Genomic DNA, 43,395 nt, shown 5'->3' on the forward strand with positions numbered 1-43,395 from the left:
CCTTATCGCTATGCCCGTTGAGGGTGGTGATTGATTTACCTGTAGCCGCATCCCAAAGTTTGACGGTTTTGTCATCACTAGCAGAAGCGATGGTCTTGCCATCGGGGCTAAATGCTACACTGTAGACCGCATCGCTATGCCCCTTGAGGGTGGTGATTGATTTACCTGTAGCCGCATCCCAGAGTTTGACGGTTTTGTCATCACTAGCAGAAGCGATGGTCTTGCCATCGGGGCTAAATGCGACGCTATTGACCCCAGAGGTATGCCCCTTGAGGGTGGTGATTGATTTACCTGTAGCCGCATCCCAGAGTTTGACGGTTTTGTCAGCACTTGCAGAAGCGATGGTCTTGCCATCGGGGCTAAATGCTACACTGTAGACCGCATCGCTATGCCCCTTGAGGGTGGTGATTGATTTACCTGTAGCCGCATCCCAGAGTTTGACGGTTTTGTCAGCACTTGCAGAAGCGATGGTCTTGCCATCGGGGCTAAATGCTACACTGTAGACCGCATTACTATGCCCTTCCAAGCTGTTCCGCTCTTGGATATTATAAATTGCTTGCTTTAATGCAAATACAGCTTGCTGGTTAGCCGTTTGTTCTAAATTGTCATTTTTAATTTGTCTACCTAAGAGTTGTCTACCTGATTGTGTAGCTGCAACCGCAGCCTCAAGTTGCCTGTCGGACAGTAGGGAAGCTTCCGAAGTTTGCGCCAGAGCAATGGCACTTTGTTCTGTTGCTTCCTTGGCTTTGTTTTGAGCGTTATACCATTGATAACCTGCAAAGATAGCTACTCCAGCTAACCCCATACTAAACAATGTAACAACTCGACTTTGCCTTTGCCGCCGTGCTGCTGCCAGCTTTTCTTGTTGGCGTTCTTTTTCTTCTCGAACCAGGCGATTTTGCAGTTCTTGACTTTGGTGAATATACTCCTCGGCTACCCCATTGAGCATCTGCCAATCACCAAAGCTAGCTAAATATCCCTCTGCTACTGCTAATCTGTCATCTTTTCTCAGGAATCCTGACTTTTTATCATTCCTCTCCCATTCTTGGGCTTCTGCTTCAATCTGTCGCTCAATGCCTATTCCCGACTTATATTCCTCTTTCCACTCCCGCAACATTTGCCAGTGGCGGATTAAGGCTTCGTGGACAACATCTAAAATTACATCCTGGGAATCCGGCTCATCCGTCTTGGTAATTAATCGGGCATCTTTATTTGCTAACTTCTCACTTACGTATTGCAAAAGATTAAAGGAATGATGGGAATTAACCAACTCGCCCAAACGCACGCGCCGCCGTACATCTGTGGTTTCTCCCATTTGCGTCAATTCTAGAAAAATCCGCCGCGCCACAGTTTTTTCTGTTGGTAAAAGACTTTTGTAGACTGCATCAGCGCGTTTCTGTAGCGTTCCTTCCACCCCGCCTAAATCCTGATAAGTTTTCAGGCTGAGAAGTTCATCGCCTTGATTTCTCGATTCACGCCACAATTCTGTCAGGGTATATTGCAGCAAAGGCAAACTTCCGGGGTAATCTTCAACATCATTAATTAGTTGCTGTTTTAACCTGCCCTCTATCCCTAATCCTACCCAATCAGCCGGTTTAGTAACCGCTTCTTCAATTTCTTCACGGTTTAGGTGTTCGACGTTGATGTAAGGTTTATGAATTCTGCTGGCAAATTCGGGATATTCTCGCCATCTCGCCCGAAAATCCGATCGCATCCCAATGAAAATATAAAGGTTATCTGTACAGTCAATTAATTCTTGCAAACAGTCAAAGAATTCTTGGCGCTGGCTGTCATCGCACATAGTAAAGCATTCTTCAAACTGGTCGATAATCAAGATGACTGGTGTGTTTAATGCTTTTAACTCCTCGCCGATGACATGAGCAATATTTTCCGTTGTCCCGCCTAAGTTTTTAGATCCCCCTAAATCCCCCTTCAAAAGGGGGACTTTAAGAGATTCTTCGCTTCCCTTTTGAAGAGAAACTTTAAGAGATTCTTCGCCCCCCTTTTTTAAGGGGGGTTGGGGGGATCTAGGCAAGGAGAGTGCAAAAGCCTCCTGTAAACTGTTAACAGGAGATTCTTTTGGCGTAAACGGTGTAATATAAGTCCAGCGATCGCTCCCTGGAATCTCTTGTCCTAGCTTCAGCTGGTAGAGTAACCCAGCCCGTAACATAGATGATTTTCCACTACCGGAAGCACCTAATACAGCAATTAGGCGATGCTTATCTCTTACCTGTTGAATCAACTGCTGAGTTAGCGCACTCCGCCCATAAAAAACCTCAGCATCTTCCTTTGTCTCGGTAAAATACGACAGCGAACGATAAGGACACTTATCCTGAAAGCTTTTTTGAGAAAACTTAGTAGTCAGCAGAATTGCTCGTGGCGAATTGGCAATTAACGGACGCTGGACTGTATTCGGCATTCGGCTGATAATGAAATCTGCCAATTTGTGGCTATTGATAATCCCATCTGCGTCATTTTCCGGGTTCAATCCTGCGAGTAACGCCTGCGTCAACAACCCCTGCGTGTGGGGAATTTCGACTCCAGTTTCATAGGAACGGGTTGCAGTAATAAAACAGTAGTCTTTATCTGTAGGAATAAATTTTAACAATTCACCGCTATAGCAGCAATCTAGCCAAACAACCACTCGTTTAGCCTGACTTATTTGCAACTGCTCACCCAACCAACTTAAAGGTATACCATAAACTTCTGCTTCCGGTAAAACATCACTGGTAGCTAGAAATACTTCTTCTTCTCCCGCTACAGTTTTGCACCACCCATGTCCTGAAAAGAAGAATAACGCTGTTTCTGGGCTGGGGTTAGGAAGAGGAGGATTGAAAAGATTAGCTATGGCTTCTTGTAATTCTTGCACCTTTACCGCCCCAAGGCGATCGATTTTACTTTCTCCCTTCTGGTTTAAAGTTCTAGGTAAACATTGAGCGCGAAAAGGTCTATAACCGTATTGTTCTAATTGCTGGGCAATTTTCTCAGCATCTTCTGCTGCTGCTGTTAGCGGCTTTAGGGTGGTGTACTCTGGGTAATAATTAATTCCAATAACTTGAGCCGCCCATTCCGATGCCATTTTTATTACCTGACTAACCATTAGAACTTTTTTTTGAACTGTAGACACAATCTGTCCACAGCTTTAATACCTAATCCACAGCATTCTTTAGTTTCTACGGAAAATAACTAGGAAACCGTGCTAGGACTTACGCACCTCTGAGAAAAAATAAGGCTTTGCGATCGCTTCCCTACCCTGCGGAAACGCTAACAGCGAACGGTCGCAATGACGAAATTACGTTATTGTTGCGTAATATCATGTCCGCTTGATTGCTTATTAAACCCGAAGAACCCCACCCCACCAAAGCTGTGCTTTGTCTCCCCTCCCCGCAGGCCTACAGTGTACACACAAGTCTGAAATAGCTGATTAACCCAAGGTTTTACCCCACCCTAACCCTCCCCTTGTAAAGGGGAGGGAACTAGATTTCTTATTTCCCCCCTTTACAAGGCTACGGTGTATACACAAGTCCTAAAATCATTGCCTGGTAAGATACAAGCCTTGGTAGGCAAGGTTTTGAGTTAAGCGAACTGATTATCAATAGTGTCAGCTTATTGATAGAGTCCTAACGGAAAATCAAAGATTTTAAAAAAAATTTTCTGTTGTTTTTTGTTGATTTGATTGCCAACTCGACTTGTGTATACACGGTAGCTTTACAAGGGGGGATTAAGGGGGGTAATTTGACTTGTGTGTACACCGTAGCCCCGCTCTTCGGGAGGGGTTGGGGGTGGGGTTCTTTTATTATGGGTAATTTGGCGGACATGATATAAGTCCTGCGTGCAATAAACTATATTAATTTCCGCAATAACAGGTATAATAAATAACGTTTTATTGTGTAAATTATTCTTTCTAGACATAAAGAATCAAAACTGAACATCAAGGTATCTGCTGTAATCATCTCATTCTAAATTATATTTATATTAGTCGTAGTGAGTTTGGTATAAAAACCTATGAAGACCAAGGCTGACAATACTATCATTGCTTTTCTATTGGCGTTTCAAGACTTAAAAACCGCCCTCAAAGAACAAGAAAAACAGAATTTAAAAGAAGTTGCAAAGCAATTAGACACCCAACCCAAAGCTTGGGAAGACTATATTAAAGGACGTTTATTAGAAATAATTACTCCTAATCCTGACTTAAATCAATCTTATCAATTTTATAAATCTCAATTAGATAATCTAGAAGAAATTCCTCATGATTTACTTCCAACTGAAGCAGAAATTAGTAGCCTCAATACTTTTGACAAGTATCCAATAACTAGAGGCTTTAAACCCAAATATGAAGCTACAGGTTACGAAAGCCAACTCAATAATGTTGTAGTCATTGTTGGGAGTTCTTCTCAACCAGAAGAAACAGTAAAACAAGTCAAATTTTTAGAAAAATGGAAACAACTTTTATCTCAATCCAATCAATCAAATTAGTTTTGCCCTTGTGATGAGCGATTTAATCTATCCTACACTTGATTTGTTTCTATATGCTTTAAAAAGTTCTTTAAACACAACTGACGCAGAAACGCAAAAAAACAAAGCAGCTTTTTTAGAACAATTACCTTCTGATACTCAATTCTACGATCCTGACATTGAAACCGAGTATTTAGAGATTACCCACCCTCCTCAAATTAACTTTATTCCCGACAATAAAAGTTTAGAAGGATACTATTATGCTGTTAGATTAAATGATACTTATGGCTTACAAATAGATTGTTCTATTAATAATCAAACTGAGAGTCAACCAGCTAAGTCTTTTGCAATTTTAAAGACTGAAATCGAACAAAAACTAAATAAAGAACTGAAACTAATTGGAAAAACCTGGTTGCTTTCTGGTTGGCTAGCAGAAAACTCATCTCAGAGCCATGAAGATATTGCCAAAGATTGCTATTATGCTTTATTTAAAGATACTTCTTGGCAACCAGAAAAAGGTACTTTTTTAGATGGTAAAGTTTTTGAATTAGGACGCTCGCAATATATAAATCAGAGCCTAAAAAACGTAACAAGTTCTCTAAATAGTAATGAATATGATGTGATTATTACTATTTACAATAATCGAGAGAGCGCAGAAAAAGCTGCGGAATTTTATAAAGATTGGATGGGTTTATTTTGTTATCGAAGTAAGATTTCGTGGGCTTATTGGCAAAGTCGTTTAGTCAAAGAATCTCTGCTCAATCATTATAAACAGATTGAAGAAAATAGAAAAATTACTAACCTAAGCAATTCTTGGCAAGAAAAGCAGAGCATTACCAATTCTCGCAAGATTTTAAAAAACATTGACAACATTCTCCAACAATACACAATCGACTTACTCAACCTCTCTTTCCAAAAACAAATAATTGAAATTAATTTATCTAATTATCAAATTCGCTTGGCTTTGATTCAAGAAAAAGCAGGTCAAAATAATCAGTTAGATTTTTTAGAAGAATTTAGCGGACTAGCTAACAAAAAATATTTACCACAAATTACTAAAGATATCGAAAATATGCAGCTTGGGTTGCAGCTTTTAGAAGATACAATTAACGCTACTCGCAGTCGCATAGAAGTCGAGAAAGCAGAACGCGATCGCAATTTTCAAGAATTAGTAGCTGTTGCTGGTTCAGTAATAGCAACAAATTCTCTACTACAATCACCCGCCAAAGATTTTTGTAGTAAAGAAAGTAAGAAAGATATTTTCCCTAAAATCCCTTATGTTTGCGACTACCCTTTTAGCTCTAGTCTGATAGTTGGAATTATTGTTGGTTTTGTGGTTTTGTGGCTGAGGAAACGATGGCGATCGTGAAATCATGTAATATTCTCAGTCGATTTTCTTAGCTGAGGAACTAGCACAGACAGCACCACATCAGATTCAATCACCAGTTGTTTGAATGAACTTGAAAGAAGTTATTTTTCTCCTTCGTAAGCTAGAGCTTGGTCGCCTGCTTGGGCAAATGTTTGGGCGAGTTCAACTAGCTTTTGTCGCTCTTGATCGTTAACGATACCAGTCGGAGGTGGCATCAGTTTTTCTTTGATTTGGCGTACCGTTTCGTGTCGTAATGAGAGCGCTTGATTTGGATAACTCAGCATTACTAAAGGATTTTGTTTAGCCGCGTTGTCTGGACTATGACAAACAACACAAGCGTGTTGACGTAAATTAACCTCAAATGCACGATAAGCAGCATCAACTTTAGCAACGTATGGGTTCGATGGAGAAAACAAACGAGTATACAGTGTCACATAAGGTTGTTTCTCACCATGAGCATCATTCCAAACCCAATTACCATCCCATACATGATTTACTACTGGTCTTTGTGGGTCAACCACAGCTGAACGCAGCGCCCCTTTAAGCTTTTTCTGTTCTAGAAACAGAAGTAATTCAGTACTTTGCTGGTAAGAATTCCACTTTTTCGATGAGTGCCAAAAAGGATAAGGATAAGCGCCAATATCAAGCTGATTACGGAACTGAATGGGAAGGTGAATCACAATTAAATTGTTTACCTGTTCAACCTTTGGTTCACCTTTGAACATAAAAGTAGCTAGGTAAATGCGACGCCAAACTAATGGATTAAATTCAGTTGTTTGATTATCTTTGAGATTATAATTACCGACTTTGCTTTGAGCGCCCCACAAGAAGGGTGCATTCATGGTTTCGCGGAGGGTTGTTAGTTTAGCGAGTTTGTCAGCGCATGAGTTGAAGGCAGCTAAATTTTTAGCATCAGAGACAACAGGACAAGCAGCAATAATTTCTTTACCGATTTTCTTAGCTAGTTCTATGTCCGGTGATGCTTCTTTTGCTGATACTATATTTTTGGGATTGAGTGCTTGTGTTGTAGATATCAAGAGCGCGTTCGTTGAAGACGTTAGCAAAGCTATCGCTACTGCTATGCTCAATAACATAGATCGCGACCGAGAGTAAAATCTCCGAAGATCAGACATTGTAAAACTCTGAAACTAAATAGGATTTAAGTAAATATAGAGACACGATATTTCGCGTCTCTATATTTTCTAAACAGTTAAAGCCTTAAATTGTGATTCTTGTACCATCAAACTTGGTGAAGGTGAAACCTGCAAATTTTTCGCGGAACGTTAGCTTCTCATCTCTGAGAATACTAATTGCGATCGCTTCGCCAAGGGCTAACGACGCTGCTGCATCTGTGCGCCAGTGAATCCCAGCACTATCACGACCCAAGCCAATATTTGCCGCCAGTTTGTTTAATTCGCCGCCCACGGTCAGCAGTGGCCCTTGATAGGGAATCAACTTGGTGGGATCTTTGGGATCGGGTACCACCGGATTCGGAATCACATAACTTTCATCAAATAGTGCTTTCAAAATGGTGACACTGGCACCTGCGGACACCGAAGCGCCCCCTGGATAAGAAGAGTGGAATGGTGCCCCTTCAGGAAAAGCTTGCGGTAGCAAATAAGATTTGTTTTTACTAAAGAAGCGGTCTAGTACTTCTGAGTTAAAAACATCGGGGTGAATCGGATAGTTTGTTTTATTCACCTTGTTGTTGTGAACCAACCCACCATAAGCCTCTGCTCGCAGACGACGGTGAACATAGTACTTCTGCCAATAAGCCGCTCTGATTGCATGTGGAGCAACCCAAGCGATGAGAGATTGTGAATACCCTGGGCCAAATGTCGCAGTACCACCCGCTTGGGTCTTCGAGTTGTTATAAGGATTACCGGGATTGTAAGGTGAGCCAACGCCACCAGCTAGGAAGTCATTAATGACTGGCTTGGCGAGTAGAATTAGAGCAGCATTTGCATAGACGGGTGGTGGTGTGTGGGCAATCTCTGACTGGTCGCGCCCGTTGATAAAATAGCGAGGGGTTGGGTCAAATTTAATCGTTCGACCAGGATCGCCACCATTTTGCACCAGCAACCACTCGTTATAGTTGGTTTGAAAACTGTTTTCAGGAATAGCTAGGGGAACACGGTTAAGCTGAACATAACTCTGTGTTCCTGCGGGCACAGGACGCAGTAAAAACTGGGAGACGTATGGCCCCACATCTACCCCTGGTAACGTGTAGTAAGTCGTTCCACCAGAGCCATTAACGTAAATCGCGGTGCCTCGAAATAGGAGTTCGGGTGTAACTCGTCCGTTCTGTTTAGGCCCTTTGAATGCTGACAACCGATTCAGATCCTGAACTGCTGCCAGAATCAGCGGGTTAGTTGTATTATTGCGGAACTCACTAAAGGGTATATCCTGCAACAGTTGTTGCCAAGCAACTTCGAGGAATTCAGCCGCCTGCTCTGCACTATCGAGGGTAGGTGGCACTGGAATTGTCAATTGGGTCGGATTCAGCCCACTCAAGCTAACCGCTAATGGACCGAGCGGTTGTACCAGCTTGCGTTTGCCACCCAGGATGATATTTTCATACTCATTGGGATCATCGGAGGTCAACGCATTAATAAAAGATTGATAAGCCTTCAGATCCACTTCGCCCAGCTTGTTATGGGGTAATCCTCGTGTATCCGTCGCAATTTTGTTAGCATACTTCGCCTCATCTCCATTGGTGGGATGAGGAGGAATAGGAACTTCCGAATTAACCTTGGCTGCTCTTGTACGTACTTGAAAAGCTCTATTACGAAAGTTGCTATAGTTAAACGTTGCAGGAGTAAACGTTGCAGGAGGTCTTTGGGCCTGGACAACATTTCCTCCTTTCTTCAAGGAAAGAGATGAGCTGAAAACCCCTGCCACAACACTAGCTGCACTAAACAAACCGGCGCGACCAAGAAATGAGCGTCTGCTGGCGTGACTACCAAAGAAACGTTTGCTAGCTACACGGGGTTGTTTCAGTTTATCTATTTCGCTATTAGCCTGAGTAGTTTGCTCGGAATTTTGATGAGAATTTGGATCTACTTGCATGAGATGTTCTCCACTAAAAAAAATAATCCAAAAATTTAGTCATAAGTGAATACATGAGCATCTGAAAACTAGAACAACTAGCCACACAGAAAATGCCCACTCCCAGAGAAACAGGGAAATTGAATCTGATTTGGGATGATATCTGGGGTTACTTTACTGGTAATGGAAGGTAACTTGCATAAGAGTGATATCAAGTTCGGTTAAACACTTAATAATATCTGTAGGTTACGGTTGATTGAAGAACCTAGAATCTAATGCGAATAGCATCTCCTAGAGAAAGGGCTTCTCGCAGTCAAACCCAACATTTGATCCTTGTTTAGGTTGGGTTTGACTGCCGTTAAACCCAACCTAAATTGATAGATTTTATTAGAAGTAATCATCCAAACTTGATATGATTCTCCTGACAGTCATACCAGCACTGAATGCCGATATTATGCCTTCATTGCATGGCTGTTATACTTTTGTAGTTGTAATCAGTGCAATCGAATGTTGCCGGATTAAAGCACAGCTAAAACCACGGCTTGCTTCCAGTCAAGCTATATATTACCGTAAATCTATCGATTTACCGTATTTTATAGATGTTAAATCAGACTTTCTCACAATCGATGATAAAAATCAAGAGGTTTTTACAATAAACTTAGCAAGAACGGGAAACCCTAGAGTAACAGCACACAGTGTTGTATTCTCTGCTTGAGACTGTGGATAAAACGCAACGCGGTGGGTTTTGATCGAGTATCAACAAAGGCGGTTGTTGTTGAAAGGTTGAGTTGAGAGAACTACGAGTAGGCGTAGCCCGTCATAGACATCGCTTCCAGACAACATCCCATCAAAGCGGATTTAGCCTTTATTGGACTGGGCAATTAAGCCCAACTCTGCATAAATTGGATGCACTATTTTTCTTATTTGGGGCAGTTGTCTACTAAAAAAATATGCTCCTAAAATGCAACAAACACCGCCAAATAATAAAGAATTATTAACACCAAAGTAACCTGTTAATGCTCCAAAAAATAAATTACCAAAAGGTAGTATTCCTAAAAAACCAGTTGTAAATATACTAGTTACTCTACCTCTTTTGTCTTCATCAGGAAGAATTGATTGTACAAAGTTATTGATTGAAGCCAAGGTGAGAGTATTATTCATACCGATGATAAACATGAATAATAGACAAATCTCCAAATTGTTTGAGCGAGAAAAAACTGTTAAACCTAAACCTAAAAGTGCAGCAGATATTGCTATAATTTTTCCCAGTCCCATAACATTTTTTCTAGAAATGAGATAAATACCTGAAACTATGGAGCCAAAAGCCGAAGCTGTCATCAGAAAGCCCATAGTTTCAGCGTTTCCCTTTAGTACTTCTTGAGCAAAAATCGGCACTAGATTTACATGAGTCATTCCCATAAAACAAATAATAAATTGTAATATTAATAAATATCTAATCGGCAGAAATTCGTATGCGTAAACAAACCCTTCTTTAAGGTTTTTCCATATTTTTGCTTTTTGAGCCAAGGAATTATTGATAACTGGGTTAACTTTGATAGTTAAGATTGCAGATACAAATGGTAGATAGCTGATACTATCTACTAAAAAGCAGGAAGCTGCACCAGACCTAGCAATCAGTAAACCCCCAATCATCGGGCTAACAAACTTCGCTGTATTAATCAAGAATGAATGGAAAGCCATTGCACTATAAGTATCTGATTTCTTATCCAGAAGTCTGGGAATAATTACCTGACGTGCTGGTAAATCGAAAGCTTTTACCGTTCCCTGAAGCGTGCCAATGACAATAATCCATGCAACATTGATGTTATCGCTAAGAGTTAAAAAGGTTAAGGTAGAAGATAGCAGAATAGATACTAGCTGAGTAGTTAATAGAACATATCGTAAGTTCCAGCGATCTAGCAATACTCCTACCAATGGTGTAATAATTAAGCCCATAGCTTGATTTGTAAATCCAGCTACACCCACTAATACAGCCGAATTAGTTAGCTGATAAACTAGCCATACCAAAGCAATTTGAGTCATCCAAGACCCAAAAAAAGATAAACTTTGTCCAATAACGAAACAAGAAAAGTTTACAGATTTAAGCGCAGGTGGAATTTCAAAAAAAAACTTTGGTTTGTGTTTTTGGACTTTTACTCTATTACTTGGTATCATCAGTTTTTCCTTCTTTGCAAATTATTCCAACCCTGTTTAATATTTTCATCCTTTGTTCGTTGTTAAAACTTACGCACAAGAGATCCATTCGCCCCTTTTTTATCCTCTTTTGTCACTTTTTTAGAATGCAATAACCCAAAACTTTATCGAGTTTTGGTTTCTACTTTTTGTCTACAATTTTTAGTTTATGTTAAAAAATAAAGCTTCAAAGTTTGATTCAACCTAAATCTCAGAATCTAGATTCGATTATTGTTTTTTGAGAGTAGCAAACCAGGATTAAGGGGGGATAGACGTTTCTAGTTGTTAGGTTGTGTTGCCTTTCGTGCGCTTTGTGTTCACTCTATTCATAGTGTTTTTTCCTTTAACCTATTACCTTTGGATTAAAATAATTTGCACGGATGAGGACATTGGTAAAAACGTTGAAATCCAATGTCTCTACTAATTTTTTTGATGAAGTTTTAGCAGCCTTGCATATCACCAGCCTTGAAATAGTATTAGCAAAGCTTAATGTTAGCAAAACAGAAATTTTGTATGCTTAGTATTGAAGTAAAAAATAGCACTATGATAACTAGAATGCATATAATACCATGTTTGGTCGAATAGCTACAACCCCTACCGGTAAACAGCAAGGGTTTGAGGTGGTTGATGCTCAATTAAACCCAGTTGAGATCGCAGCCAAGCGCGATCGCATGGAACAGGCCAGAGTTTATCGTGTCCAAGTTGTTTAGCTGCCAGATGTGGCCAGTAAGGATTGCGAATGAGCGATAAACGCCACAGCCAACAAAAAGCATCCCAGAGTACAAACGCCTGATTATGTCTAGCTATTTATTTGGTTGCACAAATAATTAGGTATGCATATTTTCATAAAGACTGTATACTATTTAAAATACATTAAATCGACCGATAAACTGTAGTATACCATCTAGTTCATGTAGATACCTGCCAGTCAATTATTTAACTGCACTAATCAGAAAACAGAATGGTTTCTTTCATCCATAGTGGGCGATCGCTCATGAACAGCTTCTGTTTTATTGGTTTAGTTTGAGTTGTGCAATCTCAACTAGTCTACATGTCACGATTATTACAAGGAAAAAATTTCATGAGCAACATCCAACTGTACTTCGCCAAAGCCTCTACCTTTTCTCAACGTACTCGTGTAGTCTTACTGGAAAAAGGCATTGACTTCACCCCGATAGAAATTGACTTACAAAATAAACCAGATGGGTACACGCAGATTTCGCACTATGGTAAAGTTCCGGCTATCAAACATGGGGATGTTGAAATTTACGAGTCCGCCATTATCAATGAATATCTAGATGAAGTTTTTCCAGAGCCACCTTTGTTACCCCGCGATCCCGCAGCTAAAGCGATCGCTCGGATTTGGATAGACTACGCCAATACTCGCCTTGTCCCGGCTTTTAACAAATTTTTGCGCGGTAAAGATAGCACCGAACAAGAACAAGGACGAAAAGAGTTCACAGAAGCGCTTTTATATATTGAACAAGAAGGATTAGGCAAAGGTGATTACTTCTTAGGAGATCAATTTAGCCTAGTTGATATCAGCTTCTATCCCTGGTTTGAACGTTTACCACTCTTAGAACACTTCCGCAAATTCACACTACCAGCAGAAACACCTCGTTTGCAGACATGGTGGAACAGGTTAAGCGATCGCTCCTCAATCCAAGCAGTAGCAAACCCTGTGGACTTCTATTTGCAAAGATTCGCCAAGGTTCTCGGTGAACCTGTTCCCGTTGGTGCATCTCAAAAATAGGGCACAAAGGTATGGTAATGGGGAGTGAACCGTTAACTGTTGAGTATTGACCAAAAATTAACCAAAATCCAAAATGGGATGACCTATGAGCTTAAATAACCAAGTTCTAGATAGACCGATTTCCCAAGAACTGCCATCCGTAGAGGCTAACCTCACTTACCTGGTTCCAATGGCAGAAAAACCTGTTAACTATACTTACGAACCGCCAACCGGGATTCCTCGCACGAATGCAACTTATCAGACGCACAAACTGCCAATTTACAACGCTCGTTCCATCTCAGAGAACATCTCGTTAGATCGAGAAGGATTCGCCTTTACTGGACATAATACTAATGTCCGCAACTTTTACGATGAAGACGAAATACGCCGCGTTTACTATCCAGAAGCCGAGCAATTGTTAAAAGAGGTGACAGGTGGAACTAAAGTAGTGATATTCGATCATACCTTGCGTAACGCCGGTCAGTCAAAGCCAGGTGAGAATGATATTAAAGAACCCGCCAAGCGCGTACACAACGACTTCACCGCCAAATCAGGCTATACTCGCGCCCGTTTGGAACTAGCAGCGCGAGGCATAGATGATGATGATATTGATACGTTACTAAAACAACGATTTGCCATCATCAATGTTTGGCGAGCGATCGCACAACCAATCCAAGAGTCACCTTTAGCACTGTGTGACGCGCAAAGTATTGCACCCACAGACCTTGTAGCTGGCGATCTTGTCTACCGCGATCGGGTTGGTGAGACATACGGTGTCACGTATAACTCCGAACATAAATGGTTCTACTTTCCGCAAATGCACAGAAACGAAGCTGTATTTATCAAATGCTTCGACTCCGCAGAAGACGGATACGCCCGCTTTGCCGCCCATACAGCCTTTGAAGACCCCACCAGCCCAGCCAACGCTCCCCCACGAGAAAGTATCGAACTCCGAACATTGGTCTTTTACCCCGCATAGATCGTAGAAACTTGTCTTAAACTCCTACTCTTTGCGCCTCTGCGTCAAACAAATTACATCAGTTTTCGTGTATTTGAACCACACCGTTAGTAGGGGCGTAAGGCCTTGCGCCCCTACTAGCGATCGCCCATATCAACTCAAAATGAGCCAAATTGTAGAAGAAGTTCTGGCAGCTAATCTTAGTTACACTGATAAATTCGGTGATAAAGGTAATCTCACTATACCCCCATCTCGTCGGTTTGCAATTCTCACGTGCATGGATGCTCGACTTGACCCAGCTAAATTTGCTGGACTAGCCGAAGGAGATGCCCATGTAATTCGTAATGCAGGTGGACGTGCTAGCGATGATGCGATTCGCTCTTTAGTGATTTCTTATAAATTACTTGGTACGCGTGAATGGTTTGTAATTCATCACACTAATTGCGGGATGGAAACCTTCACTAATGAAATCATCAGCAATTTACTTTCTAGTAGCCTCAAAACAGCCAAGCTAAATGAAATAGGTTGGTCAGATATTGGATCTGGGTCGGGATCGGGCGAAGGCAAGTTTATCAATTGGTTAACTATTGATGACCAAGCTAAAAGCGTCTATACAGATGTCCAACGAATTCGTTTGCATCCCTTAGTTCCGAATGAAATTCCGATCTATGGCTATATCTACGATGTCAAAACAGGACAATTGATTGAAGTTCCTGAAGCTACTAAGCTTGGTCAAGTTGCGTAGTTTTATCGTGTCACGTAAAAGTAGTATTTAATGAAGTAGCTATTTGTGTAAAAACCTCCTTTGCTGGTGAAGCGTATTCGTTTATCGCAATCGGATTTCCCGTATCACTACCGCTACAAATGCGGGGATCGATGGGAATTTGTCCCAACAGAGGCGCTTGTAATTCTACGGCTAATTGTTCGCCGCCACCACTACCAAAAATCGGTGTGCGCGAACCACAATCACCACAAATTAAATAACTCATATTTTCAATAATGCCAAGAACAGGAACACCCACTTGGCGAAACATATATATATTACGTCGTACATCTGCAACAGCCACTTGTTGAGGAGTTGTCACTAAAATGACTCCACAAATTGGGCTTTCTTGGATAATTGTAATTTGAGCATCACCTGTACCGGGAGGTAAATCGATCAATAAATAATCTAATTCTCCCCATTCCACATCTTGCAAAAATTGCGTGATAATTTTATGCAATACAGGCCCCCGCCATGCCAACGGACGATTTGCTTCTGCAAGTAAACCCATTGACATTATTTTTATTCCCTGAACTTCTAGAGGTAAAAACTTATCACCTGTGGGAGTATTAATCACTTGAATATCAGCTTGTCCCAAACCCAACATTTGGGGAACATTGGGGCCATAAACATCAGCATCTAATAGTCCTACTTTTGCACCTTGTAATTTTAAAGCTGCGGCGATATTGACGGCTGTTGTGGATTTGCCTACACCACCTTTACCGCTAGAAATACCTAAAGTTATTTTTACGCCTGGAATTGTACAAATTTGAATATAAGTTTTTTTACACCAAGATAGAGATGATAATTTAGATTGAATTTTTGGCTGTAACTGGTGCTGATGAGAACCAATATATAAACGTAAGTAAATATAATCATCAACTATGCGGAGATTTCGCACCATTCCCAAACTAACAATATCATTTTTCAAAATAGGTTCGATGATTTGTTTGAGTAGTTGGACGACTTCTTGCTGATGGACTGTAGTCATATCTTCTGGATGTTATAAAGGATATTTGTGTACCTCATGTTGGTATAAGTTCTCCTAGATAATTTGAAATCTGCTGTATAACCTTTAATAATTTATGAGTATGTCTTACGCACTCGTACATTACCCCAATATTAACACGGAACATATCAATCAAATAAGGCAGAAATATGACCCACAATTTGATTTAATGGAACCACATATTACACTTGTATTTCCTATAATCGAGTCTATTAATGAAAACAATCTCATTCTTCATGTTGATAGTATCTTGAGTAAATGGACAACATTTCCTATTTATCTCAAAGGATTACAAAAATCATGGGATGAGTATATGTTTTTAATGGTTGAAGAAGGAAAAGTAGATATGGTAAAACTACACGATGAATTATATACAGGTATATTAGCTGAATATTTCAGGGAAAATTTACCATTCGTTCCACATTTAACGCTAGGAAAATTTACAAAAGATACAGATAAATTGTTGCAAGTGTTAAAAGAAGCACAGCATTTAGATTTAAATTATCGTTGTTTTGTCGATCAAGTCCATCTGATAAATATTGATGATAAGCAGAGGTCAATAATTTGGAGTAAAGAATTTATACTGCGAAATTAGCAAAGCTTCGATCGGCTTGGTATTTCTCTTAATTATTTACTGCTCCCTTGAGACTATTCTATCTGTTTGAATCTTCTGAATTGCACGTTGCGCTTGGATGGACACTTCTTTGTCAGGGTCATCTAAGGCTTGTTGTAGGGGGTTAATAACGTCGGGATGAGCTAAATTTCCAAGTGCGATCGCAGCTTCTTTGCGGACATCTGCATATTCATCTGTTAATGCTTGAATTAATCTCGGTATAACTTGAATATCTGGAATTTTTTGCAAAGCTTGTGCTGCTGATTTCCTCACTTGCCAATGTTCATCATTTAAAGCTATTTCTAATGCTGAAATTGCTCGATCATTTGCATGAATAGCCAGAGATTTAGCTGCATTCCGGCGAACTTGCCAGTCACTATCATTTGTAAGTGCTTGACAAAGTATTGCGATCGCTTCTGCATCTTGCAAATGTTCTAAAGTTAAAGCAGCAGCACGACGTACACTTGCTTCCTCATCAAAAATTAAATTTAAAGCTTGCGGACATTTTTCTAGTTGATTGATATATCGCAGTGTCGTAACGGCTGCTTCTCTTAACTCAGGATTTTTTGATTCTAAAAATGGTAAAATGTCGGGTAAAGATTGAATATCATGTATCTTCCGCAAAAGCACCAAAATATTTAATTGAATATTTACATCATTATTTTGGAGCTTCTCTAGTAAAAGGAACAATTCATCTTGTGTAACTAACTCGTTTAATGCTGATGCAGCTTCAGAGCGAATATCTGTATCTGCTGAACCAAGGCATTCAATTAAAGCTGGGATGGCAACAGGATTAGCAATTTCCCAAAGGGCAGATATTGCTATTTTCTGAACAGTAATATGTTCGTCTTTCAAAGCGATAATTAAAGCATCGATTGTTTCGTCATCACCTAGATGTTGCAAGGTTTTGACAGCTACTATCCGGTCGTTTACGTCAGGCGATCGCAACATTTCCAGCCAATGATTGAGTTCATCGTTCATTAATTTTTACCACAGATAGTTAACGTAATAAAAAGGGAATTTGCACAGTAATTGCATTGGTTGGACATTCTTTTTCACAAGGTAGACAAAACCAACACTCATCATATTTCATGTAAGCTTTGCCTGTTTCTGGATTTTTCGCCAATACATCCAAGGGACAAACTTCAATACAGGCTGTGCATTTTTCTAAACATTTTGATTCATCAACGATCACAGGAACATCTATTCTTTGATTGATTAAAGCCATAAAATAACTCCAATATTTTGTAATGAAACTGCTAATTGCTAAAATAAATGGGGTAAGCTTAGATGAATTATCTCACGATTGTAAGTTGTTTCTGAAAAGTCAGTGATTGTTTTATATTGGTATAACCAATTTTCTCATAAAAAAAGTGAGCTTCTTTGCGTTTAATATTAGAACGTAACAAAACACTATCACATCCAGCCAGAGAAGCCCACTGTTCAATTTGTTGCATCAAAAAACTTCCAATTCCACTATGACGATAATCTTTATCTACAACTAATCCCAAAATAATCGCTGGAGTTGGAATAACTATTGATTCACAAATATGAGCGTGCGCCCAACCAATTACATATTCATTTTCTACAGTGGCAACATATACAATATGAGTATCGTTATTTTTAATTTTAGTAAGGCGTTGCTCTATTTCTTGATTAGTCACAGAATATTCAAGTTGTTCGCAAAGACTAGCAATCCTCGCTACATCTTTAATCCCAGCTTGTCTAATTTTAACTTTGTCACCTACACTAACTTTATTTGTCATAATTTAATTTTAAATTACAATTATTTAGTTATCCAGCGTTGCACGGATAAAACGATAGCCTATATCAATCTCTGTCAAATTGTAAATATCACCATATTTTTTGCTCCATTCTCCACTACTTAAATCTGCTGCAAGTAACTTTACTCCTTGCTTTGCTAAATCTTGATTAGCTAAAGCAAAAGATGATATCCCTGCACGTACTTCTGGTTGAAGATATAACTCTGGTCGTCTCCAGCCTGCTGCTGCGAATAAATCAGATAAATCGTATGGTAAAAAAAGGGGTATAGCTTCAACACGCCTTTTAGTATTACTCTGAATTAAATTAACCTGTTCGTTAAGTGGTAAAAATCGTAACGCATCTTCCCACAAAAACGGAAAATAATCATAAAGCCATATTTTCTGAGCTAATCTAATATCAAAAGTTAACAAAATTATTGCTCCATCTCTAATTATTCTGTTCATTTCCTGAAAAGCTTTTTCGAGATGAGAAAAGTGATGAATTGCCAGGATACTTACAACAGCATCAACAGATTTATCTGGTAGAGGTGAATTTTCTGCATAGCCAGTAAACCACTTAATTTGCTGATGTTCTACTCCTTGTTTTTGCATCACTACAGAAGGTTCAACAGCATTAACAAGAAATCCTTTATTAGCTAGTGCTAGACTGTAACCACCAGTACCAGCACCAATATCAGCGATAATGCTACCTTTGGGTAAATTCAGTAAATCAATTATTTTATTGACAATACGGATATCAGGAACGCGAGTTTTAGAGTATTGTTGACCAATTGAATTATATATAGACATATTAAAATATTACTCAAAACAATTTACAATAAACTAGTTAAAATATAACTTTATATGAATCAATGAAAAATCTGTTAATTAAACAATTTCAGCAAATTTAAGAGTTCACTTATCATGAATTTTGGTTTTGCTTCTTGTGGTAAATTTTGATTTTTTCTGTTGTAATAACAAAAATCAATTTTGACTTGTGTTGCTCCCGCATAGTCGTGCTTTAGAGAATCTCCAACGTAAATAACTTCTGCTGGTGTTAAATTTAATCTAGATAAAGCATGATGGAATATTTCAGGAGATGGTTTAGCAAAACCAATTGCTTCAGAAACTACAACTGCTTCAAAAAAATGCTCAATTCCCGCAGCTTGCATTCTCGGTGTTGTGCTGATACAAAGCCATTGGTGATGACAGCCAAACGATAATTACCTGCGAGAACAGTTAGTACTTCATTTACATCAGGTTCCATTACGCCCGAATGATTAAAAATATGCCAAAAACTTTGGCTAAGATTGCTTATTTTATCTGTTTGTATATCTAATTGAGCAAGTGTACTTTGATAAGACATCTCGATTAACTCAGTAGGAGAAAATATTTCTCGCTGTTTCCAATACTTGGAATTATAATTTTCAAATGCTTCCAGAAAAATATTTTCACTTATTTTATGTAAATTCAAAGATATTGTACAAGCTTCCAAGGCGCCAAGAATAGCTTGACGTTCACATATTTCAAAATTTAACAGGGTATTATCGAGATCGAAAATTATGGCTTTATAACTCATTCAATTCTTTTATTTACGAAAATGCTCTATGCAATAGTTGAGACTTTTCTAATTATTTTTAGTATTCCTCTGAAATCTTGACTATAAAGTTTATAATTTTTATCATTAGGTTTCCTAACTAAAATTGCTTGTATACCTGCCCGTAATGCTCCAGCAATATCAGCATTGTAGCTATCACCTATCATTACACATTCTCTTTTTTCAATCTTTAAATCATTGATGACGTAAGCATAAAATTTGAGATTGGGTTTTTCATATCCAATTGTTCCAGACGTATATATTTCTTCAAAGTATTCTGTAATATTTAATTTATCTATGATTTCGTGTAGTTCAGGTATATGATTTGAGAGAATTATATTTTTATAATTATTTTTAATTGCATCTTGCAAAGTAGGAATTGCATCATCATATAAATGCCATTTTTCCAAATTTTTATATTCATTCTGGACTTGGGAAGAATATTTTATCGCTTGAGTTTTATTTATTCCTACTTTTTCATATATTTCTGCAAAATATTCATTCATATACCCCCACCAAGTTTTACCATTAAACAATAAATTATGGGAAGTTTCAGGCGAGTGCCAAGGAAAGACATTCTTCAAGAATGGTCGAATATCTTCTGAATTTATATTAAAAATTCCATTCAATATTAAAATTGAATGTAATGTTTCACTCCACATTCCTTGACGATAACCTAGTGTATTATCAAAATCCCAAAATAAATATTTCATATTTATTTCACTGCTATATCATAAATTTCATGATGTAAATTGATATCCACAATGTAAGGATCTATAGGACGTTTAAACAATATCATTTCCCCTAACTCATCTTTCTTTAAATTGACATGACAAAACCACTCTTCATCATTTTTGTCTGGATAATCTAAGCGGTAATGATAAAGCCCCCAACGAGTTTCTTGACGATATAATGATGCTCTTGCTGCCATTTCTGCACAATCGCGAATAAAGTGAACTTCTAGACTACGCATCAATTCATGAGGATCGCGAGCGCCCATTAAATCTAATGTTTCTTGATATTGCACAAAATGTTTTAAACCAATCTCAATTTTATTACCTGATTTTGGTGGTTGCAGATAATCATTAACTAAGCGTCTTAATTTATATTCTACCTGGGTGTGAGGTACACCATTGGGACGTGTTAAAGGTGCATAAATTCTGGATTTTTCAGCTTCTAAAAAGTCTGTATCTGGTTCAATAAAATCTAAATCTTGGATATATTCAATGGCATGAGTTCCGGCTATTCGACCAAAAACAAATGCCCCAATCATGTAATTATGGGGAACGCTGGCCATGTCTCCAGCTGCATATAAACCTGGAATGGTTGTTTGAGCATTTTCATTTACCCACACACCAGAGGCACTATGACCGCTACATAAGCCTATTTCGGAAATGTGCATCTCTACGCCGTGGGTGCGATAATCTTCATTTCTACCTTGATGAAAACGTTCTCTACTTGGTCGTTCATTCGCCCAGAGTATTGATTCAATTTCAGCGATTGTATCCTCATCAAGATGGGTCATTTTCAATTGGACTGGCCCTTTTCCAGAATTTAATTCTTTCCAGATTTCCAACATCATTTGACCACTCCAATAGTCACAGCTAATGAAGCGATTTCCTTCGGCGTTAGCAGTATGTGCGCCAAAAGGCCCTGCAACATAAGCACAGGCGGGGCCATTGTAATCTTTGATTAAAGGATTAACTTGAAAGCATTCAATATTACTAAGTTCTGCACCTGCATGATAAGCCATTGAATAGCCATCTCCGGCATTAGTAGGATTTTCATAAGTGCCGTAGAGATAGCCGGAAGCAGGTAATCCTAATCTGCCACAAGCACCTGTACACAGGATGACTGCTTTAGCTTGAATGACAATATAATCACCGTTTCTGACATCAAATCCCACCGCACCAATAGCACGTCCGGCTTTGACTAAGACGCGGGTTGCCATGACGCGATTTGTCACTTTGACTTTATGGCGTTTAACTTGTCGGGTGAGAATGGTTTTGAGGTCTTTTCCTTCTGGCATGGGTAAGACATATTTACCCACACGATGCACTTGTTTTAAGTCATAGTTGCCTTGAGCATCTTTTTGAAATTTCACACCCCAGCTTTCTAGTTCTTGGATAACTTCGTAACCTAATTTGCCTGTTTGATAAACGGCTTTTTGGTTGACAATGCCATCGTTAGCAAGGGTGATTTCGCGCACGTATTGTTCTGGTGTAGAATGGCCGGGAATAACTGCGGTATTCACGCCATCCATACCCATTGCGATCGCACCACTCCGTCTTATGTTAGCCTTTTCTAAGATCAGCACCTCTGCATCGGGATTCGCTTGTTTGGCTTTAATTCCAGCCATTGTCCCGGCTGTACCGCCACCAATGACAAGTACATCCGTTTTTATTTGTTGGGTGTTGATGTCCATAAGCTTTTGCGAGTAGGGAGGAACTTCTAAGATTTATTACCGTTCCAAACAATATCTTTGACTTGGATTTGCTTGGGAACTAGCTTGATTTTGTAAAAAGTATCGGCAATGTTTTGTTGCTGAGTAATTACCTCATCTGTTAGCGGTAAAACGCCATATTTTCGCCGTTTTTCGGCAATCTCTAATGCTGCTGCGGGAATACCTAACTCTGGTTCTAAAAACTTGGCAACTTCTTCTGGATTATTTGTTGCCCATTCATTTACTTTGTTGACTTCATCTAACAGGGTTTTCAACAAATCTGGGTGAGATTTAACAAACTCTTGACGCGCAAGATAGTAACCCCGATTCGGTGCTAAATTTGTCGCATCTGTTAATTTTCTAACCTTTGTGTCGTGTTCAACTGCTGCTAGGTAAGGGTCCCAAATTGCCCAAGCATCAACGTTACCACCAGTAAATGCTGCACGGGCATCTGCTGGTGTTAGATGTGCTGGTTGAATGTCACTATATTTTAATCCGGCAGCTTCTACAGCTTTGACAACAAGATAGTTACTGTTCGAGCCTTTAGCAAAGGCTAATTTTTTCCCTTTAAGGTCAGCAACCGTTTTAATTGGTGAATCTTTCGGTACAATAATTGCTTCAGCTTTGGGACTCCAAGGATCGTAAGCAACATAAAGCAAGGGAGTACCTCCAGCTTGGGCAAATATTGGTGGTGATTCACCTGTATAGCCAAAGTCAATACTACCTGCGTTCATTGCTTCTAGCATGGGTGGGCCGGCGGGAAATTCTGCCCATGTCACCGAAGCACCAGCAGTCTTTAAAGTTTGCGCTAAATTGCCTCGGTTTTTGAGAGCACTGAGGATAGTCGCCGCTTTTTGATAGCCGATACGAACTACCACACCTTTATTTGCTGTCTGTGTTGCTACAGAGTTACCTGTATTGGTGGCAGAACACGCAGATATCACAAGAGTCAAAGTTAACCCACAGGTAAAGAATAAGGCAAATATGCCAATTCGGGATATTTCATAATTTTGAAGAAAGCTGCTGACAATCCTCATCAGTCGATGTGGTAAATACTTACTGAACATACGTACATTAAACTATAAGCAATATCAATACTACGATAATTCGAGCAATTTGCCGTATTTTGCTCATAGAATATTCACACAGATAAGCTGCAAATGCAAGATCCGAAAAAGTATATCTACGGGTAAAATAATTAATCAGAAATGGGAAAGGTAGCCACCATCAACAGCTAAAACCTGTCCAGTGATGTAAGATGCGGCTGGAGAAGCGAAGAATACAACAGCGCCTGTAATTTCTTGTGGAGATCCCCAACGCGCGAGAGAAGTTCGATGTTTCAACCATTCCGTGACTTCTGGATCGGCAACTACATCAGCATTACTCTCAGTTGCAAAAAAGCCTGGAGCGACTGCATTGACTGTAATTCCAAAAGCCCCAAGTTCTGCCGCAAGTGTACGGGTTAGGGCTTCAAGTCCTCCTTTAGCTGTCGTATAAACTGCGTCACCCGCACCTGCTAGTTGTCCTGCAATTGACGTAATATTAATGATTCGACCTTCACCTCTGTGCATCATCAGTTTTGCCGCTTCTCGTGACAAATTGAATGGTGCAATTAAATCAGCATTGATTAACCGACGCACTGCATCCATTTCAAACTCGAACAATCCACGGCGATCGCGCATTCCCACATTATTAACCAGAATATCTAAACAGCCGTGCTTTTCTCGAATCTCAATAAATGCATTTTGAACCGCAACTTCGTCTGTCACATCAAACGGTAATGAAAAACCTAATCCGCCAATTGATTCAATAACTGCAACTGCTTGATTAAGGCGTTCAAAATTTCGCCCATTGACGATCGCACGCGCACCAGCTTTGGCAAGTGATTTGGCAATTTCTAGTCCCAAACCTTGTCCGGCTCCAGTTATTAAAGCAATTTTTCCAGCTAATGAAAACTCTGATAACGTCACAAAAATTACTTTTCAGGGTGCTATTGAGCCAATATCTGACCAAAAACTTGCTTGGCTGCAAAGGCTTGATTCTTAGTTGTATCCCTCTTTCAAGAAACAAGGCAGAAGGCAGGAGGCAGGAGGCAGAAGGGAAGAGAATTTGACTTGTTTCTTCCATTCGTAGCGGGTGGTGTGCCGCCAGTGCGCCTGCTCCTCAGAATCAAGCCTACTCACATTAACTTTGATAGGGGCGCGGCAGTTGGCGTAGTTTATGAGCAGTATCTAATTCACTATTGTTTTTTCTGCCATATCCCCAACCCAAGATGCGACGATATTCACCCATGATGCCACTTTCAATTAAATCATCCTCATTGACTGCAACATTGGTGTGAGATTGGGGCGCAACATAGAGTGCATCCGCAGGACAATATGCCTCACACATGAAACAAGTTTGACAGTCTTCTTGCCGGGCGATCGCAGGTGGTTGGTTCGGTACTGAGTCAAAAACATTAGTAGGACATACTTGGACGCACAGATTGCAATTGATACAGAGTTTATGGCTGACAAGCTCGATCATGATTCTGTTCCTATTACAACTTTGATACAGAGGGTGTGGTTTGAGAGGTTGGTACTGGTGGTGTAGCGATGGCATCCTTAATCCAATCGCGCCTCACCCAAAGTTTATCTAAACCGCCAGTTGCTTGGTAATAACGCTGATTTGGATCGGTTTCGGGATAGTCCATACGAATATGTTCGCTGCGCGTTTCCGTGCGATGTAAAGCACTAAAATATGCCCATCGCGCTACAGCTGTCAGAGCAGCCGCTCGACGAGAAAATTCCACATCGCGCACTGTATCTTGTTTCGGGTTCCCTTGTACTTGCTGCCACAGGGTTTCTAATTTGGCTAGGGAATCCAGAAGTCCCTGCTCAGAACGCAAGTAGTTCTTCTCCAACGGGAACATCTGGTCTTGTACGCCACGCACGATCGCCTCACTATCAAATGTTTCAGAAGATGGTGAAGGCGATGGCGTTTTGCCCACCGTAGGCGATCGCAATCCCACTTGACCAGCAGGACGCGCAACCCGTTCATTTGCTTGAGCGCCCAAACTTTTAGCAAAGTTAGCTGCTCCAACTCCAGCCCATTGCCCTGTGGAGATTGCCCAAGCAGCATTGGGGCCACCACCTCCAGAAGCTAACCCGGCTAGAAACTCCCGCGATGCTGCATCACCGGCGGCGTAGAGGCCAGGAACCTTTGTACCACAACTATCATCGGTCAAACGAATTCCACCTGTACCACGGACTGTACCTTCTAAAATTAGTGTTACAGGCACTCGTTCTGTATAGGGGTCAATGTCAGCTTTTTTATACGGTAGAAAAGCGATGAAATGAGACTTTTCAATTACTGCTTTGACTTCAGGTGTGGCTTTATCCAAACGAGCATAAACGGAGCCTTTCAGCAGGGCATTGGGAAGGAACGATGGATCGCGACGACCATTGACATAGCCACCAAGATCGTTACCTGCTTCATCACTGTAACTAGCCCAGCCAAAGGGAACACCCCGCGTCACTGTGGCATTAAAAGCGGTCGAAATTGCATAGTGATTAGAAGCTTCCATGCTAGAGAGTTCGCCACCAGCTTCTACTGCCATCAGCAGCCCATCACCGGTATTAGTATTGCACCCTAATGCTTTACTTAAGAATGCACAACCGCCATTTGCTAAGACTACTGCACCAGCACGAACGGTATAGCTACGATGATGTTGCCTCTGCACGCCTCTTGCCCCGGCTACTGAGCCATCGTCAGCCAATAAAAGTTCTAGAGCCGGACTTTGGTCGAAAATTTGTACACCAACACGCAAAAGGTTTTTGCGAAGAACCCGCATATATTCAGGGCCATAATAGCTCTGGCGCACAGATTCCCCATCTTCTTTGGGGAAACGATAGCCCCAACTTTCCACTAAGGGCAAACTCAGCCAAGTTTTTTCGATCACACGCTCGATCCAACGTGAGTTAGCGAGGTTTTTTCCTATGCGATAACGCTCCGATAAAACTTTGTCCCAATTCTCTGGAGAAGGAGCCATGATGCCGTTACCACTAGCAGCAGCTGCACCGCTCGTACCCAGAAAACCTTTATCAACAATGATGACTTTGACTCCTTGGGATGCGGCTGCCCATGCTGCCCATGCGGCGGCAGGGCCACCACCAATTACCAGCACATCAGCAGATAGTTGTAGTTCATTTTCGGTTAGCAATTCTTTTCCTCCTTATTTGGCAGTCAACATATTTCTTTGCCACTCTGAGCGGACTTTACAGGCAAAAATCCACCCGCCTGCATTTTAAGCACCACTTAATTTGTCATCAGTATCATCTTCGACAATGAGCTATATACTGGTGTGTTTTGCTCATCTGCTTTTTTGTCTATAAAATTGCGTTATCGGTAGCTATACCAAAAGTTTCGCTGGTTTGTCTGACTAAATTATGCAGTAGATAGAGTTTGCATAATATATACAAAGAGTGTAAGGCAAATTACAGTTAAAATGATACTCTAATTGTTAGTTTGTCAAACATTAAGTATTGCAAGTTAATTTTTTATTCGGTTGGAACTGGTGTACTTGAAATACCTGCAACCATTCACCAGAATAGCGATAACGTTCATCATGGGGAGGGAAAGGGATATTAGTATGCTCCATTTCTGGGCGAAACCAAGCACTAATTAGGTTGATGGCAAAACGTCCACCACTGATTGCATCAATACCCAAGGCCATTTTGGCTAGAACGGCTGGATGAAATAATAAAGGTTTAATCGCGGCGATAATTTCTATGCTTTCCGTAGCTTCAGCCAAGGCCGCACAAGCTGTCCAAGTTTCCAACTGTTCTAAATCTAGACTACGGGGATTAGCAAGATGCTGTGCGACTAAGGTTGTCACATATCCTAAACGTTCTGCTTCTAATACTAGTGATCGCGTGCGTTCATAACTAGCATCAATCGGTTCATCTGGTGTATTGAGAGGGCCAAAGTTACCCCCAACAGGAACCCAAATACCATAGCGTGGTTCTGACATTCTTGCCTCCAAATTAAATGGGGACTGGGGAGATATACCTTGTTTTTTATCCTCACCTATGCAAATCTCATATTATACTACTATAAATCTACCAATTTACAGTATTATTTTTAAGGTGCAAAAATAAAGTTTTAGTGCCGACTACAAAGGTTCTAGAAAGCTATGTCTGAACCACACTATGGGATTTGGATTCCCGTTTACGGCAACTGCGGTGTGATGAACCATCCTCTTGAACCTCGTGATGCTAGTTACTCACGAGCTAAGAATTTAATCCAATTGGCCCAAAAGTGCGGATTTACCACAACTTTAATCGCGCAACATATCATCAATCCCAGGAATCAAGAACTTGACCAGCTAGAAAGTTGGACAACAGCAGCAGCTTTGGCAGAAGCAACAAACTCTATCGAGATTATTGCAGCTGTTAAGCCATTACTATTTCATCCTGCCGTCTTAGCAAAGATGGCCTTAGGTATTGATGCAATCAGTGGTGGACGCTTTGCTATTAACTTAGTAAGTGCCTGGTTCAAGCCAGAAATAGAAAAGTCGGGGATAAATTTCCTTACCCACGATGAGCGTTATCGTTATTCAGATGAATGGATTAGGGTCGTAAAAGCTTTATGGAGTGGAGAGAAAGTCAACTTCTACGGTGAATATTTTCAAATCGATGATTTGAAGCTCAATCCTCCACCTATAGCCAAACCACATCCGCGTGTGTATGTAGGGGGAGAGTCAGAACCAGCCCAAGAACTAGCCGCAAAAGAAGCGCATACATTTTTCCTGAATGGTCGTCCGATTGAAGTCATCCGCGAAACCATTGCGGCTGTTGCTCAAAAAACTAAGTTTCGCTCTCAACCTCTGGGCTTTGCTATGTCAGCTTTTGTTATTGCTCGACCAACAGACGAAGAGGCGGAAGCGGAATATCAGAGCCTTAGAGCAATGGTAGTAGCACAAGACGATCGCTCAGAATTACTCAAAGGAGTAGATTCGGAAGTAGTTATGTTCAAAAACATGGCTAAGTACCCTGGTGTGGGGAGCAATGGCGGTACAGCAGCAGGATTGGTTGGTAGCTATGAAACTGTAGCCCATCGGATTGCTGAATTTACCAAAGTAGGAATTGGTACTTTCATGCTGCAATTCCAGCCTTTTGCCACAGAAATGGAACGTTTTGCTGCCGAAATTATACCAAGAGTGCGAGCGTTAACGGTAGATAGTGAAGCGATGTCTGCGACGGGTGGTTCCTGAGCGCAGCCTAAGGGCTGCGCCTACGCTAATTTGAACTTTGAGGTCATAGATTGAATATCATCAACGTCCTAGCATTTTATCTCGCAGATGCTTAATGCGATCGCGCAATTTTGCCGCCTCTTCAAATTCTAGTTTCTTCGCCGCTTCTTTCATCTGCGCTTCTAACAGAGTAATCAATTGGGGAATCTGTTCTAATGGCAGTTCATCTAGATGTTCATCTACTACTTTTAAATCAGTTGCATTCAACCGCCGAGATACATCTAAAAAAGCCAAAATTGCATTACTTGATTTTTTCACAATCGGTTGTGGTGTAATCCCATGCAATCGATTATGTGCTGTTTGAATCCCACGCCGCCTGTCTGTTTCATCAATAGCTTTAATCATGCTACCTGTCAGATTATCGGCATATAAAATCGCTTGTCCCTGAATGTGACGCGCGGCTCTACCAATAGTTTGAATTAAGGAACGCTCGGTTCGTAAAAAACCTTCTTTATCTGCATCCATAATTGCTACTAATGAAACTTCCGGTAAATCCAAACCTTCTCGCAGCAAATTCACACCAACCAATACATCAAAATTTCCCTCGCGCAAATTCTGCAAAATTTCGATGCGCTCAATAGAAGTAATTTCGGAATGTAAATATCGTACCCTGATACCGTGGTCTTGCAAATATTCGGTTAAATCTTCCGCCATCCGCTTAGTTAATGTGGTAATCAAGACTCGTTCATGGCGGTCGGCTCTATCTTTAATTTCGCCTAATAAATCATCAATTTGTCCTTCTGTGGGACGCACAGAAATTTCTGGATCGATCACCCCAGTTGGTCGAATTACTTGTTCAACTATATGGTCTTCAGAAACTTCTAATTCCCAATTTCCGGGAGTTGCTGATACAAAAATACACTGATTTACTTTTTGCCAGAATTCCTCGGCTTTTAAAGGACGGTTATCAGCAGCACTAGGAAGCCGAAATCCATGTTCAATTAAAACTTTTTTTCTAGCTTGGTCGCCATTATACATGCCGCGAATTTGTGGCACGGTAACGTGAGATTCATCAATAACTAATAGCCAATCTTTGGGAAAATAATCAATTAAACATTCTGGTGGTTCTCCAGCTTGTCTTCCTGCTAAGTGACGGGAATAGTTCTCGACACCGTTACAGTAACCGACTTCGCGCAGCATTTCCAAGTCATAGCGTGTACGTTGATCTATGCGTTGCGCTTCTAATAATTTGCCAGCTTGTTCTAAGTCTAGTTTTTGCTGTTTTAACTCGGCTGCAATGTCATTACAAGCTACTTCTAAGCGTTCTTCTGGGGTGACAAAGTGACGTGCAGGATAGACATTTACGGCTTCCAAACTTTTGAGAATTTCACCTGTCACCGGATCGATATAACGAATTGCGTCAATTTCATCACCAAAGAATTCGACGCGAATAATTCGGTCTTCATAAGCTGGGCCAATTTCTAAAACATCACCCCGGACGCGAAATTTTCCGCGACCCATTTCGATGTCGTTACGGCTATATTGAACGTTTGCCAAATCTCGTAAGATTTGACGCTGATTTACTTCCATACCTATCTGAAGAGGTATGGCAGCTTTCAGATATTCTGACGGCATTCCCAAACCGTAGATGCAACTGATGGAAGCAACGACAATGACATCACGACGTTCAAAAAGCGATCGCGTTGCCGAATGCCGCAACATATCTATTTCATCATTAATCGCCGCCGTTTTTTCAATATAAGTATCGGTGACGGGAATATACGCTTCTGGCTGATAATAATCGTAGTAGCTGACAAAATACTCAACTGCATTGTTCGGGAAGAAATCCCGCAACTCGTTACAAAGCTGTGCAGCCAGGGTTTTATTATGCGCCAGTACTAAAGTCGGCTTGCCAATTTTCTCAATAACTGCTGCTACGGAAAATGTTTTGCCAGTTCCAGTGGCTCCTAGTAAAGTTTGGTAACGATTGCCTGATTGGATACTAGCAGAAAGTTTAGCGATCGCTTGTGGTTGATCGCCTGTGGGACTAAAGGGAGCTTGAAGACAAAATTCTGTCATACAGTTTTGCTGTAAATACCCTATTTCATGGTGACAATTCCGCTCTGTATCTATTGTAGCTGGCTTATTAGAGCAAATAAATAGTAATAATTATTTACAAAAATTATTGCTTTAAATTTACTTATGTATTAGTTTTAAAGATTCTTATATCTATATGAGGTTTTTTAAGGTTAAACTCTAAGGTATATGGGAAAAAATTTCATCTTTCCTTAATTATTGTAAAATTCAGTTAACAAACTAGAGGTGTTCGTTTATGACTAATAGCAACACTGGCAAAGCAACCAGTTCTCGGCAGAAGTATGCCAAGTCTACACAGGAAGTTGAAAATCAACAAGACCAGAGCTTGAATGCAGATAAAGCCGAGGAAGTTAATGAACTGCCAGTAGGAGCTTCTGGAACACTCGCCATTTCTGGAATTCGCCCCATAGGCGCTAGCGACTTAGAAGTTGCTGAACACCTTTCAATTTCTGGGGTGCGTCCTGTTAGCACCAGTAGTTTGGAAGTAGTTGAAACCTATAACGCAATGGGTATTCGCCCAATTGGTGCTAATAAATTCCAAATTGTTGAAAGTATGAATCTCTCTGGAATTCGTCCAATTGCCTCAAGTTCATTGGTAATTGATGAAAGCTATTCGACATTCGGTAATCGTCCGATAGCATCAAATGAGATTGACAATTCTGAAAACCTGATGGGTTTTCTAGATTAAACAAAAAAACATCCCCATAACTTTATTAACCCATTTTCTATAGGAAACTGGGTTTTTTTATTTAAAAAGTAAAAATTACCATCTGTGGCATTTGTTCTATGTCTTTTAGCATAGGTAACTAAACTATTCTCACTTTATTTTACTTTATTTTATATTCAACTAACAGCCAGAAGGCTTACTAAAACTACCTTTCTTAATTACCAATTACCAATTACGAATTACAAATTATTGAATCTGCCTTGTGGTAGAAGGCTTTAGCAAAAACTTTAAGTTACTGTGTAAAGGTAATAACAAAGAGTTTCAAAGTTAGTTTATAGCTTTGAAATTAGTTTTTAATTAAATCAGGAGTATCAAAATGAGCATAGAAGATCGCGCAAAGGCTGCTGCTAAAAATGTTGAAGGTAAAGCCCAAGAAGCATTAGGAAACGTCACTGGAGATCCAGAAGATAAAGCTGAAGGTAAAGCAAAGCAAGCTGAAAGTGAAGTACGTCACGGAATTGAAGACGTGAAAGATAATGTAAAGAAAAACATTGACTAGTAATTCATGATTTTTTTTGCAGAAACTCTAGGGATATAAATGGGGTGCATTCCATTTTTGCAAGAAAAAATTACGAAATGCTAAACATTCAATGCTATGCACCTTTATTCTATTCTTAGCAAGGGTTGAAAGATAAAGGACTAGCTTGATTGACAGAAATTTTATAGAGACGTAATTAATTACGTCTCTATATCTATGCTTAATTTATTTTTATAATTATTAAAAAGCAATAATGGCAATGTCTACGACGAGCGTAGCTAAGAGGATGAATGAACAAGTATTTTTCATAACATCAAAGCCTCGCAAACCTAACCCCCCTAGCCCCCCTTCCCTACAAGGAAATGGGGGTTTCAAAGCTTGAATTCCCGACTGATAGCGCAGCTCCTTCGAGTCCGCAAACGTCTTGATTCTGACTCCTGTTAGCGGATAGCTAAGGTTTAGCCCATTCTGGCTTCTGAATTATTTTTCAATTTAAATCTCAAAAATTGTAGTAATATACCACAGGCATTAACTATCTTCAGCTACATCTGATAGTTAGCGCTTTTAAATTCACAATCGATGAGAATATACGGTGAACCTAACTCTTTATTTCCTCCGTCACGGACAGACAGAATGCAGCCGCAATAATTCCTTTTGCGGTTCTATAAATTCAGAACTTACTCCAGAAGGCTTGGAGATGGCAAAAGCTTTTGCAGATACATATAGTTCTATGGATTGGACAGCAATATTTTGTAGTCCAATGCAGCGAACTGTATTAACAGCAAAACCTTTGTATGAAGCAATAGGGATAGAACCACAACTTAGGGATGGTTTGAAGGAAATCAATTATGGCTTGTGGGAAGGAAAAACGCCAGAAGTAATTAGTCGTGAATATCACGATGATTATATTCGCTGGTCAGCAGATCCCGCTTGGAATGCGCCTAATGGTGGAGAAATGGCAGTTACAATTGCTTATCGTGCCTTGCAGGTAATTGAAGAAATCAAGCAAAATTACACTAGTGGCAATGTTTTAGTGGTTTCACATAAGGCAACTATCAGAATTATTCTGTGTAGTTTACTAGGGGTTGATGTGGGACGCTTTCGTTTTCGTTTGGGATGCCCTGTTGCTTCGGTCAGTATTGTAGAATTTAGTTCGCATGGGCCGCTATTAAAGGTTTTGGCAGACCGTACTCATTTGGATGAGCGGTTGCGAAATTTACCGGGAACGTGAGAGAAGTTAGGAGTTAGGAGTTAGGAGTTATTATTTCCTTGCTCGTTATTTGTTATCTGGCTCAGTGTATTTGCACAAAACATTTATTCCGATTTTTAAAATATATAATACGACAATTGTGGCGATCGCACCATCAATCGGGATGCCATGTACTGCTGCAACAGCTACCAGTGAGCCAATAACACTGTTAAACAAAGAAGCACTACCAGGGTTATTAGTGTATTCTTTGATTTTGCCCCGTAAACCATCATCACCACAAATTTCCGCGCGGATTTCGTCGAGGGTGAGTTGTAAGAGAGATTTTTTGCCCCGACTATAATCTGTTTTGCCGACTTTTTCTTGCCAGAGTGCATCAAAACTGGTTTCTAGATTACCGTTGTGTTGTTGCAGGGTAGTAAGTGCATGTTGCGCTGGGGTGTCGTTTGGCAGAAGTTGCTGAAATTCTTGGATTTCGACAGGGGTTAATTGGGCATTCATATATATTTAACTTAATTATTTATGGAGTATTTGTTAGTTCCTGAATCAACTCTTCAGGTGTGATAATTCTGGGAGTAGCAACTGGAAAATCTCTAGGGTTGCGAGTAATAATAGCATCTAAGTGATTGAGTACTGCACTGCTGTATTGAATAGCGTCTTCAAAATCTCTAAAGTTAAGGTTTAGTGCCATGTTGATTGTAGTACTGTCTACGATGGCGACTTGGCAGAAGTTGACCAATTGCCTTAAATAAGTAAGTGTCCACTCTCGACCTCTTGCCCTACGGATGATGTAATACAAATCACTAAAAGTTGAGGCGGAAATATAACCTTCTACCTGTCCTTGTTCAACTAACACCAACACTTGTTCGCTTGCTTCTAGAAAAGGTTCACGCTCAAGGGCATCATCTACAATGATGTTGGTGTCTAACAAGATTTTCACAGATTATGTTTCTCCTTTAAAGCTTCCCATCGGGCTTGTTCTGGGTCAAAGTCTGGTGGTGTGGGTGGGGCATTTTCAAATAAACCTTCAAATGCCTTGACTTTAGACTTTCTTCTCGGCTTTTCTGGCTGTGACTCAGTAGAAGTTTCCAAGGATGGAACTGGCTGCAAAATAATCACTTCCACTTTTCCAGGAGCAATATTTAGAGGTTCGTCAATAATTAAATGACCGGATTCGTCAATTGTGGCGTTCAGCTTGTAGGCTTGCATATTGCTTTTCCTCATTTATATATAATTAAATAATATTTCAGGCAATTTCACAGATTATGTTTCTCCTTTAAAGCTTCCCATCTGGCTTGGTCTGGGTCAAAATCAGAAGGTGTAGGTTGTGTTTTTTCAAACCAGTCTTGCAAAGCTTTGATTTTTGTTTGTCTTTTCGGCTTCTCTGGCTGTGACTCAAAGGATGGAACTGGCTGCAAAATAGTACCTGAATCAACGATCGCAGTTATAAGTGAATGTCTTGTCGTCACCAACATTACAACATTAAGGCTTAATGCTATAACCTTAAGGCTTAACCTTATAACCTTAAGGCTTAACGCTATAACCTTAAGGCTTAACACTATAACCTTAAGGCTTAACGTTACAACATTAAGGCTTAAGGTTACGACATTAAGCCTTAAGGTTACAACTTTTTGACAAAAGCTTATGCGATCGCTCTTTAGGGTAGTGCGGTTTGTGCGTAGGCGTAGCCCGTCGTAGACATCGCCAGCAATGCTTAAATAAAACTTATGAATGGTTTGACGTTGGCAATAAATCTTGCATTGCACCCTACTACTCTGTTTCATAGCCTATCTCGTGCTGCCCAAATATCCTCACGCAACTTTCCAGCGCACTCTTCACCCATCGCCTCGCGCCAAATAACTTGAAACTGGCTTTCTCCTAACTGCTTGAGTATACGGGCTAAATCATCGATATCTGAAACAAGCCAATCTTGATTATGCTCTAGGTCAATGGATAAAGCATGAATGTAAATTTGCAAAGCCTTAGCGTAATTTTCTTGAGTTTCTAAAACCTCTCCCCATAGCATTAATGTTGATGAAGCTTTACGCCAATCGCGGAATTGCTCATAAATTTCGCAATCTTTTTGATAATAGTTAATCGCCACATCAAACTGTCGTTGCTCTTGGGCTACCCTGCCTAGTTGGTGATAGACAGTAGCACAACTATACAAATCCTCAGCATCTTCAAATATCTTCAGTGCCTTGTTGTAGTAATCAATTGCCACATCAAATTGCCTTTGCACTTGGGCTACTATGCCCAGTTGGTGATAGTCACTAGCAGCACTGTACAAATCTCCGACATCTTCACGTATCTTCAGCGCCTTGTTGTAGTAATCAACTGCCACATCAAACTGCCTCTGCTCTTGGCTTACCATACCCAGTTGATGATATTCTCTAGCAGCACTGTACAAATCCCCAGCATCTTCATATATCTTCAGCGCCTTGTTGTAGTAATCAACTGCCACATCAAACTGCCTCTGCTCTTGGCTTACCATACCCAGTTGATGATATTCTCTAGCAGCACTGTACAAATCCCCAGCATCTTTATATATTTTCAGCGCTTTATTGTAGTAATCAACTGCCACATCAAACTGCCTCTGCTGAAAGGCAACATTGCCCAGTTGGTGATAGACAGTAGCAGCACTGTACAAATCCCCGGCATCTTTATATATTTTCAGCGCCTTGTTGTAGTAATCAACTGCCATATTAAACTGCCTCTGCCGAAAGGCAACATTGCCCAGTTGGTGATAGTCACTAGCAGCACTGTACAAATCTTCGGCATCTTCACGTATCTTCAGCGCCTTGTTGTAGTAATCAACTGCTACATCAAACTGCCTCTGCTCTTCGGCAATATAACCTAAATTATGATTAACAGTGGCAATTTTGCCATTCACTGAAGGGTCATTTACACCTATCAGTTCATCCAGAATTTCTTGATAGACTTTTCTAGCTTCTGCCAACTTAGCATTTTGCAGTGCCTCATTAGCTTCATTTACTCGTAAATACATCCAGAAATTAAAAGCATCTTCACCCTTTGCTTTTGCATCTACCAAGTGCATACTGACTTGCTTTAGCGCCCGTTGTCGCAGCGACTTAAATTCGGGTTTGCGCCCTATCCGCTCATACACTCCTCCCAAGGCTTGTAGAATCGATTGTGCATAAGCCCATTCCTGTTGATGTTCAGCTAGGCGCAGGTTTTGCAATAGATTTGGTGCTTCGACTTGCAATACAAAAGTTGCTACTTCTGCCTTGCTGATGAGTTGATTACAGTAGTAATTTGCTAAATCAGCATAGAAAATCAGCAACTTTTTTTCCAGTTCGTTAATCACCTCGTGGGAAGCTATTTTGTTTAACTGCTGGCGCAAATACCAAGGTAATGCAGGGTGAATTTTGTAGAGAGTCTCACACAACAAATATTCCACAATACCTGCGGCGGCAGCTTCATTGAGAATCTGTAACCAATCAGCTTTTTGCAAGTTCTCTCCAAACACCACTCGATAAACTTGTCCATAGTAACCATCAGGACTTTTTGAAAAATCATGCAGCCAATCAGCATCAACTCGTTCCGAAAACAGCGCCAAAAATGGTAAATGTCGTCGTGTACGTTCCGACAACTTTGCAAAAGAATAATTCAAAGAGACAGTAAGAGATTTTTCTCTCCCTTCCTCCTCTTGTCCTCTAAAAGTATCCAACCCCCGCCGCAGTGCCTCAATTAACTGCACGGGTGTCTGCGTCTTTAAATGCAGCAACACCACCCGCAACGACAAGGGATGTCCTCCCAACAATTTCAGCAATTCCAAATACTCTGCTGGCAGGTTCTTTCTCTCCACGCCCACCGTTTGCAAAATCTTCGCGGCTAACTCTTGGGCATCCGCTTGAGACAACCCCCGCAAATTGATTAAACTATACCCACAATCCAACCAAGGTTCTTCGCGGCGACTGGTAATTAATACCCAAGATTTACCACCCCGCAATTCCTTAAGAAACCGCTTCAGCTTATTTCTTTCTTCCCCACTCAGTAAAGGTTCATTCCCCGTAGGAAAACCGTTGACAGGTTCAAAGTTATCCCAAATCAACAAACAAGGATGAGTTTGCAAATATTGCCGCACCACAGCCTCTTGCTGTTCTAGCATCATTTGGGAAAATCTCTCACCGCCCAACGCCCTCCCAATTTGGTTAATTACCTGACTCAACCCCGCACCTTGTTCAAAGGAAGTGAAAAAAATATGTTCGCGTCCTTGGGTATCATCTAACCACCGGGCGAAACCTGCGACTAACTCGGTTTTACCAACCCCGCCCATTCCTTGCACCAGCACAACATGATTTTGCCGAAATGCTCTCTCTAAACGCAAAATCTCATAATCTCGCCCAATAAAACCATAAGCGCTTTCATCAGGTAAACCTACAGCTTTGCTGCTTGCTGGGGTGTTGTCTGCTTGCGCCATCAAATCAGCAAAACTGGGTGCTGTCTTTTGAGGAACAAAAGGCGTATAGGGTTCCTGCTGATACAGCACCGGCACAAGCCAATCTTGTAAAGGTAAATTTCCTTTCGGACTGGGGCGCATTTTTTCAATAGACATGGACTTGCGCCCAGCTGCAACTGCTGTGGCGATACACTCTCCCCTGACTAATTCCCCATACAACCGCCCAATAAAGTGTTCTGCACCTTTGGCGTAAACTGAATACGCCATCGCTACTACACCCTTTGCCCCCAATTTCACCAACTGTCCCGCCACAGAAGAAAAAGCTTCTTCGCCTACTTGCCCAGATTTGCAAGCATTCAGTACAAAAATCGGCACGCGACAATCTGTTAAATATTGGGCAATTTCTTTGGCACTAACAAGTTGCTCGTTTCCCTGCTCATCTTCAAAGACTAAAACTCCTTGAGTATCGCTGTCAAAATTTCCATGTCCATCAAAATGGACGATATGGTAAAAACCTTTATTTGCCTGGAGTTCTGCTTCAAACGCTTTCAAGCTAGGGGGACGCAATACTTTCAAGTTGACTCGCTGACGTATTGGTTGCAACGCCGCCAGCAAAGGACGGGCAATGGTTTTAAAATTTACGTCTTGCTCATCATAAGGGCGGGCAATAACTAATAAAATATTCAGTTGGTCATCGGGCATTGGTGGCAATGGTGCTTTTACGCCCTGAGTGCTGAGACTGCGATACATCCCCGCCAGTGAAGGTGCAAGAAATTGATAATCGGGGGAATATAGCAACTCCCAAGGCAAGTTCAGCACTTCAGCGTTATCAGAAATGATGCCCAGTTCGCATTTATCGAGTCCTTCCCGTGTAGCTTCTTGAAAAAACTCTCTTCCTTTTTCTGTGCTGCGAAATACTAGCTCAAATAGCTGTTGTCCCCACTGCTGTAATTTTTGTTCGATTTTTGCAGCATTATCTGGAAAAATACCGTAAGGAAACTGTAAATAATCTTCTAAATACCAGCGCAATTCAGCCGCGTTTTCTTCATCGAAGGGTTGTTGGAAAGGGACTGCTGGGGCTAGGCGAGGATTTTCGTATCCGCGTTGCCAAGAAAGTTGGATTGTTTCGCCTTGATGGGTGATTCGCAACCAATTTGTTGCCATTACTGCTGTGCTGGTTACTGGGTAAATTGATGCTAGCTTAATTTGAGTAATTCACGCAGAGGCACAGAGAGGAAGATTGAGTTTTAATTCAGTACAGATACAGCGATAATGTACTCAAATTATCAGCGAATTATTTTATGCAGCCAGATATTGAGACTATTGTATTACGTCAAATGGCTTCGGGCGATCGCCTATCCTTACAACTATACAAATTCATCGGCGCTCAACCTGGTAAAAAGGTTTACATTCAATCTAATCTGCACGGTGCAGAAATTGCTGGTAATGCCGTTATTCACCAGCTAATTGAGTTTTTATTAACAATAAATGATACAGATTTAACTGGAGAAATTTGGCTAGTTCCCGTTTGTAATCCAATGGGGACGAATGAACGCGCTCATCATTTTTCCCCCGGACGTTACTGCATTTACGAATCTAAAGACTGGAATCGCATATTTTGGGACTACGAAAAAGAAGCTGATGATTTAGTAGCTTTTACTAAATCTCAACTTCATATCGATCTAAAGGTCGTTCGACAAAATTATCTAACTATAATTAAGCAACAATTTGCGAAAATTTTAGAAAAAATTAATTCTCCTAGTGCAGTGCCCTACACTGAGCTTTTTGGCTACAAGTTACAAAACCTGAGTTTAGATGCAGACTACTTAATTGATTTACATAGTTCTACAAATCAAGCGTTAGACTATGTTTATTACTTCCGAAATCGAGAAGACAGTGCAAAACACTTTCTACTCGATTTTGGAATCTTGCTTAATAAATACGATGGTGATGCTTTTGATGAAGCTTTTATCAAACCTTGGTTAGCGCTGGAAGCTTGTTTTAAAGAGTTGGGTAGAGAAATCAAGTTTGATGTGGAAGCTTGGACACTAGAATTAGGCTCAGGAATGCAAATGAATCCTGATTCAGTTGCTAAAGGTGTACGGGGTGTAAAAAATTATTTAGCACAAAAAGGTGTACTGCAAATGTCTGTATCAAGTGACACAAAAACCCATGAAATGACTTTTGCATCTAGCAGCAACCGAAAAAAATATTATGCGATCGCAGGTGGGATGATTCAATCGAGAATAGCTTTAGGTAGTACAGTCAAAGCTGGAGACAAGCTGTATCAAATTCTCAGTTTTAATAAAGAAGGTCAACTACCTAGTGTAATTGATGTCTGCGCTCAACATGATGGATTAGTTTATGATGTCGCAACCAATCAAGCTGTTAATGAAGGTGAGTTTGTCTTGGGAATTGTTAGTTAAGGAATAGCAGTTCGTAATTAAGATAGGAGCAATAAGTTAATGCGATCGCGTTTGGGTTTGTGGAGTGCGATCGCTCTAAGTTTTTCTTGCTTCTCAACTTTCATCTTTATAAATATTTTTACGATGTCCGACTTCCACAACATTTACCATTAGAATATCGTCGAAAATATCATAGATAACGCGATAGTCACCTACTCTAATTCTATAAGCATTTTCTTTCCCTTTTAGCTTTTTAACTTTATTCGGACGTGGTTCTGTAGCTAAATCATCAATTTTAATTTGTATACGTTCTTGAAGTTCTGACGGTATTTTTTTAAGTTGCTTCAATGCACCCCTCGATATTTCAACTTTATAACTCACGCCACTTCCTTGTTTATTCCTGTCTTTAGTTCTTTTTTAGCTTCTTCCCATGACACTGAATTATCAAGATTAGCTTCTTTTTTTGCTTTGTCGTAGGCTTTTAAATCTTCTTCTTCTTCTTCTTCTTCGAGTGTTTGAAGTAGTGCGTAAATCTCATCTAAAGTACTATCATAAGCTTGATTTAACAGTACGTTAATCTCTTTAATTAATTGTTCGCGTTCCTGTTCACTTTTCATAATTTGTCTTTCTTACTCTAAACTTAGGTTATAAATTCAATTATAAATGCAATCGCGTTTTGGTGTTTTGACATGGCGATCGCTATTCATTTTATACTGGTGTAATTTCTTAATTTTGCCCTAACTTCCTGTGCGGAAATTACTTTACCAGCTTGACTGTCAGTAAGTCCAGCCGCGTTGCGTCTACGCATTTTTATTTTGTAAAGAAGTACGATCGCTTTTTGAAAATCAATTTAACTTCAACTACTTTGTTGCTGTTCCAACCACAGCTAACAAACATTATCAAAACTCACAAGATTAACAGACATAATATTATGATTATATTAATCTGAAATGGTCTCAGTAATTATTGTGCGATCGCGCAGATGAAGAAGTTATTGCATCTGTATTTTATTTCCCCAGTGGTAAAATTCCCGCGTCATTTACATCTTCTAATAAACTTTGTACTTTGATAGGCACAGCATAGCTGTGCCTGTACCATGTATATTCAGTCTCCCAAATAAATACCCATACCACGAGCGGTTTTAACTAAAGTACCATTGGGATCGACAGCGCTATATTGAGCGATCGCTTCTATAATTGGTACACTTAATACTTGGCGATTTTGCCATGTTACCATGCGATCGTATTTACCCTCTGCAATTAGATTAACGGCTGCAACACCAAAAGCTGTTGCAACTAATCTATCTAGTGGTGAAGCAGTTCCACCGCGTTGAATGTGTCCTAAAACTGTAACTCGTGTTTCTACACCGATGTGTTCAATAATTTTATCTGCCAAATATTCACCAATTCCGCCATATCGAGATTGACCTAAGCGGTTTGTAATCGTCACATTTTCCCCATCGTGGGTACGAACCGCTTCAGAAACAATTATCAAACAATAGTTTTTGCCTTTCTCTTGGCGTTCTTTGATTTTGTGGCAAATATGCTCAACTGTGTAAGGAATTTCGGGAATTAAAATTACATTCGCTCCCCCCGCAATTCCCGCAGCTATTGCTATGTGTCCAGCATCACGACCCATTACTTCCAAAATCATGACTCGGCTATGACTTGCAGCAGTAAAATGTAACCTGTCTAGTGCTTCCGTGGCAATATTGACTGCTGTATCAAAACCGATGGCGTGTTCGGTAACGCCAATATCGTTATCAATGGTTTTGGGAATACCTACTAAATTAATACCACCTTGTTGAGCTAGGCGACGCAAAATTGCCAAGCTACCATCGCCGCCGATACCAATCAAAGCGTCTAAACCTAGCTCATGATAACCCGCAATAATTTCTTCGGAGCGATCGCATAAACTTCCATCCGCCATCGGAAAAGCAAAAGGGTCGCCTTTATTGGTCGTCCCCAACATTGTGCCACCCGCAGTTAACAATGAGTCAACTCGGTCAACTTCCAGGTTGGTAAATTGCGGCGGACGCGCCATTAATCCTAGAGTCGCTTGACGAATTCCTAAAACCTCCCAGCCGTAAGTATTTACAGCACAATTTACTACAGCCCTAATCACAGCATTTAAACCAGAACAATCACCTCCACTCGTAAGAATTCCTATGCGTTTGGGTTCTCCCACATTTTTTATTGACATTTTGATCCAAATGTATACGTTAAGTAGTCGATGAAACTTAAGCCAAAGTTAGCAGTAGATTAAACTCAAGCAAAAGTCCTCTCTGTTAATGCCAAAGTAATTTTATGTTTCTTTTGGATCTAAAAACAAAACAAAGTCTAAAAATTCAGCACCTCTTGAGCTAAAAGTCAAAATTTATGTGGGTTTAGTACGATCGGCGATGAAATGAGGTAAACTTTGAGTTTAATTTTTTTAATATTCTGACTACTGAATTCTGACTCTTGAATACTACAACTAAGGTTATCTCAGCTGTAAAATATAAGTGTAGAGCAAGTAGTAGATTAAACCTCGGCAAAAGCAAACCCTAAAAATGCCAGGGTAATTTTATGCTTGTTTTGTGTCTAAGAAAAAACCAAGTTATCCCAGCTAGAAAATATGAGGGTGGAGCCAAAGGTGACTAGTATTGAAAATTACACTTTCTCTTTTTCAGAAGAAGTAACAATTCCCCAGGCTCCTCCTGAATTCAAATCAGGTTTTATCGGCATTGTTGGTCGTCCAAATGTCGGTAAATCTACTTTGATGAATCAGTTAGTAGGACAAAAAATTGCCATTACATCACCAGTAGCACAAACTACACGTAACCGTTTGCGCGGTGTATTAACTACACCAGAAGCGCAGTTAATATTTGTAGATACACCAGGAATTCATAAGCCCCATCATCAATTGGGCGAAGTATTGGTGCAAAATGCCAAAATTGCCATTGAATCGGTAGATGTAGTGTTATTTGTGGTAGATGGATCTGTAGCTTGTGGATCGGGCGATCGCTACATTGCCGAATTGCTTAGTCGCAGCAAAACACCAGTAATTCTGGGTATGAACAAAACCGACCAACAACCGGCTGATTCGCAGTTTCTAGATGATAGTTACGCCCAAATGGCCCAATCCCATGAATGGGAAATCGTGAAATTTTCTGCCAAGACTAGTACCGGATTACCGCAACTTCAAGAATTATTAATTAAACATTTAGAAATTGGGCCATTATATTATCCTCCAGACTTAGTAACTGACCAGCCAGAACGCTTTATTATGGGTGAATTGATCCGAGAACAAATTTTATTATTGACTCGTGAAGAAGTACCCCATTCAGTAGCGATCGCCATTGATCTAGTAGAAGAAACTCCCAGCATTACCCGTGTACTTGCTACCATCAACGTCGAGCGTGATTCTCAAAAAGGCATACTCATCGGCAAAGGTGGAGCGATGCTCAAAGCAATTGGTAGTGAAGCCCGCGAACAAATCCAAAAGTTAATCGCTGGTAAAGTTTACTTAGAATTGTTTGTGAAAGTCCAGCCAAAATGGCGACAGTCGCGGATTAGTTTAGCAGAGTTAGGCTATCGCGTGGAAGAATAATAATTGGTCATTTGTCATTAGTCATTTGTCATTGGTCATTGGTCATTGGTCATTGGTCACTTGTACTGAGCGACTTGTACCGAGCAAAGTCGAGGTAAGCCGTTGACGCAGCCTCTCCAAGAGTTGTATTGTCATTGGTTATTGGCAGGTGAAAAAAGCAAAAAACAAAAGCCAAAAGACTAATAACTAATGACAAATGACAAATGACAAATGACAAATGACAAATGACAAATGACAAATGACAAATGACAAATGACAAATGACAAATGACAAATGACAAATGACAAATGAC

Annotated in this window: 38 protein-coding genes and 1 pseudogene; 13 read left to right on the forward strand and 26 right to left on the reverse strand. The window is 40.3% G+C overall.

All coding sequences use genetic code 11. The annotated features are described in order from the left end of the window. Nucleotides 1-3,079 (reverse strand): caspase family protein (locus RMY64_RS30730; RefSeq protein WP_322702002.1); only part of this gene is annotated, 3,079 nt, incomplete at its 3' end. A gap of 926 nt (nt 3,080-4,005) precedes the next feature. On the opposite strand from RMY64_RS30730, the gene RMY64_RS30735 reads away from it, so the two are divergent. Then, nucleotides 4,006-4,476 carry a hypothetical protein gene (locus RMY64_RS30735; protein ID WP_322673414.1) on the forward strand — a complete coding sequence of 157 codons (471 nt, stop codon included), beginning with the start codon at nt 4,006-4,008 and terminating at the stop codon, nt 4,474-4,476. Nucleotides 4,477-4,489: 13 nt separating this feature from the next. Continuing rightward, nucleotides 4,490-5,824 carry a hypothetical protein gene (locus RMY64_RS30740; protein WP_322702003.1) on the forward strand — a complete coding sequence of 445 codons (1,335 nt, stop codon included), beginning with the start codon at nt 4,490-4,492 and terminating at the stop codon, nt 5,822-5,824. Between the two features lie 101 nt (nt 5,825-5,925). On the opposite strand, the gene RMY64_RS30745 is transcribed toward RMY64_RS30740, so the two are convergent. The 3 genes from RMY64_RS30745 to RMY64_RS30755 all read right to left on the reverse strand — a co-directional run bounded on the left by RMY64_RS30745 (nt 5,926) and on the right by RMY64_RS30755 (nt 11,047). After that, nucleotides 5,926-6,957 (reverse strand): cytochrome c, encoded by a 1,032-nt coding sequence (locus tag RMY64_RS30745; RefSeq protein WP_322702004.1) that lies wholly within the window; start codon nt 6,955-6,957, stop codon nt 5,926-5,928. Nucleotides 6,958-7,042: 85 nt separating this feature from the next. Further along, on the reverse strand, nt 7,043-8,893 hold the full coding sequence (locus RMY64_RS30750) for a vanadium-dependent haloperoxidase (protein ID WP_322702005.1): 1,851 nt from the start codon (nt 8,891-8,893) through the stop codon (nt 7,043-7,045). An 837-nt stretch (nt 8,894-9,730) separates the two neighbouring features. Further along, nucleotides 9,731-11,047 (reverse strand): MFS transporter, encoded by a 1,317-nt coding sequence (locus RMY64_RS30755; protein WP_322702006.1) that lies wholly within the window; start codon nt 11,045-11,047, stop codon nt 9,731-9,733. A gap of 587 nt (nt 11,048-11,634) precedes the next feature. Between RMY64_RS30755 and RMY64_RS30760 the strand changes: the two genes are divergently transcribed. The 4 genes from RMY64_RS30760 (at nt 11,635) to RMY64_RS30775 (ending at nt 14,500) form a co-directional block, all read left to right on the forward strand. Next, on the forward strand, nt 11,635-11,775 hold the full coding sequence (locus RMY64_RS30760) for a hypothetical protein (protein WP_322673420.1): 141 nt from the start codon (nt 11,635-11,637) through the stop codon (nt 11,773-11,775). Between the two features lie 371 nt (nt 11,776-12,146). After that, complete coding sequence (locus RMY64_RS30765) at nt 12,147-12,818, forward strand: glutathione S-transferase family protein (protein ID WP_322702007.1); 672 nt, start codon at nt 12,147-12,149, stop codon at nt 12,816-12,818. A gap of 85 nt (nt 12,819-12,903) precedes the next feature. Beyond that, entirely contained in the window at nt 12,904-13,776 is an 873-nt protein-coding gene (locus RMY64_RS30770; protein ID WP_322702008.1) for a CmcJ/NvfI family oxidoreductase, read from the forward strand. A 142-nt stretch (nt 13,777-13,918) separates the two neighbouring features. Then, entirely contained in the window at nt 13,919-14,500 is a 582-nt protein-coding gene (locus RMY64_RS30775; protein WP_322702009.1) for a carbonic anhydrase, read from the forward strand. Between the two features lie 10 nt (nt 14,501-14,510). Here the strand turns inward: RMY64_RS30775 and RMY64_RS30780 are convergent, their stop codons facing one another. Further along, on the reverse strand, nt 14,511-15,509 hold the full coding sequence (locus RMY64_RS30780) for an Mrp/NBP35 family ATP-binding protein (protein ID WP_322702010.1): 999 nt from the start codon (nt 15,507-15,509) through the stop codon (nt 14,511-14,513). A 100-nt stretch (nt 15,510-15,609) separates the two neighbouring features. On the opposite strand from RMY64_RS30780, the gene RMY64_RS30785 reads away from it, so the two are divergent. Next, entirely contained in the window at nt 15,610-16,122 is a 513-nt protein-coding gene (locus tag RMY64_RS30785; protein ID WP_322702011.1) for a 2'-5' RNA ligase family protein, read from the forward strand. A gap of 36 nt (nt 16,123-16,158) precedes the next feature. On the opposite strand, the gene RMY64_RS30790 is transcribed toward RMY64_RS30785, so the two are convergent. From RMY64_RS30790 to RMY64_RS30850, 12 genes and pseudogenes are all read right to left on the reverse strand, one after another. Then, complete coding sequence (locus RMY64_RS30790) at nt 16,159-17,121, reverse strand: HEAT repeat domain-containing protein (RefSeq protein ID WP_322702012.1); 963 nt, start codon at nt 17,119-17,121, stop codon at nt 16,159-16,161. Nucleotides 17,122-17,140: 19 nt separating this feature from the next. Next, on the reverse strand, nt 17,141-17,368 hold the full coding sequence (locus RMY64_RS30795; protein WP_012408944.1) for a 4Fe-4S dicluster domain-containing protein: 228 nt from the start codon (nt 17,366-17,368) through the stop codon (nt 17,141-17,143). 67 nt (nt 17,369-17,435) lie between these two features. After that, nucleotides 17,436-17,906 (reverse strand): GNAT family N-acetyltransferase, encoded by a 471-nt coding sequence (locus RMY64_RS30800; protein WP_322702013.1) that lies wholly within the window; start codon nt 17,904-17,906, stop codon nt 17,436-17,438. A 24-nt stretch (nt 17,907-17,930) separates the two neighbouring features. Then, nucleotides 17,931-18,713, reverse strand: a complete 783-nt coding sequence (locus RMY64_RS30805; protein WP_322702014.1) for a class I SAM-dependent methyltransferase — start codon at nt 18,711-18,713, stop codon at nt 17,931-17,933. Nucleotides 18,714-18,828: 115 nt separating this feature from the next. Further along, nucleotides 18,829-19,482, reverse strand: a pseudogene (locus tag RMY64_RS30815) (HAD family hydrolase); the annotation flags it as partial. Between the two features lie 26 nt (nt 19,483-19,508). Continuing rightward, on the reverse strand, nt 19,509-20,213 hold the full coding sequence (locus RMY64_RS30820) for an HAD family hydrolase (RefSeq protein WP_322702017.1): 705 nt from the start codon (nt 20,211-20,213) through the stop codon (nt 19,509-19,511). A 2-nt stretch (nt 20,214-20,215) separates the two neighbouring features. After that, complete coding sequence (locus RMY64_RS30825; protein WP_322702018.1) at nt 20,216-21,925, reverse strand: fumarate reductase/succinate dehydrogenase flavoprotein subunit; 1,710 nt, start codon at nt 21,923-21,925, stop codon at nt 20,216-20,218. 26 nt (nt 21,926-21,951) lie between these two features. Continuing rightward, on the reverse strand, nt 21,952-23,010 hold the full coding sequence (locus tag RMY64_RS30830; RefSeq protein WP_322702019.1) for a sulfonate ABC transporter substrate-binding protein: 1,059 nt from the start codon (nt 23,008-23,010) through the stop codon (nt 21,952-21,954). Between the two features lie 135 nt (nt 23,011-23,145). After that, on the reverse strand, nt 23,146-23,913 hold the full coding sequence (locus RMY64_RS30835; protein ID WP_322702020.1) for an SDR family oxidoreductase: 768 nt from the start codon (nt 23,911-23,913) through the stop codon (nt 23,146-23,148). Between the two features lie 214 nt (nt 23,914-24,127). Then, on the reverse strand, nt 24,128-24,469 hold the full coding sequence (locus tag RMY64_RS30840; RefSeq protein WP_322683781.1) for a 4Fe-4S binding protein: 342 nt from the start codon (nt 24,467-24,469) through the stop codon (nt 24,128-24,130). A gap of 13 nt (nt 24,470-24,482) precedes the next feature. Then, the gene (locus RMY64_RS30845; RefSeq protein WP_322702021.1) at nt 24,483-26,144 is read right to left on the reverse strand and encodes an FAD-binding protein; all 1,662 of its coding nucleotides are present in this window, start codon (nt 26,142-26,144) and stop codon (nt 24,483-24,485) included. Nucleotides 26,145-26,459: 315 nt separating this feature from the next. Beyond that, nucleotides 26,460-26,954 carry an LLM class flavin-dependent oxidoreductase gene (locus RMY64_RS30850; RefSeq protein WP_322702022.1) on the reverse strand — a complete coding sequence of 165 codons (495 nt, stop codon included), beginning with the start codon at nt 26,952-26,954 and terminating at the stop codon, nt 26,460-26,462. 162 nt (nt 26,955-27,116) lie between these two features. On the opposite strand from RMY64_RS30850, the gene RMY64_RS30855 reads away from it, so the two are divergent. Beyond that, on the forward strand, nt 27,117-28,196 hold the full coding sequence (locus tag RMY64_RS30855; protein WP_322702023.1) for an LLM class flavin-dependent oxidoreductase: 1,080 nt from the start codon (nt 27,117-27,119) through the stop codon (nt 28,194-28,196). 60 nt (nt 28,197-28,256) lie between these two features. Here the strand turns inward: RMY64_RS30855 and uvrB are convergent, their stop codons facing one another. Further along, nucleotides 28,257-30,254 (reverse strand): excinuclease ABC subunit UvrB, encoded by a 1,998-nt coding sequence (gene uvrB / locus RMY64_RS30860; protein WP_322702024.1) that lies wholly within the window; start codon nt 30,252-30,254, stop codon nt 28,257-28,259. A 253-nt stretch (nt 30,255-30,507) separates the two neighbouring features. Here uvrB and RMY64_RS30865 point away from each other — a divergent pair, with 253 nt between their 5' ends. The 3 genes from RMY64_RS30865 to RMY64_RS30875 all read left to right on the forward strand — a co-directional run bounded on the left by RMY64_RS30865 (nt 30,508) and on the right by RMY64_RS30875 (nt 32,708). Then, nucleotides 30,508-30,960 (forward strand): hypothetical protein, encoded by a 453-nt coding sequence (locus RMY64_RS30865; protein WP_322673437.1) that lies wholly within the window; start codon nt 30,508-30,510, stop codon nt 30,958-30,960. Between the two features lie 355 nt (nt 30,961-31,315). Continuing rightward, nucleotides 31,316-31,498 carry a CsbD family protein gene (locus RMY64_RS30870; RefSeq protein WP_100900626.1) on the forward strand — a complete coding sequence of 61 codons (183 nt, stop codon included), beginning with the start codon at nt 31,316-31,318 and terminating at the stop codon, nt 31,496-31,498. Between the two features lie 571 nt (nt 31,499-32,069). After that, complete coding sequence (locus tag RMY64_RS30875) at nt 32,070-32,708, forward strand: histidine phosphatase family protein (protein ID WP_322673438.1); 639 nt, start codon at nt 32,070-32,072, stop codon at nt 32,706-32,708. Between the two features lie 45 nt (nt 32,709-32,753). On the opposite strand, the gene RMY64_RS30880 is transcribed toward RMY64_RS30875, so the two are convergent. From RMY64_RS30880 to RMY64_RS30900, 5 genes are read right to left on the reverse strand one after another with little or no spacing between them, the layout of a single operon-like run. Further along, nucleotides 32,754-33,185 (reverse strand): hypothetical protein, encoded by a 432-nt coding sequence (locus RMY64_RS30880; RefSeq protein ID WP_322702025.1) that lies wholly within the window; start codon nt 33,183-33,185, stop codon nt 32,754-32,756. A gap of 19 nt (nt 33,186-33,204) precedes the next feature. After that, nucleotides 33,205-33,624, reverse strand: a complete 420-nt coding sequence (locus RMY64_RS30885) for a PIN domain-containing protein (protein WP_322702026.1) — start codon at nt 33,622-33,624, stop codon at nt 33,205-33,207. After that, entirely contained in the window at nt 33,621-33,893 is a 273-nt protein-coding gene (locus tag RMY64_RS30890) for a hypothetical protein (RefSeq protein WP_322702027.1), read from the reverse strand. The genes RMY64_RS30885 and RMY64_RS30890 overlap by 4 nt, the downstream gene beginning before the upstream one ends. A gap of 47 nt (nt 33,894-33,940) precedes the next feature. Beyond that, nucleotides 33,941-34,468: a hypothetical protein gene (locus RMY64_RS30895; protein WP_322702028.1), complete on the reverse strand. Its 528-nt coding sequence runs from the start codon at nt 34,466-34,468 to the stop codon at nt 33,941-33,943. Continuing rightward, a complete protein-coding gene (locus RMY64_RS30900; RefSeq protein ID WP_322702029.1) occupies nt 34,465-38,271 on the reverse strand; it encodes a tetratricopeptide repeat protein in 3,807 nt (1,268 codons plus the stop codon). Before RMY64_RS30900 ends, RMY64_RS30895 begins: the two co-directional genes overlap by 4 nt. A 137-nt stretch (nt 38,272-38,408) precedes the next feature. Between RMY64_RS30900 and RMY64_RS30905 the strand changes: the two genes are divergently transcribed. Further along, nucleotides 38,409-39,533, forward strand: coding sequence for a succinylglutamate desuccinylase/aspartoacylase family protein (locus RMY64_RS30905; protein WP_322702030.1), 1,125 nt, complete (start codon nt 38,409-38,411; stop codon nt 39,531-39,533). 93 nt (nt 39,534-39,626) lie between these two features. On the opposite strand, the gene RMY64_RS30910 is transcribed toward RMY64_RS30905, so the two are convergent. From RMY64_RS30910 to RMY64_RS30920, 3 genes are all read right to left on the reverse strand, one after another. Beyond that, nucleotides 39,627-39,893, reverse strand: a complete 267-nt coding sequence (locus RMY64_RS30910; protein WP_322673446.1) for a type II toxin-antitoxin system RelE/ParE family toxin — start codon at nt 39,891-39,893, stop codon at nt 39,627-39,629. Then, on the reverse strand, nt 39,890-40,129 hold the full coding sequence (locus RMY64_RS30915) for a hypothetical protein (RefSeq protein ID WP_322702031.1): 240 nt from the start codon (nt 40,127-40,129) through the stop codon (nt 39,890-39,892). Before RMY64_RS30915 ends, RMY64_RS30910 begins: the two co-directional genes overlap by 4 nt. Before the next feature lie 487 nt (nt 40,130-40,616). Continuing rightward, nucleotides 40,617-41,699 carry an ATP-dependent 6-phosphofructokinase gene (locus tag RMY64_RS30920; protein WP_322683863.1) on the reverse strand — a complete coding sequence of 361 codons (1,083 nt, stop codon included), beginning with the start codon at nt 41,697-41,699 and terminating at the stop codon, nt 40,617-40,619. A gap of 429 nt (nt 41,700-42,128) precedes the next feature. Between RMY64_RS30920 and era the strand changes: the two genes are divergently transcribed. Further along, nucleotides 42,129-43,103 carry a GTPase Era gene (gene era / locus RMY64_RS30925; protein WP_322683795.1) on the forward strand — a complete coding sequence of 325 codons (975 nt, stop codon included), beginning with the start codon at nt 42,129-42,131 and terminating at the stop codon, nt 43,101-43,103. Nucleotides 43,104-43,395 lie beyond the last annotated feature (292 nt).

It is taken from the genome of Nostoc sp. DedQUE08, from assembly GCF_034530895.1.
Lineage (GTDB): Bacteria > Cyanobacteriota > Cyanobacteriia > Cyanobacteriales > Nostocaceae > Nostoc.

Bases quoted from the DNA above. Each gene is read 5' to 3' on its own strand.
- RMY64_RS30785 (WP_322702011.1), top strand. From the start codon at position 15,610: ATGTCTTACGCACTCGTACATTACCCCAATATTAACACGGAACATATC.
- RMY64_RS30900 (WP_322702029.1), bottom strand. From the start codon at position 38,271: ATGGCAACAAATTGGTTGCGAATCACCCATCAAGGCGAAACAATCCAA.
- RMY64_RS30765 (WP_322702007.1), top strand. From the start codon at position 12,147: ATGAGCAACATCCAACTGTACTTCGCCAAAGCCTCTACCTTTTCTCAA.
- RMY64_RS30915 (WP_322702031.1), bottom strand. From the start codon at position 40,129: ATGAAAAGTGAACAGGAACGCGAACAATTAATTAAAGAGATTAACGTA.
- RMY64_RS30750 (WP_322702005.1), bottom strand. From the start codon at position 8,893: ATGCAAGTAGATCCAAATTCTCATCAAAATTCCGAGCAAACTACTCAG.
- RMY64_RS30735 (WP_322673414.1), top strand. From the start codon at position 4,006: ATGAAGACCAAGGCTGACAATACTATCATTGCTTTTCTATTGGCGTTT.
- RMY64_RS30830 (WP_322702019.1), bottom strand. From the start codon at position 23,010: ATGTTCAGTAAGTATTTACCACATCGACTGATGAGGATTGTCAGCAGC.
- RMY64_RS30780 (WP_322702010.1), bottom strand. From the start codon at position 15,509: ATGACTACAGTCCATCAGCAAGAAGTCGTCCAACTACTCAAACAAATC.
- RMY64_RS30855 (WP_322702023.1), top strand. From the start codon at position 27,117: ATGTCTGAACCACACTATGGGATTTGGATTCCCGTTTACGGCAACTGC.
- RMY64_RS30890 (WP_322702027.1), bottom strand. From the start codon at position 33,893: ATGCAAGCCTACAAGCTGAACGCCACAATTGACGAATCCGGTCATTTA.
- RMY64_RS30825 (WP_322702018.1), bottom strand. From the start codon at position 21,925: ATGGACATCAACACCCAACAAATAAAAACGGATGTACTTGTCATTGGT.
- uvrB (WP_322702024.1), bottom strand. From the start codon at position 30,254: ATGACAGAATTTTGTCTTCAAGCTCCCTTTAGTCCCACAGGCGATCAA.
- RMY64_RS30795 (WP_012408944.1), bottom strand. From the start codon at position 17,368: ATGGCTTTAATCAATCAAAGAATAGATGTTCCTGTGATCGTTGATGAA.
- era (WP_322683795.1), top strand. From the start codon at position 42,129: ATGAGGGTGGAGCCAAAGGTGACTAGTATTGAAAATTACACTTTCTCT.
- RMY64_RS30740 (WP_322702003.1), top strand. From the start codon at position 4,490: ATGAGCGATTTAATCTATCCTACACTTGATTTGTTTCTATATGCTTTA.
- RMY64_RS30790 (WP_322702012.1), bottom strand. From the start codon at position 17,121: ATGAACGATGAACTCAATCATTGGCTGGAAATGTTGCGATCGCCTGAC.
- RMY64_RS30840 (WP_322683781.1), bottom strand. From the start codon at position 24,469: ATGATCGAGCTTGTCAGCCATAAACTCTGTATCAATTGCAATCTGTGC.
- RMY64_RS30895 (WP_322702028.1), bottom strand. From the start codon at position 34,468: ATGAAACAGAGTAGTAGGGTGCAATGCAAGATTTATTGCCAACGTCAA.
- RMY64_RS30805 (WP_322702014.1), bottom strand. From the start codon at position 18,713: ATGTCTATATATAATTCAATTGGTCAACAATACTCTAAAACTCGCGTT.
- RMY64_RS30755 (WP_322702006.1), bottom strand. From the start codon at position 11,047: ATGATACCAAGTAATAGAGTAAAAGTCCAAAAACACAAACCAAAGTTT.
- RMY64_RS30775 (WP_322702009.1), top strand. From the start codon at position 13,919: ATGAGCCAAATTGTAGAAGAAGTTCTGGCAGCTAATCTTAGTTACACT.
- RMY64_RS30865 (WP_322673437.1), top strand. From the start codon at position 30,508: ATGACTAATAGCAACACTGGCAAAGCAACCAGTTCTCGGCAGAAGTAT.
- RMY64_RS30880 (WP_322702025.1), bottom strand. From the start codon at position 33,185: ATGAATGCCCAATTAACCCCTGTCGAAATCCAAGAATTTCAGCAACTT.
- RMY64_RS30820 (WP_322702017.1), bottom strand. From the start codon at position 20,213: ATGAAATATTTATTTTGGGATTTTGATAATACACTAGGTTATCGTCAA.
- RMY64_RS30770 (WP_322702008.1), top strand. From the start codon at position 12,904: ATGAGCTTAAATAACCAAGTTCTAGATAGACCGATTTCCCAAGAACTG.
- RMY64_RS30850 (WP_322702022.1), bottom strand. From the start codon at position 26,954: ATGTCAGAACCACGCTATGGTATTTGGGTTCCTGTTGGGGGTAACTTT.
- RMY64_RS30870 (WP_100900626.1), top strand. From the start codon at position 31,316: ATGAGCATAGAAGATCGCGCAAAGGCTGCTGCTAAAAATGTTGAAGGT.
- RMY64_RS30905 (WP_322702030.1), top strand. From the start codon at position 38,409: ATGCAGCCAGATATTGAGACTATTGTATTACGTCAAATGGCTTCGGGC.
- RMY64_RS30800 (WP_322702013.1), bottom strand. From the start codon at position 17,906: ATGACAAATAAAGTTAGTGTAGGTGACAAAGTTAAAATTAGACAAGCT.
- RMY64_RS30760 (WP_322673420.1), top strand. From the start codon at position 11,635: ATGTTTGGTCGAATAGCTACAACCCCTACCGGTAAACAGCAAGGGTTT.
- RMY64_RS30745 (WP_322702004.1), bottom strand. From the start codon at position 6,957: ATGTCTGATCTTCGGAGATTTTACTCTCGGTCGCGATCTATGTTATTG.